Source organism: Serratia sp. 2C06 (assembly GCF_050037615.1).
In the GTDB taxonomy this organism is placed as follows: Bacteria; Pseudomonadota; Gammaproteobacteria; order Enterobacterales; family Enterobacteriaceae; genus Serratia; species Serratia ureilytica.
In genome coordinates this window covers 3,292,812-3,349,469 of record NZ_CP188299.1, presented here as the reverse complement: position 1 = coordinate 3,349,469, position 56,658 = coordinate 3,292,812, and the positions used below count along the sequence as shown (strand labels likewise).

Here is a 56,658-nt window from a genome sequence, read left to right as displayed (position 1 = left end):
AGTTTTCCCAGTGGCCGGTTTTTTCCCACAGCACGCGGTCCATCATGAACGGACCTTTCACTTCCTGGTACTGGTACTCTTTGAGCTTCATGCGCACGAAGGCTTCCAGCTCGCGGAAGATAGTCCAACCGTCGTTGTGCCAGAACACCATGCCCGGCGCTTCTTCCTGCATATGATACAGGTCGAGCTGTTTGCCGATCTTGCGGTGATCGCGCTTGGCCGCTTCTTCCAGGCGTTGCAGGTAGGCGTTCAGCTGCTTCTTGTCTGCCCAGGCGGTACCGTAGATACGCTGCAGCATTTTGTTTTTGCTGTCGCCGCGCCAGTAAGCGCCGGAGGTTTTCTGCAGTTTGAAATGGTGGCAGAAACGCATGTTCGGCACGTGCGGACCGCGGCACATGTCGACGTATTCTTCGTGGTGATACAGGCCCGGACGATCGTCATGGCTGATGTTCTCATCCAGGATCGCCACTTTATAGATTTCGCCGCGCTCAGCGAAGGTGTCGCGGGCTTCTTGCCAGCTGACCTTCTTCTTGATGACGTCGTAATCCTTATCGGCCAACTCGTGCATCCGCTTTTCCAGCAGATCCAGGTCTTCCTGCGTCAGGGTGCGGTCGATATCCACGTCATAATAGAAACCGTTGTCGATCACCGGACCGATCGCCATTTTGGTATCCGGCCACAGCTGCTTGATCGCATGACCCAGCAGGTGCGCGCAGGAGTGGCGCATGATTTCCAGACCGTCTTCGTCTTTGATGGTGATGATGGCCAGCTGCGCATCTGATTCGATCAGATCGCCGGCGTCGACCAGCTCGCCGTTGACGCGGCCGGCGATACAGGCTTTCGCCAGGCCAGGGCCAATATCGCGCGCGACATCCATCGGGGAAACGGGGTGGTCGAAATGACGCTGACTTCCGTCAGGAAGGGTAATAACAGGCATTAATAATTCCTTATCTACAGTGGTGACCCACACGACAGATCACATGCAGTACGAAAATTGGATTTTGGGTTTGGTCAGCCAGGTTTCAGATCTCGCCCACAATTGCCAGATTGAAACCTCACTGGGTATACAGAATGGAACGCATACCTTCTCAGCCGCATTCGGCTAAGCGAATAGTATCACTAAAATTGTTCCGGATAAATAAAGCGCCGCCGCCCTCACACTTTCGCTCTATCCGGCGCAAACACGCCTTTCAGATAGCTAAGGGTGGCCAGCAGGCACAGGCCGTAGCCCAGCAGTTCGCATCCCTCTTCCACCATGTTTTTCACCACCCGGTTGTAACCGTCCAGCATCAGCGTTTGCCACAGCGCGCTCATGCCGAACAGGCGTGAAAACACCAGGATGCACAGCAGGCCGGCGCACATCATGCCGTAGCCGGGGTGCGACACGATATAGACCAGGCCGCGCGCCGTAGCCGCAATATGCCTTGCGGCATGCCACAGACAGGCCAAGGCGACCGCCAGCGCGAACCACACCCAGGCGCCGTGCCACAACGCATCGAAAGCGAAGTCCATCTCGCGGATCAGCATGCAGAGAAAGAAGCCGCCAACCAGCAGCCAGGCGGAACGACGCTCGGCCTGTCGCCGAGCCGCGGCGAAGAAACCGCCGGAGATGGCAAGCAGCAACAGCTCCTGCGCCGCTTCGGTCAACGAGGTTTCATGCACGAAGTTATGCAGCCAGTGCACATCGATAAACACCAGGCCGACCAATGCCCCCATGAAGGCGGCGGAAAGCGCGAATGCGCCGATTTTCCCCAGTAAAATATGCAGTTCTTGTTTCATAATCACACTCATTATTATTTACAGCGCATCTATGGTATCCACCTGTTCTCAGGGATCGTGGCAATTGATGCCTAATGCCCTGCGCCGCGCGAAAGGTGGTCGTTAATTACGCCGAAACAATAAAAAACCCCGGCACCTGGGCCGGGGTGAGGCCAGTCTTTCCTGGCAGTCACTTCATCGTCGTCAGTATTCCAGGCTCTCATCCCTATATCATCGAGACGCGCAAAGGAGCCTGAAGATTACGCCTGCGCAGGTGATACCGCGATACGGCGGACATTGGTGTTAACGCCCCACAAGCCGGCCAACGCACTGACCACTGCGCCAATCAACAGCGCAAAGAACGACCACAATGCGGCCCGCGACAATTCGTCCGCAGCAGCGGCAGCCTGCTCGCGCGCCTTCTGTTTCAGCTCCACATACTCCTGTTTTGCCTGATTGATTTTTGCTTCGGCGTCATCCAAACGCTGATTAACCAGCTGGGCAGTTTTATTTTTGGCTTCGACCAAATTCTTCACCGTCTGGTCCACTTCCTGCGGCGTCATCTCGGTATTTTCCGCCAAGGCCTTTTTCAGGGCGTCTTGATCCACATCTTGCGAGATGGCCTCACCCTGTTTTTTAAGCTTGGCGACCAGTTGATTAATAATGGCGTCGCTATTGTCAGGCTGAAGTGCCAGAGCTTTTACTGCGTCCGCCAAATCAGTTTTGGCCGCATTCAACTGCTGTTGCATGAATTCAGGCTGTAATGACGGGATACCGCTTTTTTTAAGCGCCGTAACCACATCGCCTTGCAACTGTTCAGGTTCCAAGGTTGTGTCAATGCCCAACTTGTCAAACACTTTACCGCCGGCGTCCGCCAATCCGGATGCCCCTTTGCCAATCGCTGAACCGGCGCCGGAGAGCAAGCTGCCGGAGGTCGAAGCGATAGCGCCCAGCGCATTGCCGGTCGCCTTCACGGCAGACCCGACCAGCATCCCCCCCAGCACCGCCGCCACAATCAGTGAGGTCGCCCATACCAGGAAGCCATGAATAAGTCCGTCATTAGCAGCCAAACGCCCGGCAATAAAAGCGCCGGCGGCCAAACTAATAATGATTGAAACAGCGGACCAAATCACTACGGTGGTACCGGCGCCGTTTATCGGATCGTCTGATGTCGGATCCACGATGGAGAATCCAAGACTGGTGCCTAACGTCGACAGCAACAGTGAAACAGCCAATACGGTGATCACGCCGCCGATGACGCTGCCCCAGGAGATTTTTTTCGCCGCTACCCATTCTTTTGCCACTTCCATAGTAAAACTCCTTTTAAGTTTTCGATTATAAAGAAATGCCAGAAAGCCTTACCATTATAGACTCGCTTCATCGATCAGGCGGTTAAAGGGTGAAAACAGTTAAAAATAATTAATGATAATGACTTCAGACGTGGGTTTACTTTCAGCGGCGCTACGCTGACAGGCCGCCTTAGCGTCACTATTCTTACGCTATCCACCAATGAACAAGGTCTTAGCGCACAACATGAACCGGTTACTCGCAGCCCTCATCGTGGCGTGCGCAGCATTGGCGACGTTATATGGGCTGGTGCATTTTGGCGCACGTTCGGTGCCGCGCGCGATTGCGGTCAACGAGGCGCCGCTGGGGTGTGAGGATGAACCTGAGCTCGCCGGCGAGTGCAGCGATGACGATGAGTCTCCCGCCGACGAATTTCGCCGGCCGGCGATGCTGAACGCCCGGGCCGACGGTTAATTAACGTTACGAGCTATCCCCATTGCCGCCAGGCGTACGGCAGGCTAGGCTGTTCAGCTCATGGGCCGCCGTTTGGCGGCTTGAACGTTGCACAGGGAGTCTATTTTATGACGGGTATTTTGCAGTTATTCCAGGCCATCGGACTGGGTTTGGTGCTGCTGTTGCCGCTGGCCAACCCGCTGACCACGGTGGCGTTGCTGCTCGGATTGTCCGGCAATATGACGCGCGAAGAGCGTAATCAGCAGTCGCTGATGGCCTCGGTTTATGTGTTCTGCATCATGACGGTGGCGTTTTACGCCGGGCAGGTGGTGATGAACACCTTCGGCATTTCGATCCCCGGCCTGCGCATCGCCGGCGGCCTGATCGTCGCCTTCATCGGTTTTCGCATGCTGTTCCCGCAGCAGAGCCCCGAAGACGCGCCGGAGGTGGAGAGCAAGTCGCACGAGCTGCGCCACAAGACGTCGGCCAACATCGCCTTCGTGCCGCTGGCCATGCCGAGCACCGCCGGGCCGGGCACCATCGCGATGATCATCAGCTCGGCGTCGAGCGTCAAAGCGAATTCGCTGGGTTTTGAACCCTGGGTGTTGGCCGTGGCGCCGGTCGCCATCTTCCTGACGGTCGCGGTGATCCTGTGGGCCTGCCTGCTCAGTTCCGGCGCCATCATGCGGTTGGTCGGGAAAAGCGGCATCGAGGCGATCTCGCGCCTGATGGGTTTCCTGCTGGTGTGCATGGGCGTTCAGTTCATCATCAACGGCGTGCTGGAGATCATCTCCACCTATACACCGGCCGCCGCCTGACCATGAAAAACGGGCGCGACATCGCGCCCGTTGCCGTTATTTCCCCGCCGGCGCCTGCGCGCCCAAAATGCCCTTGCCTTCCGGCACTTCGGTAAAGCGACTGAGGATCTCGCTGTAGGTCTTGGCCGGATCCAAATCCGGGAACTGCGCCGGATAGATAAACTTCGCCAGATACTCCAGCCCGACGATGTTGTACGGGTGGTTGTAGAAGTTATGGTAGATGCCGTAGAACCGCCCTTCCTTCACCGCCGACACCTGCGAGAACCCCGGGCGCTGCTTCATGCGGTTGAAGGCCTCATCCACCTGCTGCTGCGTCACGCCATAGCCGAACGGCACCGCGGCGTTGGTCTTGCTGGCCCACTGCGAGCCGGAAACGATGTAGGCATCCGGTTTCATGCTGATCACTTTTTCCAGCGCCACGTCGCCGGTCGCGCCCGGCAGCAGCGCAGAACCGATGTTGCGCGCGCCGACCGCTTCGACCAACGCGCCCCAGCCGACGTGCGCATGGGTGAAGCAGCAGGATTCCAGGCCATTCAGACCGGCCTTGGCTTCGAAGAACACCAACGGTTTGGGTGCCACCGCCTGCGTTTTGGCCAGAATGGCCTGATAATGCTGCTGATAATAATCGGTATATTGCTTGGCTTCGCTTTCGCGGTTGAGGGTTTCCCCCAGCAGCGTCACGCTTTTCGGCGTGTTTTCCACCGGCTTGAGCATGGTATCGATAAACAACACCGGCACGTTCAGCGCCTTCAGCTTATCCAGCACGCCGGTTTGGCTCAGCGAAGGTTTGGAACGCAACTGGGCGATCATCAGATCGGGGCGCTTGGCGATCACGCTCTCCAGATTCACTTCGCCTTTATCGCTGAATCCCATGTCGATGATGTTTTTCGCCGCCGGCCATTTGCTCTGCAAGATTTCCCAGGTCGCCGCGTCGCTTTTCTTCAGCAGGTTATTCCAGGCCACCAGCCGGCCGAACGGGTTGGCGCGATCGAGCAGCGCCAGCGTGAGAATGTCGCGCCCGTCCTGCACCACGATGCGTTTCGGCTCCTGCGGGAGGGTGACCGTCTGGCCGGAGGTGTCGGTCAGGGTCAACGGATAGGTAGTGGCCATCGCCGGAGAGGCGAGTAAGGCGGCGCAAACCAGCGCCGGCAAAGTGATTCGACGGTGCACGAAAGACTCCTTAGTCATGAATACATTCAGGAAATACTAATGAGAATGGCTTGCATTATCAAAGATAACGCCCGGCATGCCGGCGATTAATTGCAAAGGGATGTGTAAAGGAAGGATAAGAGGCGCGCCGGAGCCGGCGCGCCCAGGGGATCACATCAGGCCGTAGATCAGCGCCGAGAGCGCGATCAGCCCCATCACCAGCACGAAGACGTTGCTCGCCGCGCGGTATTTACGCATCGCCGGCACCGCACGCACGGCGTACATCGGCAGGATGAACAGGATCGCCGCAATCAGCGGGCCGCTGATGGTTTCGATGATATGTAGCGCGCTGGGGTTCCACACCGTCGCCGCCCAGGTGAGCAGGAACAGCGACACCGCCGAGATGCGGTGCGTCATGCGCGAGCTGAGCGGTTTGCCGACCGCGCGCGTGACGCCGTCGATCAGGCTGGTCGCCCCTTCCGTCACCCCCAGCGAGGTGCCGAGATAGGATTTGGCCATCGCCAGCATCGCCATCACCGGGCCAAGGTAGGCGATCAGCGGGTTGGAGAACTTGTTGGCCAGCGTGGTCAGCACCGTGATGTTCTGCTCTTTCGCCTGCAGCATGTCTTCATGAGACAGGCTCAGCACGCAGCTGAACACGAAGAACAGCACGGTAACGCAGATCAGCACATAGCTGTAGCGCATGATGCGCGCGCAGCGGCGTTCCGCCTTGTCGCCGTACAGGCTCTTCTGGGTCGAGGCGAAGGAAGAGATGATCGGCGCATGGCTGAAGGAAAACACCATCACCGGCACGGCCAGCCACAGCGAATGCCACAACCCCGGCGTGTCGAAGCGGGTGGCGGCCAGGCCATGCACGAAGTTGGCGGTATTCCAGCTCGGCATCAGATAGAGCGAAATGCCCATCAGGAATACCAGCAGTGGGAACACCAGCATGCCCATCGCCGCCACGATGCTGTCTTTGCCGCGCAGCAGCACCAGATTGAGCACCACCACCACGGCCAGGCTCAGCCAGAGGCGCGGCAGCGGCGCCACGTGAAACTGATGGATCAGGAAGCTGTCCAGCGCGTTAGTGATCGAAATGCTGTACACCAGCACGATCGGGAAGAACGCCATCAGATACAGCACCATGATGATTTTTCCGGCCAATACGCCGAAATGTTCCACCACCACATCGTGAATATTGCCGTCGCGGCTGGAGCCGGAAAGCACGAAGCGACTGAGCGCGCGGTGCGGCAAATAGGTCAGCGGGAAAGCGAACAGCGCCATCAGCAGCAACACCAACGGGCCGTTCAGGCCGGCGTTGATCGGCAAGAACAACGTGCCGGCGCCCACCGCGGTGGCATAAAGACCGAACATCCAGACGGTGTCGGTTTTGTTCCATTTGGCAGGCTGAGCGGCCGTCAGCGTGCCTGAATCGGGAGAAATCGTACTCATGAGACAGTCTACCTTAATCTGCGACGCCAACGATTGCGCCTAACGGGATATCCTTCTCCGCGAATTTTTTAATAGTAATCAGTGAATTAAAGCGATATTTCATACTTACGCCTGATGAAAGGACGGCAAAGGATAATGAAAAATCCGCTGCGGGTCTATGTTTTATCGGCCGAACGGACGATTTGCGAACAGGAAATGCTGAAAAAACCGGCGCAAGCAGGAAAAGCTAAGGGCCCCTTGCGGAGCCCTTAAGCGGTTTACTTCTTCGCGTCCGGATGGTCCGGCACCTCGGCGCTGCCCATCTCCTTCTCGTCGCGGATCATCGAGCGGTCTTTACGCACGTCGGCCACGTCGGAGGCACTCACCGGTTTGGCGCTGTTGCCCCAGCTGGTGCGGATGAAGTTCACCACGTCCGCCACCTGCTGATCGTTGAGACGCCAGCCAAACGGCGGCATGGTGATGTTGGACACCGCGCCCTGCACCGCCGGCGTGGTGTTACCGGTCAACACGATGTGGATCAGCGAGGTCGCGTCCTCGGTCTGCACCACCGGATTGCCCTTCAGCGACGGGAAGGCGCGCTTGTAGCCCACGCCGTCGGTGCGGTGGCAGGCCGCGCAGTTATCAACATACAGGGCCGCGCCGGGCTTGCTGTCATTCCCGCGCCACAGATCCTTGGCCACGCTGTCTTCGACCGGCGCCGCCTGCTGTTTGCCGTCTTTCGGCGGCAGCGATTTCAGGTAGCGCGCGATGGCGGTCAGATCGTCGTCGCTCAGGTATTGCAGGCTGTGCTCCACGACGTCGCTCATGCCGCCGAACACGATGGCTTTGTCGTTACGGCCGGTTTTCAGGAACTCGGTCAGCTCGGCTTCGCTCCAGCTGCCCAGGCCGTCCTTGCGGTCGCCGCGCAGGCTGGAAGCCACCCACCCGTCGATCGGCGCGTTGCTCCCGGACAGGTAGTCGTCGCTTTCGCTGTTGCTCAACGCTTTCTCCTGCATGGTGATGCTGCGCGGGGTATGGCAGGCGCCGCAGTGGCCCAGGCCTTCCACCAGGTAGCGGCCGCGCTCAATCACCGGATCGGCCTTGGCGTCGGCGACAAAATCCGCCGGCGACGGCGCAAACATGCCGCGCCAGATGCTCAGCGGCCAGCGCATCGACAGCGGCCACGGGATGTCGGAGTCCTTGTTGGCTTGCTCCACCGGCTGCACGCCGTGCATGAAATAGGCATACATGGCGCGCATGTCGTCCTCTTTCACCAGCGCGAACGACGGGTACGGCATCGCCGGGTACAGGGTGCTGCCGTTTTTGGCTACGCCCTTACGCACCGCGTTGTCGAAATCCTCGAAGCTGTAATCGCCGATGCCGGTTTTCTTGTCCGGCGTAATGTTGGTCGAGTAGATGGTGCCGATTGGCGTCTCCATCGCCAGGCCGCCGGCGAAGGTCTTGCCGTTCTTGCCATCGGTATGGCAGGCCACGCAGTCACCGGCGCGCGCTAGGTACTCGCCGCGCTTGATCAGCTCGCTGCTGACGGTGGCGTCCTGCGCCCAAACGGAGAAACTCACTGCACTGAGAACCAGTGCCGGTACAAATGCTTTCATCGTTCGCCGTCCTTATGCCTGCACCAATGGGCCTGGGTTTTTCAGATACTGCTCGCGAATGGCGCGGGCAGACCAATAAGCCAGCGCCGCCACGGTGCCGGTCGGGTTGTAGCCCAGCCCTTGCGGGAAGGCAGATGCGCCGATCGAGAACACGTTGTGCACATCCCAGCTCTGCAGATAGCGGTTGACCGCGCTGGTCTTCGGATCTTCCCCCATCACCGCACCGCCGTTCATGTGGGTGGTCTGGTAGCTGGTGGTATCGAAGTGGCTGTTGGCGTTTTTCGGGCTGCCGGCGATCAGTTTCGGGTTCATCGCCTTGGCGATCGGCGCCATCTTGTCGTACATGAACTGCGCCATCTTGATGTCGTTTTCCTGCCAGTCGAACGTCATGCGCAGCAGCGGCTGGCCGAACACGTTCTTGTAGTTGGGATCGAGATCCAGATAGTTGTTGCGGTACGACTGGTGCGCGCCGTGGGCATCCATCGAGACGTGGTGGGTGTAGGCATCCGCCACCGCCGCTTTCCACTTGCTGCCCCAGGCCGGGGTACCCGGCGGGGTCGGCAGGCCGGAGATCGGCTTGGTGCCCGCCTGGTTGACCCAGAACGGCGAACCGCCGACGAAGCCTTCTTTGGCGTGATCGAAGTTGTCGGCGTTGAAGTCATCCACGCCCACGCCGTTGCCGCCGGCGCCGATGAACGGGTTGGTGAAGACGTCTTTATCAAAGAACGCCTTGATGGTGGTCATGTTCTGGTAGGCGAAGTTGCGCCCGACCACGCCTTCGCCGGTAACCGGATCGTAAGGCTTGCCGATGCCGGACAGCAGCATCAGGTGCACGTTGTGGAACTGGAACGCGCCCAGGATCACCAGGTCGGCCGGCTGTTCAATCTCACGGCCCTGCGCATCGACGTAGTTCACGCCGGTGGCGCGGGACTTGTCATCGGTCAGGTTGACCTTCAGCACGTTGGCGTTGGTGCGCAGCTCGAAGCGTTTCTCCATGCGCAGCGCCGGCAAGATGTTGACGTTCGGCGAGGCTTTGGAATACATGTAGCAGGCGTAGCCGCTGCAGAAACCGCAGAAGTTGCACGGACCCATCTGCGCGCCGTACGGGTTGGTGTAAGAGTCCGAGGTGTTGGCGGACGGCAGGTTGTAAGGGTGGTAACCCACCTCCAGCGCCGCTTTCTCGAACAGCTGGGCGGAGTAGGTGTTTTTCTGCGCCGGCAGCGGGAAGTCGTCGGAGCGATCCGGCGCAAAGCGGTTGCCGCCCTTCTGCGCCACTTTCTGCCCTTTGATGGTCCAGGCGGTGCCGGAGGTGCCGAACACTTTCTCCGCTTTGTCGAAGAACGGTTCCAGCTCGTCGTAGGTCACGCCGAAGTCCTGGATGGTCATGTCCTTCGGAATGAAGTTTTTGCCGTAGCGCTCTTCATAATGGCTGCGCATGCGCAGTTCGATCGGATCGACGCGGAAATGCACGCCCGACCAGTGCAGACCGGCGCCGCCGACGCCGGTGCCCGGCAGGAACGCCGCCAGCTGGCGGTAAGGCACCGCGGTCTGGCTGCTGTTGTGGCGAATGGTGACGGTGCTTTTCGACAGATCCTGGAACAGCTTGCGTCGAATGTTATAGGTCAGCTCGTCGATCACCTGCGGATAAGAACCGTCCGGGTAGGTGTCGCGCATCGGGCCGCGCTCCAGCGCCACCACGTTGAGGCCGGCCTCGGTCAGCTCTTTGGCCATGATCGCGCCCACCCAGCCGAAGCCGACGATCACCGCGTCTACTTTTTTCATTACCGTTGCCATGGTTAGCCCCTCTCCCCACGAATCGAGACCGGCGGGAAGGGATAACGCTCCCCTCGCTCAACCCAGTCCATAAAATCGGCGCGCGCGCCCGGAAAATTAATCAGCTTCCAGCCAACCATGTCTTTGTTGCCGCCATGGATCGGATCGCTGAAGAAACCTTCACGGGTGTTTTGCAGCAGATAGGAGAAGAACAGTTTCGACGGCAGTTGCTGGAACTCCGCCTCGCCGGACTCGAACTTTTGCAGCAGGGCGTCTTGCTGCGCGCCATCCAGTTCGGCGAAAGGCTTGCCGGCGGTTTTCTTGCTGTAGGCGTCGGCGTCATGGATGCCGAGGTTGTAGATTTGCTTGGGCACCAGCGGCAGCTGGTAGCCCATCTCCTTCGGCACATCGGGGTTGAACGGCCCCTGCATGTACCAGATGGAACCGGTGGCGTACGGCGTGTTCATCTGGCGATCGATAAACTCCGGCACGCCGGCTTCCAGCGCGCCAGGGCCGCGTTCGTCGGCCGGGATCAGGCGCGCGACGGCGGCCTTGATGAAGGCCCACTCTTCCGGGGTGAAAAAGGTCGGTTGGTAATCGTTCTGCGTTGAAGTGTTCGAGGCAGCGACCGCTGGTGCCGGTGCCGTCAGCGCGCCAACGCCGCTGCCACCAATTACCGCCGCAGGAATTAAGGTCATCGATTTCAACAAGAAATCGCGCCGCGAATTGTTGGTTTTATGATTCGACATGTCACATTCCATCCAAAGATAGTCACAACTATTTAACCGCAACCTTGCGATCGATACGGGTTTTTAAAATAATTTGTTACTTATTTGTCTATTTATTGAAGGTCAGAATGCGAGCAAAAGCAAAAATGTTACCGGTAACTTATTGAATGAACGTAAAGATTTATCTGCTAACGTAAATTTAACTTTTTGTGCGGTTTTTCTGATAAGCGATGAGGAAATAACGAAAAATGAGAGGCGGGTCGCGCTAAAAACTGACGCCGAAAACAAAATCGGCCGCGTTCGGCGGCCGATTCAAAGGATGGGATTACTGCGACATCGCCTGATAAGCGGTGGTCACTTTCCATAAATAGCGCGGCGCCTGCGGTGCCGGGTGCTTTTTCTGGATGTGCTGATAAAACTCATCCGGACTCATCTGATTGATGCGATTAACCGCCACGCGCTTGTCCGAGGAGAAAGTGCGCAACATGGCGCCCGCCCCGTTCACATACGAAACGATGGTGGCGTAACGCAAAGTCTGTGGGTTGTTGATCCCGGCTAGCTGCTGGCTTTGAAGAATATTGATATAGGCCGTTCCCAGATCAATATTGACCGCCGGATCCTTCAGCTCACGCGAGCTGGGTTGCCCGCTTCGTCCTTTCATGCGATAGGCGTCGCGGCCGGCGGTAGAAGCCTTCAGCTGCATCAATCCCACTGCGTTCGAGGTGCTGACCACGTTCGGGTTAAACCCGGACTCCACCTGAATAATCGCTTTAATCAGCGTTTCGTCGACGCCGTAGTTGCTGGCGGCCTGACGAATGTAATCGTTATAAGCAACCGGGGTGCCTGTGCGGTTTACCGGTGCCTGCGGAGGGGGTTTTAACCAACCGCCGCGCGTTGTGCCACTGCCTGAAATATTGCTCGCCGTTTGCGGGTCTTTGGCGCACCCCGACAAAAGCAAAATTGCCGTAAGGCAACCTATTTTTGTTTTCACAGAATCCCTCACTCCTTTCAATGAGTTGCGTAGCATATACAACTTGTAAGGACACCTGCAGTAATTTTTTGGACTAATCTCAAGCTATCCATATACCAAGAGGTGATTTATGAGTCAATCTGCAACAAGCTGCTTTGTGGTGACTTTTCGCTATCAGGAAGCGGGACTGACCGACCTGGCCAAGCTGACCGGGCAATTGACCCGTGAAGGTTTTGTCACGTCGGTGACAGACGAAAATGGCGTTCATCATGAGCTCGGCAGCAACAGTTTTGCGTTCATAACCGTTCTGGATCAAGAGGATGTGCAGCGACTGGCGCAGGGGTTCGGGCAGTTGGCGTTGGGAAAACAGCCGGAGGTGGCGATCTGCACCTGTAAGGACTACCTTCAGCGGTTACATACTGATACATAAAATGCTATAACTCCCCGGACGGTATTATTTTTCAGTTGGAGAAATAGCCCCGCCGGCGGTGGGCAAGTGACGCTTGACTTCGCTTCAATTGATATTGATAATCATTTTCATTTGAACCAGGAGACGTCATCATGCCATTGATAACTTGCGCTTTTCGTCGCAGTCGCCCTCCCCGCGCTGCCGCACTGTTACGCCCCTTCACGCTCGCCTGTTTGCTGCTCGGCGCCGCTCTGGTCAGCCAACCCGCGCTGGCGGAAAAAAAGCTGCGCGTGGTGACCACTTTCACCATCATTCAGGATATCGCCCAGAACGTGGCGGGTGACGCCGCCGTCGTGGAATCCATCACCAAACCGGGCGCCGAGATCCACGATTACCAGCCCACCCCGCGCGATATCGTCAAAGCGCAGCACGCCGACCTGATCCTGTGGAACGGCATGAACCTGGAACGCTGGTTCCAGCGATTCTTCGAGAACATCAAGCAGGTGCCGGCGGCGGTCGTGACCGAAGGCATCACCCCGCTGCCAATCCGTGAAGGGCCCTATAACGGCAACCCGAACCCGCATGCCTGGATGTCACCGAGCAACGCGCTGGTATATATCGAAAACATCCGTAAAGCGCTGGTGGCGCACGATCCGGCCAATGCGGAAACCTACAACCGCAACGCCAAGGCCTACGCAGAGAAAATCGGCGCGCTGGACGCCCCGCTGCGCGAACGCCTGGCGCGCATTCCGGCCGCGCAGCGTTGGCTGGTGACCAGTGAAGGCGCCTTCAGCTACCTGGCGCAGGACTATCAGCTGAAAGAAGTCTATCTGTGGCCGATCAACGCCGATGAGCAAGGCTCGCCGCAACAGGTCCGCCGGGTGATCGACGCGGTGCGCGCCCACCATATTCCGGTGGTGTTCAGCGAGAGCACCATTTCCGACAAGCCGGCCAGGCAGGTGGCGAAAGAGACCGGCGCCAAATACGGCGGCGTGTTGTACGTGGACTCGCTGTCCACCCGCGATGGCCCGGTGCCGACCTATATCGATCTGCTTAACACCACCGTGCAAACCATCGCCAAAGGATTCGATCAATGACCCATGAGCTGTTTGTCCGCCCTGAATTGAGCGTGGACGACGTCACCGTGACCTACAACAACGGGCACACCGCCATTCATAACGCCAGTTTTACCCTGAGCGGCGGTTCTATCTGCGCGCTGGTGGGCGTTAACGGCAGCGGTAAATCGACGCTGTTCAAAAGCATTATGGGGCTGGTCAAGCCCACCAGCGGCCGGGTGTCGCTGAGCGACAAACCGGTGGCGGACGCGCTGAAAAAGAACCTGATCGCCTACGTGCCGCAAACCGAAGACGTCGACTGGAACTTCCCGGTGCTGGTGGAAGACGTGGTGATGATGGGCCGCTACGGCAAGATGAATTTCCTGCGCATTCCGTCGCGCGAGGATCGCTTGCGGGTCGACAAGGCGCTGGAGCGCGTCGGCCTCAGCGAGCTGCGCGGCCGGCAGATCGGCGAACTCTCCGGCGGTCAGAAGAAGCGCGTGTTTCTGGCGCGCGCCCTGGCGCAGCAGGGCACGGTGCTGCTGCTGGATGAGCCTTTCACCGGCGTGGATGTGAAAACCGAGAATGCCATTATCGATCTGCTGCGCTCGCTGCGCGACGAGGGGCATTTAATCCTGGTTTCCACCCATAACCTCGGCAGCGTGCCAGAGTTCTGCGATCGGGTGATCCTCATCAACCGCACGGTGTTGGCCGCCGGCCCGACCGAAACCACCTTCACCCAGAGCAATCTGGAGCTGGCGTTCGGCGGCGTGCTGCGCCATATCAACCTCTCCGGCCCGGATCTGCACGACGACAACGATCCGCGCACCGTCACGGTGTTGACCGACGATGAACGCCCGGCGGTGTTCTATGGCCACACCAAGAGCGATCCGCCTGCCAACAGTCAGGCCAGGGAGAAACAATCCTGATGCTGGACCTTCTGCTGCAACCTTTCAGTTATAACTACATGGTGAAGGCCATCTGGGTCAGCGCCATCGTCGGCGCCGCCTGCGCGTTTCTGTCCGCCTACCTGATGCTGAAAGGGTGGTCGCTGATGGGCGATGCGCTGTCGCACTCGGTGGTGCCCGGCGTGGCCGGCGCCTATGCCCTCGGCCTGCCCTACGCCGCCGGCGCCTTCTTCACCGGCATGCTGGCGGCGCTGGCGATGACGCTGGTGCGCCACATCACCCGGCTGCGCGAAGACGCCATCATCGGCTTTATCTTCTCCACCTTCTTTGCCGTCGGCCTGCTGATCGTGTCGCTCAACCCCACCTCGGTCAACGTACAGTCGATCATCTTCGGCAATATCCTCGGCATCGCCGACGAAGACGTGCTGCAGGTGGAAATCATCATCGGCGTTTCGCTGCTGATCCTGTGCCTGGTGTGGAAAGATCTGCTGGCGGTGTTCTTTGACGAAAGCCACGCGGTGTCGATCGGCCTGTCGCCGCTGAAGCTGAAGATCCTGTTCTTCACCCTGCTCAGCGCCTGCACCGTCGCCGCACTGCAAACCGTCGGCGCCATTTTGGTGATCGCCATGGTGATCACGCCGGGCGCCACCGCCTATCTGCTGACCGACCGCTTCAGCCGGCTGGTGATCATCGCCATCATCATCGGCGCATTGACCAGCGGCATCGGCGCCTACCTGAGTTTCTTCCTCGACGGCGCCACCGGCGGGGTGATCGTCACCCTGCAAACGCTGGTGTTCCTGGCGGCGTTCTGCTTCGCGCCGAAACACGGCCTGCTGGCGGCAAAACGTCGCGTAGCACAGTCACCAACCGGAGGCCGCTGATGGACACGCTCTACCAACTGCTCAGCGAACCCTTCGCCTACCCGTTCATGCAGCGGGCGATCGTCGCCGCCATCGTCACCGGCGTGGTATGCGCCGTGCTCTCCTGCTATCTGGTGCTCAAGGGCTGGTCGCTGATGGGCGACGCCATCTCGCACGCCGTCTTGCCCGGCATCGTAGTGGCGTTCGTCATCGGCATTCCGCTGGCGATCGGCGCCTTCCTCTCCGGCATCTTCTGCGCGGTGGCCACCGGCTACCTGAAAGAGAACAGCCGGGTGAAAGAAGACACGGTGATGGGCATCGTTTTCTCCGGCATGTTCGCCTTCGGCCTGGTGCTGTTCTCGCGCATCGACACCGACCAGCACCTGAGCCACATTCTGTTCGGCAACATGCTGGGCATCACCGACGGCGAGCTGAAGCAAACCCTGCTGATCGCCGGCTTCACCCTGGCGGTGGTGTTGCTTAAACGCAAAGACTTCATGCTCTACTGTTTCGATCCGCACCATGCGCGGGTGATTGGCCTGCCGGTCAAGCTGCTGCACTACGGGCTGCTGTGTCTGCTGGCGATGACCATCGTCGCCTCGCTGCAGGCTGTGGGGGTGATCCTGGTGATCGCCATGCTGATCGCCCCCGGCATCATCGCCTTTATGCTGTGCCGCCGCTTCGATCGCATGCTGATGGTGGCGACGGTGGTGTCGGTGTTCTCTTGCGTGCTCGGCACGCTGATCAGTTTCCACATCGACGGTGCAACCGGGCCCTGCATCGTCATTGTGCAGGCCGTGCTGTTCGTTATCGCCTTACTGTACGGTAAACTGCGTCCGTTACAGCGTAACCAAACCGCCCTGGGCGACAGTTAAACGCCCTCCTCTGATGCGGCGGCGCTCTCCGCCGCATCCTGTTTCCTCTGCCCCCTTATCCGTTGTCATCAAGTTGCAACCGGTATTGCGCTTAAATTAATCAATAGGGTATATACTGTGAGCTGGCGGGATGCTGAAAAAATCGCCGCCTTTGACGCCGGCTGTGCGCCGCGTCGTGTTTTCACCACGGGAAAGACGCTAACCTAATGAATTATCAGGCAGCACAGAGGGGGAAATACCATGTGGCAAGCCGTTACCCGTCTGTTAAGTGAACATCTTGGCAGCGCAGAGATACGCGAAAGGATTGAACTGCCCGGGGGCGACATTCACCCGGCGTGGCGCGTGAGTTACGGTGACAACGAGGTGTTCGTGAAATGCGACGCCCGTGAACAACTGCCGATATTCACCGCCGAGGCCGATCAGCTGGCGCTGCTGGCGCGCAGCAAAAGCGTGCGGGTGCCGGAAGTGTACGGCGTCGGCAGCGATCGCGACTACAGCTTCCTGCTGCTGGAGTATCAGCAGTTGAAACCCCTCGACGCCCATGGCGCCTACTGCCTGGGGCAACAACTGGCGCATCTGCACCAGTGGAGCGAGCAACCGCAGTTCGGTCTCGACTTCGACAGCGATCTGACCACCACCCCGCAACCCAACGCCTGGCAACGCCGCTGGTCGGAATTCTTCGCCGAGCAGCGCATCGGCTGGCAGCTGCAGCTGGCGGCGGAAAAAGGCATGACCTTCGGCGACATCGACGACATCGTCGATCGGGTGTATCTGCGCTTGCAGCACCACCAGCCGCAGCCTTCCCTGCTGCACGGCAACCTGTGGCCGGGCAACTGCGCGATGACCGCCAACGGGCCGATACTGTTCGATCCGGCCAGCTACTGGGGCGACAGAGAGTGCGATTTGGCGATGCTGCCGCTGTATCCGGAGCTGCCGCCGCAGATCTACGACGGCTATCAGAGCGTGTGGCCGCTGGGGGCCGGATTTATCGAACGCCAGCCGCTGTATCAGCTGTACTACCTGCTCAACCGCAGCAATCTGTTCGGCGGCCAGCATTTGGTGGCTGCCCAACGCGCGGTGGAGGCGCTGTTGCAGCCCGAAGCGTCATAACGTTCCGGGGCGCCGAGCGGCGCCCCGTTCATGGTTCAGGCCGCGCCGGCCAACTGCCCCAACAGGCGGATCACGAACCAGGCGATCACCGCAATCACGATCGGCAGGATGTACAGCGGGAAGTACTGCAGGAAGATGGTGTGGTGCGGCAGCGTAATGCGCTCCTCAAGCTGTTGGCGCGTGTGCCCTTCGCTGCCCTTGGCCTGCTCCAGGATCATCTGGTCTTCCAACCCTTCGCGGATGAACTTGACCTGACGCGACATGCGCGCGCCGGAAGCCTGCAGAGCCAGCCCGACGAAGATCAGAATATAGATGATGATGAACATCAGATTGGCGCCGCTGAACAGGCTTTTATCCACGTCGGGCACCGGTGAGTTGTACCAGAAAAGGTTCAGGAACGGCGTGTTGAAACGCACCATGTCCACCATCACGTGGACGAAATCCAGCATCACCGCGTTGATGCCCTTGGTTTTTTCACTGTGCTGATAGATAAAACCCAGCACGGAAATCAGCGTCGACAGCAACGCCGGGATAAAAACCACCCATCCGAGAATGCGTTTCAAAATGGCGAGACGCCCGGCCTGTTGATACGTCATGTGTTCCCCTTGTTAGCGACGTAACCGAATCGGCTAAGTCTACCTGCTGTTGGCGAAACTCGCCCACCGTTTTCTTCACTCCCGCTGTGCTACAAGCTTAGCCGAATTAGTCGAAATCAAAAACTTAACCGCGCCGGCACACTATCATTGAAGAGATAACGTTATCCATTCGGGCAGAGGCCGCCATGATTCGACTGATTATCTTATTGCTGGGCGCGCAGGCGCTGCACGGTCAGCGCCGTCTGCTGGTGCTGTTCGGTTGGCTGTGGATAGCCGCAGGGGCGCTGATGCTGTTCGACATCCTGCAGGATGGCCGGTCGGTGCTGGCGCTGGATGCCCTGGCGGTCATCCTGGCGCTGGAGGGGTTGGTGGCGGTATCCGCCGCGCTGGTGATCGGCTCTTCGGCCAGCAGGCCGGTGCTGCTGAAAGGATTGGGTTTTGTCTTTATGGCCTTTTTAATGCTGGACGTGCCCGCAGACGATAACATCGTCGCCACCGTGGTGTTTGGCAGCGCGCTGCTGCTTGACGGCGCCGTGCGCATCGCCTCCTCCACGGTGATTCAACACAGTCGATGGAAAGGCGTGGCGCTGGCGGGCAGCGGCGAGATCCTGCTTTCGTTGATGATTTTTGTCGGCTGGCCGGCGCCGCATCGGATGACGGTGCCCTTTTGCCTCGGCGTGATGATGGTGCTTTCCGGTTGGGCCTTATTGCGTATCGCCCGGAGACTGACAAGCTTCTCTCTGAATCAGCACCCCGCGCGGCAGCCACCGCACCCGGAGGATGAGACTGCGCCGCTCACGGTGTATGTCTGGACACCGATTGGTGCGGCTAAAGATCCGCGCCGGCGTTATATCGTCGACCGATACATCGCGGCGGTCGACGGCGGCGGCAATATCTCCACCGGTCACGCCGCCCTGGCGCTCGCGCCGGATGTGTATATCAGTCACTACCCGCTCAACGACATCAGCCATTCCGTTCAGGATTTCCGCCAGTTGTTGCATGCCGGCGAACAGAACAACGTCGACGGGCGTTTCCTGCCCGACCTGGCGGGCGAGATCGCCGCCTGGTGCCCCCCGGACAAGAAAATTCAATTCTACCGCTATAACCCGGCGGCGCTGCGCGCATTCTGGCTGCGTTATCGGCAGGACGCCACCTACAATCTGACCCGGCGCAACTGCTCCACCACGGTCATCGGCGCGCTCGACAGCGCGTTGGAAGGCGTGCTGGGCGATAAACATCTGTGGCGCCGCTTTCTGTTGCTGGTGCTCGATCCCAACCTGTGGATGCTGGCGGTACTGCGCAGCCGCGGCGAAAGCATGACCTGGACGCCGGGTTTGGTGCTGGACTACGCACGCATGTTGCAACAGGTCACCGAGCGTCAACACCAGCGCTGGTGGCTGAAATTGCGCGAGGTGTGGAATATCCTGCGTTTTGGCAAAAGCCAAACGCGCAGGCAAAGGTTTTAGTCTCGTCACCGGCGATGATAAAGTGTCGGGCACATTCACCCGCGCCGGCAGGAGTTAACCGTTAATGGCTTATTCGCAACGCATTGAAACCGCAATTTTTGATATGGACGGCTTGTTGATCGACTCGGAACCGCTGTGGCTGCAGGCTGAGTTGGATATCTTCGGCGCGCTGGGTTTGGATCTGTCCGACCGTCACAAGCTGCCGGACACGCTGGGGCTGCGCATCGATCTGGTGGTGAAAATGTGGTATCAGGCGATGCCGTGGCAAGGGGTTTCGCTTGATGAGGTGTCGGCGCGGATTATCGAGCGCGCCATCGAGCTGGTGCACGAGACGCGTCCGCTGCTGCCGGGCGTTCAGCAGGCGCTGGAGCTGTGTCGCAGCCAGGGGCTGAACATCGGTCTCGCCTCCGCCTCGCCGCTGCACATGCAACGGCAGGTGCTGAAGATGTTCGAGCTTGAGGATTACTTCGATCAGCTGGTTTCCGCCGAATACCTGCCGTACAGCAAGCCGCACCCGGAGGTCTACCTGATCGCCGCCGAACGCCTGGGCAGCGATCCGCTGCGCTGCATCACGCTGGAAGACTCGTTTAACGGCATGATCGCCACCAAGGCCGCACGCATGCGTTCCATCGTGATCCCGGCAGCCGAATACCGTCACGATCCGCGCTGGGCGCTGGCGGACCACAAGCTGGACACCCTGGAACAGCTCACCCCCGCCCACTTTGCCTGACCTGCGGCGCCGGCCATCGGCGCCCTGGGTTTGCCGCTCTGCGTCATAAAAGGGATCCGCACCGCAAAATAAACGAAACACCGTTTCATTTTATTGAATTGGCATGACGTTCTCATTATGCTGCATGGCAGGGAAAGCGACGGCCCGCGGCGCGTTGTCACTGCCACGCAGCGCGGTTCAAGGCCGCCGCTTCCTCCCGCCACACGCCGAGCAACCGTCTTTTTTCTCACCGCCATACGCCCCCCATCGCCCGCTTTTTGTTCTCGCCCGTCAAAATCGATGCTTTGTTACCCATTGCCGTAACAAGCCGTTGTAAAACAGGGGAAAATAAACAATTGGTTACAGGGTAACTGCTTCCACTACTGGGAATTTTCCCATATACTGGATAAATTAACAGTTTACCAGTCGGAATCGCAACAGCATGACCGCGGAAGGACACCTTATATTCTCTGTCGCTTGCGCGATCTTCGCCAAGAAGGCGGAAGTGACGCCAGAGCTGGCTACCGGCGACTGGTGGCACATCATACCCGCCGCGCTGCTGACCTCACTGCTGCCGGACATAGATCACCCCAAGTCGGTGCTGGGCCAGCGTCTGCGCTGGATCGCCATTCCCATCGCCCGCGCCTTCGGCCACCGCGGTTTCACCCACAGCCTGCTGGCGATCGCCGGCGGCATGGCGCTGTTTCAGCTTGATGTGCCGCGCAGTTGGCCGATCCCGGCCGACGCGCTGCACGCCATGATCATCGGTTACTTCAGCCATCTGCTGGCCGACATGCTCACGCCCGCCGGCGTACCGCTGCTGTGGCCGTGCCGCTGGCGTTTTCGCCTGCCGCTGCTCAACTCGCAAAAAGGCAATCAGTTGGAGCGCGTGCTGTGCCTCTGCCTGGTGGCGTTTGCCATCTGCTGGCAAGGTGATTTCACCCTCCCGGTGCAATCCTACGTAGAGCAAATCAGAAATATTAGACTCTGATCACAAAAAATCGCTCAACCCATCACCCATGTGTATATAAAACGAACAAAATCACACAAAAAGCTATATTAAATTCCATTTGGATATAAGTAGGCCCCTCGGCAAACTGTTACGATATTTACATCGCGACACACCTAATGGTGCGTAGTCGTTTTTATATAAGAAAGATTATTGGAGATATTGGGGATGAATCTTCCGCTCGTGATTAACGTGCTGGTGTTTGTCGCGCTCCTTTTGCTGCTGGCGCAAACCCGCCACAAGCAATGGAGCCTGGCGAAAAAAGTGCTGGTCGGCCTGGTGGTCGGCGTGGTGTTCGGTCTGGGGCTGCAGCTGGTGTACGGCGCCGACAACCCGGTACTGAAAGAATCCATCAGTTGGTTCAACATCGTCGGCAACGGCTATGTGCAACTGCTGCAAATGATCGTCATGCCGCTGGTCTTCGCCTCTATCCTGAGCGCGGTCGCCAAATTGCATAACGCCTCTTCGCTGGGCAAAATCAGCGTTCTGACTATCGGCACATTGCTGTTCACCACGCTGATCTCGGCGCTGGTGGGCGTGCTGGTCACCAACCTGTTCGGCCTGACCGCCGAAGGCCTGGTGCAGGGGGCGCAGGAAAGCGCGCGCCTGACGGCGATCCAGACCAACTACGTAGGCAAACTGGCCGATCTGACCGTGCCGCAGATGGTGCTGTCGTTCATCCCGAAAAACCCGTTCGCCGATCTGACCGGCGCCAGCCCGACCTCAATCATCAGCGTGGTGATTTTCGCCACCTTCCTCGGCGTGGCGGCGCTGCAGCTGCTGAAAGACGACAAGCCGAAAGGCGAGCGCGTGCTGGTGGCTATCGATACCCTGCAGGCCTGGGTGATGAAGCTGGTGCGTCTGGTCATGAAGCTGACGCCGTATGGCGTGCTGGCGCTGATGACCAAAGTGGTCGCCGGTTCCAACATTCACGACATCGTCAAGCTCGGCAGCTTCGTGGTGGCCTCCTACATCGGCCTGGCCATCATGTTCGTGGTACATGCCATCCTGCTGGCCTTCACCGGCGTGAACCCGATGAAGTTCTTCCGCAAGGTGTGGCCGGTGATCACCTTCGCCTTCACCAGCCGCTCCAGCGCCGCCAGCATTCCATTGAACGTGGAAGCGCAGACCCGTCGTCTGGGCGTGCCGGAATCCATCGCCAGCTTCTCGGCGTCGTTCGGCGCCACCATTGGCCAGAATGGCTGTGCGGGCCTCTACCCGGCGATGCTGGCGGTGATGGTTGCGCCGACCGTCGGCATCAACCCGCTGGATCCGGTGTGGATCGCCACCCTGGTCGGCATCGTCACCATCAGCTCCGCCGGTGTGGCGGGCGTGGGCGGCGGCGCCACCTTCGCCGCGCTGATCGTGCTGCCGGCGATGGGCCTGCCGGTGACGCTGGTCGCGCTGCTGATCTCGGTCGAACCGTTGATCGACATGGGCCGCACCGCGCTGAATGTCAACGGCTCGATGGCGGCAGGCACCATCACCAGCCAGCTGATGAAGCAAACCGACAAAGCCGTGATGGACAGCGAAGACGAAGTCGAACTGGCTCACCGCTAACGCCGTCTCAGAACAAAAAAACCGGGGATTATCCCCGGTTTTTTTATGCCCCGCTTTCGGTCGTTACGGCCGCTCGCCGTTCGCCAGCCGCCGGTTGATATCGGCGATCACATCCGGTAATTGCGCCAGCGTGTCTATCACATAATGCGCGCCCGCCGCGTACAGCTTATCGGCGGCCGCCGTGCGGCGCTGCGCTATTTCCCCCGCCGCCATTTGACGGTACTCCGACCAGGTAGCGCCGAACTCGTTGCCGGACAGCGCCAGCCCGACGCTCCACATCCCGGCGTTCAGCCCTTCGGCAATGCCCGGCACCGCGTCATCCACCTTCACGCAGTGCGCCACCGCATCGATGCCCAGCACGATGACGTTCTGCAACGCCATCCACGGCCCCGGCCGCCCGCCGGCCGCGAGATCGTCAGTGGCGACCCAGTAATCCGGCGCGTAACCGCGCTGCGCGGCGGCCGGCGCCAGCACCTCCATCACCGCGCGCGGATAACCGGAGCAGGAGCCGATTTTAATGCCCTGTTCGCGCAGCCCGGCAATCACCTGCGGCACGCCCTCAATGGGATCGGCGAAGTCGATCACTTTGGCGATTTGCAGCGGCATAAACGCCTGATACAGCGCGTCGATGTCTTGATGGCTCATCGAGCGGCCCAGCTTCTGTCGCCAACGCGCGTCGACCGCCGGCAGTTTGCCCAGCGCCTCGATGTGCTGCCATTTGCCGAGGCCCATCGGAATGCGCGCTTCCGCCAGGCTAATATCGATATCGAAGGTGTGTTTGAACGCCTCGACGAAAATCTGCGTCGGCGCAAAGGAGCCAAAGTCCACCGTGGTGCCGGCCCAGTCGAGGATCACTGCGTTGATCTGTTTCATGGTCAATCCTTATTGATTCCAGTACATCGCCTGCCCGACGGCCGCCAGCAAACGTTCGATATCCTGCGGATAAATTTCCCCGATGTTGCCGATGCGGAAGCAGTCGCTCTGCGACACTTTGCCGGGATAAATCACGAAACCTTGCTGCTTCAGGCGCTGATAAAACTCGGCGAAGCGGTAAGTGTCGGCCTTCGGCGAATAGAACGCGGTGATGATCGGCGAATGCAACGCATCGTCCAGCAGGGTTTCAAAGCCCAGCTCGCGCATGCCCGCCACCAGCCGACGCTGATTAGTCTGATAGCGGTGGTGGCGCGCGGCAATGCCGCCCTCTTGTTCCAGCTCTTTCAGCGCCTGCGCGAAGGCCAGCACGGTGTGGGTCGGCGACGTAAAGCGCCATTTGCCGGCCTGATCCTCCATACAACGCCACTGGGCATACAGATCCAGCGACAGCGAGCGTGAGCGGCCGGCGCATTTCTCCAGCTCGCTGCGGCGGGCGATGACAAAAGCGAAGCCCGGCACGCCTTGAATGCATTTGTTGGCGGAGCTGATCAGAAAATCGATGCCCAGCGCGTCCACATCCAACGGAATGCCGCCGAAGCTGCTCATGGCGTCGACGATAAAGGTCTTGCCGTTGCGCGCCGCCAGACCGGCAACCTTCTGCAGCGGGTTGAGCATGCCGGTGGTGGTTTCACAGTGCACCATGGCGATATGGCTGATGCGCGCATCGCTTTTCAGCACCGCCTCCATCGCCGTCACATCCGGTTCATTCACCTCACCGCAGTCGAAAGCGTGGTGGTCGATATCCATCAGCCGCGCCATTTCGATCATCCGCGCCCCGTAGGCGCCGTTATTGACGATCAGCAGCTTGTCCTGCGGGCCGATGACCGTGCCCAGCACGCCCTCTACCGCGAAGCTGCCGCTGCCTTGCAGCAGCACCGAGGTATAACCGGCGGACGGCGTCGCCAGCGCCACCAACCGTTGGCGAATGCGCTGCACCACGCCGAGGTTGTAATCTTCATCCCAGGTGCAGCTGTCATACAGCATCGCCTCTTTCACCGTTTTCGACGTGGTCAACGGGCCGGGGGTCAACAGCAGGTAGTTACGATCGGACATGTTATTCACCTATTGGTCTATACCAGATTGTGCGCATTGTGGCGGCAAATTCCTGCCTCGGTCAAACGACAAAGCGCGGTGAAACAAAAAATTCATCTGGCTATGTATAATAAGCGCGTGCCGGAATGTCGGGCCGATGCCATAGCGAGACGAAATGAAAGAACATCAGGGCGATATGCCTCACTACCTGCAGATCAAGGATCAGCTTCAGGCGCGCATCACCCGCGGCGCGCTACAGGCCGGCGATAAGCTGCCTTCGGAGCGCGAGCTGTGCGCCATCTTCTCCACCACCCGCGTCACCATTCGCGAAAGCCTGGCGCAATTGGAAGCCACCGGCGCCATCTACCGCGCCGATCGCCGCGGCTGGTTCGTCACGCCGGAACGGCTGTGGCTGGATCCGACGCAGAACACCAACTTCCACCGTCTCTGTCAGGAGCAAGGGCGCACGCCGCGCACCGCACTGCTGTCCGGCGAAAAAACCACGGTGCCGCTCGACGTGATGCAGCCGCTGGCGCTCGAACCGTTCGATCAGGTGTATCTGCTGCGCCGCGTGCGGTATGCCGACGGCCGCGCCATCTGCTATTGCGAGAACCACTGCCTGCCGCAGCGGGTGCCGGCACTGCTCAGTCACGATCTCAACGGCAGCCTGACCGAGGTTTATCAACAGCATTACGATTTGATTTACAGCAACATGCACCTGTCGTTCTACCCGACCGCCCTGCCTTATCGCGCCGCCAACGCGCTCGGCGCCATGGTCGGCCTGCCCGCGTTGCTGCTGCGCCGGTTGAATTACGATCAGCACGGCCGCATTCTCGATTTCGATATCGAATACTGGCGCCACGACAGCCTGCGCATCGAAGTCGATACGCTTTAACCCCCTGCATGCCGGGGCTGCGCCTGCCGCTCCGCCTTTCTCTCCCACGCCTAATCCCCGTCTCCGGCAACTATATTTTGCCGCTTTCATTTGTTTGTCATATTTGCCGATTAGCTTGGCCGCATATCTGGTGTATACCAGTTTCGCATAAACCCGCACAGTGAGGCTGAAGCTATGAAATTCTCTCGTCTGGTCGTGATGACCGCCATCGCACTCGGCGCCGCGCCGGCCTGGGCCGCCGACGCGGTGGTGACCGTCTACTCCGCCGATGGTCTGCACGACGGCGATCACAGCTGGTATCAAACCCAGTTCGACGCCTTCACCAAGGCGACCGGCGTCAAGGTGCAGTACGTCGAAGGCGGCTCCGGCGCCATCGTGGAACGCCTGTCGAAGGAGCGCAGCAACCCGCAGGCCGACGTGCTGGTGACGCTGCCGCCGTTCATCCAGCGCGCCGCCGCGGAAAAACTGCTGCAGGATTTCACCCCGCAGGATGCGGCGCAGATCGCCGACGCCCAGCCGCAGTTCGTGCCGCTGGTGAATAACTACCTGAGCTTCATCTATAACGCCAAACTGCTGCCGCAGGCGCCCGCCAGCTATCAACAACTGCTGGACGCGCAATTCCGCAATAAGCTGCAGTACTCCACGCCGGGTCAGGCGGGTGACGGCACCGCGGTGATGCTGCAGGCGTTTCACAGCTTCGGCAGCAAAGATGCCGGTTTCGACTACCTCGGCAAGCTGCAAAACAACAACGTCGGCCCTTCGGCCTCCACCGGCAAGCTGACCGCGCTGGTCAATAAAGGCGAGTTGCTGGTGGCCAACGGCGATCTGCAGATGAATCTGGCGCAGATGCGCAGCAACCCGAACGTGAAGGTGTTCTGGCCAGCCGGGCCGGACGGCAAACGCAGCACGCTGGTGCTGCCTTACTACATCGGCCTGGTGCAAGGCGCGCCGCAAAGCGCCAACGGCAAAAAACTGATCGACTTCCTGCTGAGCAAAGAAGCGCAGAGCAGCGTCAGCGCCATTTCCTACGGTATGCCGGTGCGCAAGGACGTCACCCCGACCGACGATAACTTCAGGCAGTCGCAGGCGGCGCTGAAAGGCGTGGACATCTGGGCGCCGGACTGGGACCAGGTGGTGAGCAGCCTGTCCGCCGATATCTCCCGCTGGCGCCAGGTGACCGAATGACGCTGACGATGCCTTCTACCCTCTCTTCCCGCGCCGAGGCGCGGGATAGCAGCCTCGACATCGCCGGGCCGTCGGGCATTCAGCTCAACCGCGTCAGCGTGTCGTATCGCGGCACCGAGGTGCTGAAACCCCTCACGCTCACCATCGCCCCCGGCGAAGTGCTGGCGCTGATCGGCCCCTCCGGCTCGGGCAAAACCACCGTGCTGCGGGCGATCGCCGGATTCGTGCAGCCCTCCGCCGGACGCATCGCCATCGGTGACATCGATGTCACCGACGTGCCGCCCTATGAGCGCGGCCTGGGCATGGTGGTACAGAACTACGCGCTGTTTCCGCATATGCGCGTCGAGGACAATGTGGCGTTCGGCCTGCGCGCGCAAGGCAAGCCGCGCGGCCTGACCGCCGAGCGCGTCGAAGAAGCGTTGGCCATCGTCGGCATGTCCGCCTACGCCAAGCGCTATCCCAGCCAGCTTTCCGGCGGCCAACAGCAGAGGGTGGCGATCGCTCGCGCCATTGCGGTGCGCCCCAAAGTCTTGCTGCTGGATGAGCCGCTGTCGGCGCTGGACGCGCAAATCCGTCACAGCATGGTGGAAGAGATCGCCCGCCTGCACCGCGAGCTGCCGGATCTGACCATCCTGTACGTCACCCACGATCAGGGGGAAGCGCTGACGCTGGCGGACAAGATCGGCATCATGCGCGACGGCCACCTGATCGCCCACGGTGAAACCCGCGCGTTGTACCACCATCCGACGAACCGCTTCGCCGCCGAGTTTCTCGGCCGCGCCAATCTGCTGCCGGCCACCGCCCTTGAGACTACCGCGCAGCAAGGCATGACCACCGTCAGCTGCGCCGGCAAAGTGATCGGTTGTTTCACCTACGGCGCACAACGCGGCTTCGACAAGCTGCTGTGCATCCGGCCGCAGCATATTGCGCTTGATGCCGACGCCCAGCGCAGCAACTGCCTCATCGGCACGCTGCGCGATATTCATTGGCAGGGGGAGCTGACGCACCTGCAGTTCGAGGTACAAGGCCATTCGCTGCGCGTGGTCACCACCCATCGCAGCCGGATGCCGCAGATCGGCGAGCGCGTGCCGCTCTATTTCGCCCCCGACGATGCGGTACTGATCGAGGACTGACATGACCGACTCTACGCTTACTCGCCCGGCCCAGCGGCTGCGTTTGCCGCGCCGCCTGTGGATCCTGTTGCCGCTGCTGGCGCTGGCGACGCTGTTTTTCTACCCGCTGGCGTTGATCGTCAAACAGGCGTTTACCGACGAACAAGGGCTGTTCAGCGCCGCTGCGCTGCAGCAGGCGTTCGAATCACGCCGCTTTGTCGGCGCCCTTCTCAACACGCTGCAGATCGCGCTGCTGGCGACGCTGGGCTGCCTGGTGCTCGGCACCCTGCTGTCGCTGCTGCTGGTGTTCACGCCGTTCCCCGGCAGCCGTCTGATCGCCCGGGTGATCGATACCTTTATCGCCATGCCGACCTTCCTCATCACGCTGGCCTTCACGTTCATCTACGGTTCCGCCGGCCTGCTGAACGGCACGCTGATGGCGACCTTTGGTTTCACCCTGCCGCCGGTGGATTTTCTTTACTCCATTTGGGGGGTGATCCTGGCGGAAATCACCGTGTTTACCCCGCTGGTGATGCGCCCGCTGATGGCGGCGCTGTCGCAGATCGACCGCAGCCAGCTCGAGGCCGCCAGCATCCTCGGCGCCCGGCCGGGGCGCGTGGTGCGCCAGGTGATTTTGCCCGCCGCGCTGCCGGCCTTGCTGGCCGGCGGCAGCCTGTGTTTGCTGTTGACCACCAATGAGTTCGGCATCGTGCTGTTTATCGGCGCCAAGGGCGTCACCACGCTGCCGATGATGGTCTACTCCAAAGCGATTCTGGAGTCGGATTACGCCGTCGCCTGCACGATCGCCGTCGTGAATATCGCGCTATCGCTCGGGCTGTTCTCCCTTTACCGCTACGCCGCGGCGCGCGCCGGGCTGAGGAACTGACAATGTTGATTTGGTCCCGCACCGGACGCACCCTGACCTGCACGTTGACGATCACGCTGTTCGCCCTGTTCTTCTGCCTGCCGCTGGCGGTGATCCTGATGTCCAGCCTCAGTGAGCAGTGGAACGGCGTGCTGCCGAGCGGTTTCACCCTCAACCACTTCCGCCAGGCGTTCAGCGGCGCCTCCTGGGACGCACTGATCGCCAGTCTGGCTATCGGTTTCAGCGCCAGCCTGTTCGCGTTGTTGTGCGGCACCTGGGCGGCGTTGGCGCTGCGCCACGTGCCTGAACGCGGCCGACGGCTGCTGGGCACGCTGTTTTTCATTCCCAGCGCGGTGCCTTCGGTCTCTATCGGTTTGGGGATGCTGGTGGCGTTCAGCCAGGGGCCGCTGCAGATGAACGGCACCTTCCTGATCGTGCCCGCCGCCCACTTCGTGCTGATTTCCGCCTTTACCTTCGGCAACGTCATGGCCGGGCTGACCCGGCTGCCTGACGACTACGAGAACGTCGCCGCCAGCCTGGGCGCTTCGCCGCTGTTTCGCCTGCGCCACGTCACCCTGCCGATGATCGCCCCCTACATGATCTCCGCCTTCGCGCTCAGCCTGTCGCTGTCGATGGGGGAGCTGGGCGCGACCATGATGATCTACCCGCCGAGCTGGGCGACGCTGCCAGTCACGATCTTCAGCCTGACCGATCGCGGCAGCATCGCCAATGGCGCAACGCTGACCATGATCCTGGTGGCGGCCACGCTGTTGCTGATGTTGGTGCTGGAGCGGATTTCTCAGCGGCTGACGCCCGGCGCAAAATAACAGCAAGGCGCCGTCATGGCGGCGCCTTGCTCATCGAAACGCAGGTCAGAACGGGTAGTCGTGATAGCCCTGCTGTTCGGAAATGCGTCGGGCGGCGACGTGCAGCAACGCCACATACTCCTCCCGCGCCGCTTCGGAAAAGCGCAGCGTCGGGAAAGAGATGCTCAGCCCGGCGATCGCCACCCCGAACCTGTCAAAAACCGGTACCGCGATGCAGCGGATCCCCGCTTCTTGCTCTTCGGCATCTTCGCCGTATCCCTGCGCACGCACCCGATCCAGCACCGGCAACAGTTCGGCGGCGCTGGTCAGGGTATGCTCGGTGCTGCGGGTAAATTCAATCTGCGACAGGATCTGCGCCACCTCATCCCGCTCGCGCCAGGCCAGCAGCACCTTGCCGATGGCGGTGCTGTGCAGCGGGTTGCGGCGGCCGATGCGCGAATACATGCGCAGGTTGTACATCGCGTCGATCTTATGGATGTAGACGATGCCATCCTCGTCCAGGGCGCCGAGGTGGATGGTTTCACGGGTATGATTCGACAGCTCGCGCATCTGCACGTCGGCGCTACGGATCAGATCGACGTTCTGCAACGATTTGGCGCCCAGTTCGAACAGCTTGAGCGTCAGCGCATACTTTTCCGTCTCGCCCTCCTGTGAAACGTAACCCAGCGCTTTCATGGTCTGCAGAAACCGGTAGACGGTGCTTTTAGACATCATCACCCGCTGGGACAGTTCGGTAATGCCTATCTCGCGCTCATCGCCGAGCGCCTGCAAAATGCCGAACACTTTCATCACGGATGAGACGGCATCCGGTTGCTTGTCTGAATCTGCGTTAGCCATGGCGAATACCCTACTTAACGGTTTTGTTTCAGGAAATTTAAACAAGGGTTTCAGTATAATCGGAACAGATCGCGACGCGCAACGCAGCTGAAGGCTAAGCGATTGAAGCCAAATGAATAACCGCCTGCCGCTCACCGCCGTTTACAATTAAGCGGACAAGGGGCATGCAATCGCAGGCGAATATGATTAGCATGATAATACTCTCCTGAATAAATACCGCTGAGACCTGCATGCGTCCTTGTTCCGACGGCCTCCCCGTCCCGCAACGCTATGGGGCGATCCTCGCCATCGCCCTCGGCATTACCGTATCCGTGCTCGACGGCGCGATAGCCAACGTGGCGCTGCCCACCATCGCGCGCGATCTCAACGCCAGTCCGGCCAGTTCCATCTGGGTGGTTAACGCCTATCAACTGGCGATCACCGTCTCTTTGCTGTCGCTGGCGTCGCTCGGCGATCTGGTCGGCTATCGCCGCATCTATCAGGCTGGATTGCTGGTGTTCAGCATCACCTCACTGTTCTGCGCCCTGTCCGACTCGCTGCTCACCCTGACCATCGCCCGCGTGCTGCAGGGCTTTGGCGCCGCCGCCATCATGAGCGTCAACACCGCGCTGATCCGCATCATCTACCCGCAGCGTTTTCTCGGCCGCGGCATGGGCATCAACTCGCTGATCGTCGCCTGCTCCTCGGCGGCCGGGCCGACGGTGGCGGCCGCTATCCTGTCGGTCGCGTCCTGGCAATGGCTGTTCGCCATCAACCTGCCGATCGGCATCGTCGCGCTGCTGCTGGGGATGAAATTCCTGCCGGCCAACGGCCAAAAAAGCGATAACCGCCGTTTCGATCCCACCAGCGCCGTGCTGAACGCGCTGACCTTCGGCCTGCTGATCACCGCCATCAGCGGCTTCGCCCAGGGCCAGAGCCTGACGCTGATCTTCAGCGAGATCGCCGCGCTGCTGGCGATTGGCGCGCTGTTCGTGCGCCGCCAGCTGCGCCAGGAATTTCCGTTGCTGCCGGTCGATCTGCTGCGCATTCCGATCTTCGCCCTGTCGATGGGCACCTCAATCTGCTCGTTTGCCGCGCAAATGCTGGCGATGGTGTCGCTGCCGTTCTTCTTGCAAAGCGCATTGGGCCGCGACGAGGTGGCGACCGGGCTGCTGCTGACGCCGTGGCCGCTGGCGATCGTGGTGATGGCCCCGATCGCCGGCCGGTTGGTGGAACGCGTGCATGCCGGCCTGCTGGGCTGCATCGGGCTGGCGGTGTTCGCGCTCGGGCTGTTCTCGCTGGCGCTGCTGCCCGCGGCGCCGTCGAATATGGACATCATCTGGCGCATGGTGCTGTGCGGCGCCGGTTTCGGCCTGTTCCAGTCGCCCAACAACCACACCATCATCTCCGCCGCACCGCGCAACCGCAGCGGCGGCGCCAGCGGCATGCTGGGCACTGCCCGTCTGCTGGGACAAACCTCGGGAGCCGCCCTGGTGGCGCTGATGTTCAACCTGTTCCCGGCCTCCGGCACCCACGCTTCACTGATCCTGGCTGGGGTGTTCGCCACCCTGGCGGCGGCCGTCAGCAGCCTGCGCATCACTCAACCGACGACGCAAACGGCGCAGCCCAGCCGCGAGGTGAAATAGCGCACATAAAAGAGCCGAGCCCTCATCGATTGTAAAACCGACGGGGCCAGCACTGGCGGCCGGGCCGCGTCGGGTGCGGTGCCGGGAGCATGGCAGGCCAGGCGTCAGTCGCCGCACCTCAACGGGCTGCGGCCTTGTCGTAAACAGGCTAAATAGGCGTCGTCATCCGGATACCAGCCAACAAGGCGTTGGCCGTCGTTATCCATCCCCTCGAAGGCCTTGAGCAGGCCGGGGGCGAACATGCGCTTTATCAGATCTTCGGACTGCGCGCTGTCGATGCGGCAGTCGCAGCGCGTTTCTCCGTCAACCTGAACGAAGTTCTGCAACGAAGCGAGACATCGCGCGTCGAGATCGCCATGAACATGGATAAACTCCCCCGTTTCTACCAGGGTGAGCGCGGTCAGGTCTCCCCCCACCACGAACGCGCCGTCGTTTCCTGAGCTGCAATAGGCATGGCGTATGCGGACATCGTCACGCACGACCAGTCCGCCCCAGCAAATCAGCGTATCCGCCTGCAGCCGCCCCAGCACGACAATGCCGCCGTCCTCTCGCTGCGGTGACACCGCCAGGCATCCCTCGACGATCACATCGCCGTCCACGATCAGGTAATCGTAATCGTGGCCGTCGTGCTCGTCGGGGAAAAACGCCGGCAGGCGCAGATCGCCTGAATGCCAGCGAATAACCGGCGGTTCATCATCGTCATCATGCCGGTTCAACAATTCCGCAACCGCATCGGCGACACCGCCAGCCAATGCGGCCAGGCGCGCCGACACCTCATCACCGTTGAGTAAGGGAAGGTGGTTGATTTTCATAGGGCCTCAGGGACAAATGTCATTGTGCCAAAGCATATAACATGCGCTTCCAAAGCCAAACAGGCGGTCGTGACCGGGCCCGATGCGGCTTGCCCTCTCACCGGGTGATCTGGCACCGCGCCAGCCCAGGCTGAGAGGCCGAAAGACGCGGTTTGCAGGTGGGCTTCAGCGACTTCGGGCGCTGCTGCACGGCATTAACGCCCGCAAACTTCGCTGAAGCGCTCATCCCATTCATTGCCGAATTTCATTGCTGAATCCGTCGCCGCCACTGAAATAGCGGTTCAGGCATGCCATAAAAAAACCCCGGCAAGCCGGGGTTTTTCATTTCATTCAGCCGATTACTTCAGGTACTGACCGGTGCGCAGCGCTTCGATGCGCTTGTCGAGCGGCGGGTGCGACATGAACAGCTCGCTGAACGACTTGGATTTGCCGTTGATGCAGAACGCCATCATGCTGCCCGCTTCCTGCGGTTCATAGCTGGTTTTCAGACGCTGCAAGGCGGCGATCATCTTCTCGCGGCCCACCAGTTTGGCGGAACCGGCGTCGGCATAGAATTCGCGGTGACGCGAGAACCACATGGTGATGATGCTCGCCAGGATGCCGAACACCAGTTCCAGCACCATCGACACGGCGAAGTAAATCATCGGGTTGCCGTTGCCTTCCCCTTCACCGTCGCGGTTGCCCAGGAAGCCGGCGGCAACCTGTGCGATCAGGCGCGAAATGAAGATGACGAAGGTGTTCACGATCCCCTGGATCAGGGTCATGGTCACCATATCGCCGTTGGCGACGTGGCTGATTTCGTGCGCGATAACCGCTTCCGCTTCGTCGCGGCTCATGCTCTGCAGCAGGCCGGTGCTGACGGCGACCAGCGAAGCGTCGCGCCGTGCGCCGGTGGCGAAGGCGTTGATGTCCGGCGCGTGGTAGATAGCGACCTGCGGCATGGCGATGCCCGCCTGCTGCGATTGACGGCGCACCGTTTCCAGCAGCCAGTTTTCGGTTTCGTTACGCGGCTGTTCAATCACTTCCCCGCCCACGGAGCGCAGCGCCATCCATTTGGACATCAGCAACGACACGAAAGCGCCGCCGAAGCCGAACAGACCGGCCATGATCATCAGGCCCTGAACGCTACTGGATTGGATTCCTGTCAGGCTGAGCACCAGCCCGAAAACCAACATCACCGCCAGGTTGGTGAGCAGGAACAGAGCTATACGCATCATAAAATGTTTACTTCCTCATAAATGTTAACAAAACACTGTCCAGATACCCTGGATCGTATGGGCATTCGTCACAGTTTCAAGAGTTGCGCGCCATTAACCTACTAAAAATACGAAACTTTACAAAAACGACGCGCGACCGGGATTTGGCAAATTGTAAACGATTGTTGCGCAAGGCGGAGGGATTTTGCAGAAAAATTTCTTTGCCCGCACGCCATGACAACGAGAACCGTTATCCTCACGCTTTATAGGCCAATATCCGCTCAGCGCGTTTCATCATACCCCGCCTGATTCAGCGGCGATGAAAGTTTGAATCTCGCGATTAATTGTTACATTATAACATCACAATTAATCGTAAAGGGATGTCAATCATGTTATCGCGTATCGTCTGGATGCTGGCGACGTGGCTGCTTTTCTGCCAGGTCGCGCACGCTGAAATTCACCTCACCGACGTTGAAGGACGCCAGGTTACCCTGGCCGCCCCCGCACAGCGCGCCTATATCGGCTTTTACTACGAAGATTTTCTGGCGGTGAACGGCCCGGAGAGTTATCAACAGGTCGTCGCCTTCTCCAAAAGCGACTGGGCGTTGCGCGCCAGCCAATGGACGCGCTATCAGGCGGCGCTGCCACGGCTCGCTCAACTGGTCGATGTCGGTTCGCTCTATAACCAGAGCTTCGATTTTGAACGCCTGCTGACCACGCGGCCAGACCTGCTGATCCTGGCGAAGTGGCAGCTCGACGGCTTCGCCAACTACCTGCCGGTGCTGCAACAGCTCAACATTCCTTACATCGTCGTCGACTTCAATCAGGGCGTTGAAGTCAAGCTCGCCAGCATCCGGTTAATGGGCCAGGCGATGGGCCACGCCGAGCGAGCGGAACGGCTGGCCGACGAATATCGCCAAAGTCTCGAGGATACCCGGCGGCGCATCCGCCAGGCGCAGCTGCCGCCGCCGGTCACCTACATTGAGCTGGGGGACAAGGGCCCCGGCGAGTACGGCAGCAGCTATGGCGCATCGATCTGGGGGCCGCTGCTGCAGCTGGCCGCCGCCGACAATATCGCCGCCGGCGTCGTCGGCAGCCCTTCCCCCTTGCGCGCCGACTATGTCCTGACCCGACGGCCCGAGGTGATTTTTCTCGCCGGTGGCGACTGGGAAAACATGCCGAACGCCGTGCCGATGGGCTACGGCACGCAGGCAGCCCCCCTACAGACGCGCCTGACGCAATACGCCCGGCGGGCGGGATGGCCGCAACTGCCGGCGGTAAAAAATCAGCGTCTTTATGCGCTTTACCATGGCGGCGCGCGCACGATTTACGATTTTATCTTTGTCCAGTATCTGGCGAAAGCGCTCTATCCCGCCGCGTTTGCCGATGTTGATCCCGCGCGCAATCTGGCGCAGTTCTACCATCAATATTTGCCGATAGAGGCGGACGGCGTCTTCTTGCAACGCTGGCAAGGAGAATAACCGTGGCCCACACAGGACGTGCGTTTTTGCGACGGCGCAGGCTGCGCCGCGGGCTATTGACGCTGGCGCTGCTCGGCGCGCTGCTGGCGGCGACCGCCATCGATCTCACCGTCGGCGCCGCGCAACTTGGCCTCACGGATATCGTGCGGATGCTTTGGCCCGGCTCTGCCCCCGGCAACGCACTGCATCAGGCGGTTTTTTGGTCGATTCGCTTGCCGATGACGCTCACCGCCTTGGTGGTCGGCGCCAGCCTGGCGCTGGCGGGCCTGCTGATGCAGACCGTGCTGGCCAATCCCCTCGCCAGCCCCTATACGCTGGGGATCTCTGCCGCGGCGGGGTTCGGCGCGGCGCTGGCGATCCTCACCGGCTTCAGCCTGGGCGGCGCGTTGGCGCTGGGCACGCCGTTGCTGGCTTCGCTGATGGCGCTGTTGGCTTGCGTGCCTGTCTATCTGCTGGGACAACGCCGCGGCATGACGCCGCAAATATTAGTGTTGAGCGGCATCGTGGTGCTGTTTTTCTTTCAGTCGCTGCAATCGCTGCTGCTGTTTCTGGCCTCGCCGGAAGCCATGCAGCAAATTGTCTTTTGGCTGTTCGGCAGCCTGCTCAAAGCCAATATGCACGGCGTGGCGATCACCGGCGTCGTGTTGCTGTGCGCGCTGTTCGTCAGTCTGCGGCTCGCCTGGCGGCTGACGGCGCTGTCCGCCGGCGAAGAGCAGGCCCAGGGGCTGGGCATCAATGTCAGCGCCTTGCGCAAGCTGGCCTTTCTGCTGGCGACCTTGCTGACGGCCGCCTCGGTCTCGTTTGTCGGCACCATCGGGTTCGTCGGGCTGATCGCCCCGCATTTCGCCCGCTTTCTAGTGGGTGAGGATCAGCGCTACCTGATCTGCATTTCCGCCCTCTGCGGCAGCCTGCTGCTGCTGTGCGCCTCGATCGTCGCCAAGCTGGTGATGCCGAACGGCGTGGTGCCCATCGGCATCGTTATCGCCCTGATCGGCGTGCCGGTGCTGTTTTACTTCGTCACTCGACAGGTTAAACGCCCATGACTCAACTGACCCTCACCCGCGTCGGCGTCTCGCTGCATCGCCGCTCGCTATTGGCAGACGTTTCATTGAGCTGGCCGGAGGCGCAGCTCGGCGGCATCATCGGCCCCAACGGCGCCGGCAAATCGACGCTGCTGAAAGCGATTAACCGCATGGTGCCGTGCAGCGGCGAGATCGCTTACCGCGAGCGCCCTCTCGATCCGAAAACCAGCCGTATCGCCTATGTGCCGCAGCTTAATCGCTGCGATTCGGCATTGACCGCTTTTGACATGGTGCTGCTGGGCAAGGTACGCCAGTTGAGCTGGCGCGTCAGCGCCGCCCAGGCCGATGCGGTCGAGCAGGCGCTTACGGAATGCGGCATTTCCGCGCTCGCCGATCGCCCCTTCAACCGTCTCAGCGGCGGCCAGCGACAGTTGGTGATGCTGGCTCAGGCCTTCGTCTCTCAGCCGCAGATCATTTTGCTCGACGAACCCACCAGCGCGCTGGATATCCACCACCAGCTGCGCGTGCTCAATCAGATCGCCGACTACGGCCGGCGCCACCGCTGCATCACGCTGCTGGTGATCCACGATCTGGGATTGGCGCTGCGCTATTGCCACTCACTCACGCTGCTCGCGCACGGACGCGTCGTTTGCCACGGCGATACCCATCAGATGATGGGACATCCGATGGTGTCTCGCGTATTTGGCGTCGGCATCGAAAACGGCGTCAGCCCGCAGGGCTACCCCTATCTGCTGCCGACACAGCTGTTACACGCACACGGAGAATCCCCATGTACACTCTGACCAAGGCGGACATGCTGGCGCAACTCGCCGGCTTGCAACAGGAAATTCACCAGCTTCACCGCTCCGCCCGGCAAGACAGGCGCCATTTTTCCCTGCTGGAACGTCGTTTCAGCCGCCTGCAGGCCTTTAACGACGAACCGCAGCTGCAGGCCTATCGTCAAAAGCTGGAAAACGACCGTTTGATAACGGCGCAGATCACCCAACTGCGGGCGACGGCCAACGCCGCGTTGTGCGACTACGAGAAGCATCGCGTCTCGGCGCTGTGCCGGGAACCGGCGCAAACCAACGCCTACCTGAACAGTTTCGACCGCGCGCTGCAGCTGGAGATCGCAGCCGCCGACATTAAACCCGGCGAACGGGTGCTGCTGGTGGGCAGCGGCGCATTGCCCACCACGGCGCTGGCGCTGGTCGCCAGGCTCTCCGCCACCGTCATTTGCTACGATTGCGACCCGGCGGCCCAGCGTTTTGCCCGCCGGCTCACGCGCCACCTGGGGCTGGTGCAGCAGATGCCCTGCATCGACAAGCTGAACGGCCTGACGCGCAACGATATCGATCACATCATCATCGCCTCCCTGGTGGCGGACAAGCAGGGTTTGCTGAAGGCGCTGCGGCCTTTGCTGCCCCAGTGCGGCAAATTGCTGGTGCGCTATGGCAACGGCCTCAAGTCGATCTTCAACTGCCCTTACCACCACCAGGCCGCCGGCTCGCCCTGGCGCGTCAGCGGTAAACCGCTCACCACCCCGCTGTACGATCTCTTGATTTTGGAGCCTCACCGCCATGAATAATGCCTTTCCCACCCTGATCCTCGGCGCCGGCCCGGCGGCGCTCCAACTGGCGGCGGACATCAAGGCCGCGGGCAATGCGCGCATCGGCCTGTACAACCGCCCCAGCGAAAAAGGGCGCCGCCTGAAGCAACATCTGGCGCACACGCCCAGCCTGTGGCTGACGGGCGCCGGTAAGGCGCAGCGTACCCAAGACGATGCGCAGGTGACGATTGACCGCTATTGCGATGATCTGGCGCTCGTCGGCGGCGACTGGCGCAGACTGATCCTTGCCGTCCCCGCCGATCAATACCATGACGTGCTGCGACAGGTACCATGGGCGGCGTTGCCCCAACTGCGCTCACTGATCCTGCTCTCTCCCTCCATCGGCTCCGGCTTGATGGCGCAAAGCCTGCTGCAGGAGGCCGGGCAATCCCACGTCGAGGTCATCAGCCTGTCGAGCTACTACGCCGATACCAAATACCAGAACGCCGAACAGCCTTACCGCGCCTACACCAAGGCGTTCAAGCAGCGGATTTATCTGGCCGGCGCAGGCGCAAGGTCAGACTGTGCCGAACTCGACTGGCTTTGCTCGCTGCTGGCGCGTCACGGCATTGACGCCCAACGCTGCAACAGCCTGCTCGCCGCCGAGCGCTTCAGCATCACCAATTATGTTCATCCTCCGCTGGCGCTGGCCGAAACCACGCTGCAGGCGATATTCCAGCCGCAGGCGCCGATCCAGTACCTGTATAAAACCCACCCCGAGGGCCCCATCTGTCCCGAGGCGATCGCCGACATGCTGGCGCTCTCGCAGGATTACCAGCAGTTGCTCAACCGGCTCGGCATCGAGGCCATTAACCTGCTGCGCTTTTTGAATGACGACAACTACCCGGTTCCGCCCCGTATGGTGAGCCGCCGCTGGATTGACCAATTCCCGCAGCTCGCGCCGACGGAGCAATGCTATGCGCTGTTTACGCGTTATACCGCGCTGCTGGTCGACCCCTATTCCGAGCCGGACGCGCAGGGCCGCTACTATGATTTTTCCGCCGTCAGGGTCGCCCGCGTCTTCCAGGATGCCCAGGGGCGCTGGCGCCTGCCGCGCGTGCCGCAAGAGGACGTGCGCAAACTGCGCGTCCTGGTCTTGCTGGCGCAGCGGCTTGACGTCGAGATGCCCGCCGCCCAGCGTCTGTTGGCCCGCTTTCAGCAGGCGCTGCAGCGCTTCGTCACCCGGATCGGCGCCGAGCATTGCCATCGCTCGTTGCTGGACGATACCTGCGACGAGCAGGCGGACATCATTTACCGACAATGGCGGAGGCAAGCATGAATCAGGGTGCGCTACTGGCCATTTTTGCCTCATTGATTTTCAGCGTCATGAACGCGCTGGTTAAAACCATCTCCGATGCTATTCCCACCGGTGAAATCGTGTTCTTTCGCAGCAGCATCGGCTGTGTGCTGGTTCTGCTGCTGATGTACCGCCACCGCATCGCCTTCAGCCGCGTAGACCGGCCGCTGCTGGTGTTGCGCGGCACCATGGGCGGGCTGTATCTCATTTGTTATTTTTACAGCATCGCCCATCTGACGCTGGCCGACGCCAGCATGCTGGCCTACCTGTCGCCGTTTTTCTCCATTTTGCTCTCCTTGCTGGTGCTGCGTGAACGGGTCAGCGCCTGCACCGCGTTTTGGCTGGCGATGGTCATCATCGGCGCCGTGCTGCTGGTGCGGCCGTGGCACTTCTCGGCCTATACCCTGGCGTCGCTGGTCGGCGTGATGAGCGCGGTGTTCGCCTCGATCGCCTATCTGTCGGTCAACAAACTCAGTAAGCGCCACCACAACTACGAGATCGTGTTCTACTTCCTGTTCATCGCAACGCTGATCTCGCTGCCGCTGATGTGGAACGCGTTCGTTTGGCCCAACGCCTATCAGTTCGCCATTCTGCTCGCCATCGCCCTGGTGTCGCTGTTGGGGCAGGTCGTCTTAACCCAGGCCTTCTCTTCCGATAACCTGATCGTGGTCTCGGTGGTGCGCTATATCGGCATCGTGTTCAACATCGCCTGGGGTTGGCTGTTCTGGCATGAGATCCCGCTGCTGCTGTCGCTGTTCGGCTGTCTGCTGGTGGTGGTTTCCTGCATTCAGCTCGGGCTGCGTCACCGTAAGAAACCGGCTTAAGCCGGGCTTGCCGCAACCAAAAAAAAACGCACCCGAGGGTGCGTTTTTCACAGGCAAAGCCGTGGCCTTATTTGGCCGGCGTCGGCTGCTGAGCAGGCTGATCCTTTTCCAGATGAGCCAGGTCCAGCGCGATATGCACGGTTTCATCCAAGTACGGATCCGGCTCCTGGTAATCCTTCGGCAGATCGTCGAGCGATTTCAGCGGCTTCTTGCCCGCACGTTCCAGACGCTCGTTGATGCGTTTCAGACGGGTCGCGTCGTCATCGTGATTCTCTTTCTCGCGTACCGCCAGATTGAGGGACACGATGTTGCGTTTATCCTTCAGCGCCTTGTAATGCGCGATATCCTGCGCGATGTACTGGAACTCCGGATTTTGCGCGATGCGCTGCTGGTGATCTTTCAGCAGCTCCGGCTCGAACGGCGCCATATCGCCGGTCTTGCTGTAGGTCGCCGCATTGATGCTGTCCCACGGCATGGCGTTGTCTTCAAACGCTTCGCCGGTTTCCGCCGGATCGACGCCGGTCGGCATCAGAATGTCCGGCGTCACGCCCTTGCGCTGGGTGCTGCCGCCATTGACGCGGTAGAACTTCTGAATGGTGTACTGCACTGAACCGAGCGCCGGCCACTCAGGGCGCAGCATCTGATCGTAGATACGGTTCAGCGAACGGTACTGCTGCACGGTACCTTTACCGAAGGTCGGCTCGCCGACAATCAGCGCGCGGCCGTAATCCTGCATCGCCGCCGCGAAAATTTCGGAGGCGGAGGCGCTGAAGCGATCGACCAGCACCACCAGCGGGCCTTTATAGTAGGTCACGCCGTCGGTGTCGGCGTCTTCGCGCACTTTGCCGTTGTTGTCGCGCACCTGCACCACCGGGCCGCTCGGAATGAACAGGCCGGACAGCGACACCGCTTCGGTCAGCGCGCCGCCGCCGTTGGTGCGCAGATCGATGATCACGCTCTTGACGTTCTGCTTGGCCATCTTCTGCAGCTGCACTTTCACGTCATCGGTCAGACCGACATAGAAGCCGGGGATGTCGAACACCGCCACCTTCTCTTTGCCGACGGTCTTGATGGTCATTTTCACCGCGCGGTCTTCCAGACGGATGCGCTCGCGGGTCAAGGTGACCACGCGGGTTTTGGTGCCCTTGCCGGCCGGCAGGATCTCAAGGCGCACCTTGCTGCCCTTCGGCCCTTTGATCAACGACACCACGTCGTCCAGGCGCCAGCCGATCACGTCCACCATCGGTTTGCCGGCCTGGCCGACGCCGACGATGCGATCGCCCACGGTGATCGCCTTGCTCTTCGCCGCCGGACCGCCCGGCACCATCGAGTTGATCAGGGTGTAGTCGTCATCCATCTGCAGCACCGCGCCGATGCCTTCCAGCGACAGGCTCATCTCGGTGTTGAACTGCTCGGTGTTGCGCGGAGACAGATAGTTGGTGTGCGGGTCGATTTCATGCGCAAAGGCATTCATCGCCAGCTGGAAGACGTCTTCGCTGTTGCTTTGCGTCAGGCGCTTGATGGCGAACTGATAGCGCTTGGTCAGCGTGTCGCGGATTTCTTTGTCGGTCTTGCCGGTCAGCTTGAGGTTCAGCTCGTCATACGTGACTTTCGCATCCCACAGGCTATCCAGCTCGGCCTTGTCTTTCGGCCACGGCGCTTTGCTGCGGTCGAGATCGATAGTGCCGTTGCCGGTGAAGTTCATCGGCTTGTCCAGCAACGACAACGCATAGGTGTAACGCTCAAAGCGGCGTTTCTGCGCCAGATTGAACAGCGCGTAGAAGGTGTCCAGCTTGCCGGTTTTCAGCTCTTCGCCAACCTGATTGCGTTTGCCGGCGAACTGCGCCACGTCGGAGGCCAGCAACACGTTATGGTTGTAGTCCAGCATGTTCAGGTAGCGATCGAAGATCTTGCCTGAAAATTCCGCATCGAGGGCGAACTGGCGGTAATGAGAGCGAGTGAAGCGCGAGGTGACGCGCTCACTCACCGTAGCGTGCTGGGGTTCCTGTTGCAGTTGGGGCAGTTGGCCGATGCGGATGTTGGCTGTTTCCGCGCCGTAACTGACACCCGCCCACAGCAGCCCTGCAATCGCTGTTAATCTGACGAATTTGTTCATGCCTGGGTTGGCCTCCGTATCAGAACTGCAAGTGTTCTGCGCGCACAATCATCGCCAGACCGGAAGAGAGCTGCACACGTACGCCATCTTTAGCGATTTCGAGTACGGTAGCATCCATCGCGCTCTTGCCTGCTCTGACTTTGATTTCCTGGCCAATTTGCAGTTTAGAGATATCCGTGACTGGCGCATAACGCGGCTGGCTTTCCTCTTTGGCTGCACGAGGTTGGCGAGCGGGCTGTGGGCGAGTTTGTGGGCGCGGCTTGCGGTTTTCCGGCGCGGCTCCGCCTTCGCGACGCGCAGCGGGCTTTTTACCGGCTGGACGCGGACGGCGCGGAGCGGCATCGGCGGATTCGCCGGCGGCTTCACGTTTTTTGGCGTTTTGTTCGGCACGCTGTGCCTGAACGCGCGCTTTGGCTTCTTCAAGCTGCTGGCGAGCATGATCGACATGCTGCTGCTCCAGTTCACCGCACGGATTGCCGTCCAGATCGACGCGCTGCGCGCCAACCTTGACCCCGTACAGGTAACGCCAGCTTGAGGTGTATAGGCGCAGGGCAGAACGCAATTGCGTTTTGCTGAGATTCTCTTCCCCCTGCACGCGCTCTACCAAATCCTGAAAAATACCGATTTTCAGCGGACGAGCTTCGCCTTCGGCGCTAAAGCAGAGCGGAAAACGCTCGGCAAGAAAAGCAATGACTTCTTTACTAGAGTTCAACTTAGGTTGATTTTCCATGAAATTTCCTGATTACAACGGTATTGCCAACAAGCCACAGGCATGAACAGGCGTCATTATAATGACGCCATCGGTAATTGCCACGTTAACCGTCGATCAACTTGCCGCCACAGTCACATATTTCGCACTGTCACACTGTTCCAGTTGCTCACAAAGCCCCGCCACCACTGCTTTCAGGCCCACTTCGTCCTGTTCGTCGAAGCGTTGATAAACCGTGCTATCGATATCCAAAACGCCGATCGCTTGGCCGCCAACCGCCAGCGGCAGCACGATTTCCGCGTTGCTGGCCGCATCGCAGGCGATATGGCCCGGAAACGCATGCACGTCACCTACGCGCTGCACGCGATTTTCCGCCACCGCCGTGCCGCACACGCCCTTGCCCACCGGAATGCGCACGCAGGCGATCTTGCCCTGGAACGGCCCCAGCACCAGTTGGTCGCCATCCATCAGATAGAAACCGACCCAGTTCACGTCATCCAGACGTTCGTTGAGCAACGCGCTGGCGTTGGACAACGCCGCGATAAAGTTGGTTTCCCCGCCGAGCAACGCGCTCAGGTCACGTTTTAATTCCGCGTAGAATTGTTCTTTTGTCATGTGTTAACCATTGAAACAGTGAAGATGGCCAGAAGCCCAAAGCTTAGGCCCTATAAAATAAGCATTAAATGCGTATAGCCACAAGGTTAATCATCTGTTGCTTCACAAAACCCCGTCGCTCGGGGTATGTTTGCCGCTCAGAATCCCGGTTTACCTCGTTTTACCGTCCGGCGCCCGATCGCCGGTGACGCGGCCGGTTTATTTTTCAGCTACGCTGACAGTTCCGGCGGGCTCAAGGGCAGCTACTTGTCAAAAATGAAAATACACGCGATCACCGCCCCCCTTTCCAAAGCGCGCCACCAACGCTGCTGCGAGTGCGACCTGCTGTTCGTGCTGCCGCCGCTCAGCGGCAATCAGGCCGCCTATTGCCCGCGCTGCAACGCCAAGGTGGTGAGCGGCCGCGACTGGTCGATGACGCGCCTGACCGCCATGGCGATCGCCATGCTGCTGCTGATGCCGTTCGCCTTCACCGAGCCGCTGATCAGCATCCGCCTGCTCGGCACGCGCATCGACGCCAGTTTGCTGGAGGGCATCTGGCAGATGAGCCGCCAGGGCGATCCGCTCACCGCCAGCATGGTGGCGTTTTGCACCATCGGCGCCCCGCTGACGCTGGTGCTGTCGCTGCTGTACCTGCGTTTCGGCCATGCGCTCGGCATGAACCTGCGCCCGGTGCTGCTGATGCTGGAGCGGCTCAAAGAGTGGGTGATGCTGGACATTTATCTGATCGGCATGGCGGTGGCGGCGATCAAAGTGCAGGATTACGCCGACATCCAGCCCGGCAGCGCGCTGATCGCTTACCTTTCGCTCACGGTGCTAAGCATCCTGACGCTGATACACGTCAATCTGGAGCAGCTGTGGGAGCGCTACTATCCGCAGGAACAGCCGGAAGGCCCGCCGACGGCGCTGCACATTTGTCTGTCCTGCCACTATACCGGCTATCCCGACGCGCGCGGCCGCTGCCCGCGTTGCCATGTGCCGATGTGCCATCGCCAGCCCTACAGCCTGCAGAAAACCTGGGCGGCGCTGATCGCGGCGATGATCCTGCTGATACCGGCCAACCTGCTGCCGATTTCCATCATTTACGCCAACGGCACGCGGCTGGAAGACACCATTTTCTCCGGCGTGGTCTCATTGGCCACCTCCGGCAACGTGCCGATCGCCGCCATCGTGTTCATCGCCAGCGTGCTGGTGCCCTTCACCAAGGTGATCGTGCTGATCGTGCTGTTACTGAGCATCCACTTCAAAACCTCGCACAGCCTGAAGACGCGCATTCGTCTGCTGCGCCTGGTCACCTGGATCGGCCGTTGGTCGATGCTCGATCTGTTCGTTATCGCCTTGATGATGTCGCTGGTAAATCGCGATCAACTGTTATCTTTTACTATGGGACCGGCCGCGTTTTACTTTGGCTCGGCGGTCATTTTGACTATTCTTGCCGTTGAATGGCTCGATAGCCGATTGATTTGGGATGCACATGCAACAGGAAACGCCGACTACACCGACTGAAGCGCGGGTCAAGAACAAACGCCGCATTTCACCGTTCTGGTTACTGCCGTTCATCGCCCTGCTGATCGCCGGGTGGCTGGTCTATAACAATTTCCAGGAGCGCGGCACCACCGTCACCATCGATTTCCAATCGGCGGCGGGCATCGTCGCCGGCCGCACGCCGGTGCGCTACCAGGGCGTTGAGGTCGGCACGGTGCAAAAAATCAGCCTGAGCAAAGATCTGCGCAGCATCGTGGTGGAAGCCAGCATCAAAAGCGATCTGGAAGACTCGCTGCGCGAAGGCACCCAGTTCTGGCTGGTGACGCCCAAAGCCTCGCTGGCCGGGGTTTCCGGGCTCGATGCGCTGGTCGGCGGCAACTATATCGGCATGATGCCTGGCAGCGGCAAGGAGCAAACCCACTTCACCGCGCTCGATACCCAGCCGAAGTACCGCCTGAACACCGGCGAGCTGATGATTCACCTGCACGCCGACGATCTGGGTTCGCTCAACAGCGGCTCGCTGGTCTATTACCGTAAAATCCCGGTCGGCAAGGTGTATGACTACACCATCAGCGAAGGCAACAAGGGCGTAACCATCGACGTGCTGATCGACCGCCGCTTCGCCAACCTGGTGAAGAGCAACAGCCGCTTCTGGAATGTCTCCGGCTTCAAGGGCGATTTCAGCCTGTCCGGCGCCACGGTGCAGATGGAGAGCCTGGCGGCGCTGGTCAACGGCGCCATCGCCTTCGATTCGCCGGCCGATGGCCAGCAGGCCAAGGGCGATCAGAACTATACCCTTTACCCGGACCTGGCCCACAGCCAGCGCGGCGTCAATATTCTGCTGGATCTGCCGAGCGGCAACAGTTTGAGTGCAAACCGCACGCCGCTGATGTACCAGGGGCTGCAGGTCGGCACCCTGACCAAGCTGACGTTGCAACAGGACAGCAAAGTCATCGGTGAACTGACCATCGATCCTTCGGTGGTCGATCTGATGCGCAGCGGCACCCGCATCGTGATGCGCAGCCCGCGCATCAGCCTCAACGACGCCAAGCTCAGCCAACTGCTGACCGGCACCACGCTGGAACTGGTGCCGGGTGAAGGCGAACCGCAGCAGCGCTTCAACGTGCTGGACAGCAGCGAAACGCTGTTGCAACAGCCGGGCGTGTTGACCGTCACGCTGACGGCGCCGCAAAGCTACGGCATCGACGTCGGGCAACCGCTGGTGGTGCACGGCGTGAAAGTCGGCCAAATCCTGAGCCGCACCTTGACCGCCGGCGGCGTGGTGTTCACCGCCGCCGTTGATGCGCAATATCGCGGCCTGCTGCACAAAGACAGCAAATTCGTGGTCAACAGCCGCCTCGATGTCAAGCTGGGAATAGACGGCATGGAAGTGCTCGGCGCCAGCGCGCAGGAGTGGGTAGACGGCGGCGTGCGCATTATCCCCGGCAGCAAAGGGGAGCCTGGCGGCCAATACCCGCTGTACGCCAACAGCGAAAAAGCCGAGGAAGGCATCGTCGGCAACGCCCCTTCCACCACCCTAACCCTCAGCGCCACCAGCCTGCCGGACGTGCAGGCCGGCTCAGTGGTGCTGTATCGTAAATTCCAGGTGGGCGAGATCGTCAACGTTCGGCCGAAGGCCAACGAGTTTGAGGTGGACGTCTACATCAGCCCGGAATACCGTAAGTTGCTGACCCGTGAAAGCATCTTCTGGGCCGAAGGCGGCGCCAAGGTGCAGCTCAACGGCAGCGGCCTGACGGTGCAGGCTTCACCGCTCAACCGCGCGCTGAAAGGCGCCATCAGCTTCGACAATCTGCAGGGCGTGACGCTGAACAAAGGCGCCAACCGCGTACTGTACGCCAGCGAAACCGCCGCCCGCGCGGTGGGCAGCCAAATCACGCTGAAAACCTATGACGCCAGCAAGCTGTCGGCGGGCATGCCGCTGCGTTACCTCGGCATCGACGTCGGCCAGGTGGAGTCGCTGCAGCTGGCGCCGGAGCGCAACGAAGTGTTGGCCAAAGCGGTGCTGTATCCGGAATACGTGCAGACCTTCGCGCGCCTCGGCAGCCGCTTCTCGATCGTGTCGCCGGAGATCTCCGCCGCCGGCGTCAGCAACCTCGATACCCTGCTCCAGCCTTATATCAACGTGGAGCCGGGCCGCGGGCGCGAGCTGCGCACCTTCGAACTGCAGCAGGCCAGCATCACAGATTCGCGCTATCTCGATGGGCTGAGCGTCGTGCTCGACGCGGCCGAAACCGGCTCGCTGCAGATCGGCACGCCGGTGCTGTTCCGCGGCGTGGAGGTCGGCACCATCACCGGCTTCTACCTCGGCGCCATGTCCGATCGGGTGCACGTCGCGCTGCGCATCAGCAAGAAGTACCAGCATCTGGTGCGCAACAACAGCGTGTTCTGGCTGGCGTCGGGTTACAACCTGCAGTTCGGCCTGACCGGCGGCGTGATCAAGAGTGGCACCTTCCAGCAGTTCATCCGCGGCGGCATCGCCTTCGCCACGCCGCCAACCATTCCGCTGGCGCCGAAAGCGACGCCGAACAAGCACTTCCTGCTGAATCCGGAAGAGCCGAAGGACTGGAAAACCTGGGGCACCGCCATTCCTCGCGATTAACTTTCGCGTTTTCCTCAGGGCCCGGCAATGCCGGGCCCTGTTTTTTTCCGCTTTATGATAAACTCTCGCCCTTGTCTTTATTGCACCCTGAGAGTTCGCCCCGTGGCCAAATCCACCGCCGTTTTTCTGCCCCCCGCTTTCCTCGACGCCACCCGCGCCATCATGCCCGCCGAGCTGGCGATGGACGATTTTATCGCCGCTTGCCAGCGCCCGCTGCGCCGTAGCCTGCGCGTCAACACGCTGAAGATCGGCGTCGCCGACTTCCTGGCGCTGGTGCGGGAGTACGACTGGCGATTGGAACCCATTCCCTGGTGCGCGGAAGGTTTCTGGATCGAGCGCGACGATGAAGAGCTGCGATTGGGCAGCGCCGCCGAACACCTGAGCGGTCTGTTCTATATTCAGGAGGCCAGCTCGATGCTGCCGGTCAGCGCGCTGTTCGCCGGCGGTGCAACGCCCCATCGGGTGCTGGACGTGGCGGCGGCGCCGGGCTCCAAAACCACCCAGATCGCCGCGTTGATGGATAATCAGGGCGGCATCGTCGCCAACGAATACTCCGCCAGCCGGGTGAAAGTGCTGCACGCCAATATCAGCCGCTGCGGCGTGAAGAATACGGCGCTGACCCACTTCGATGGCCGGGTGTTCGGCGCCGCGCTGCCGGAGAGTTTTGACGCCATTCTGCTCGACGCCCCCTGCTCCGGCGAAGGCGTAGTGCGCAAAGATCCGGACGCCATGAGCAACTGGTCGCCGGAAAGCGTCGCCGAGATCGCCGCCACCCAGCGCGAGCTGATCGACAGCGCGTTTCATGCGCTGGCGCCGGGCGGCGTGATGGTTTATTCCACCTGCACCCTCAATGCGCAGGAAAATCAGCAGGTGGTGCGCTGGCTGCTGGACACCTATGGCGACGCGGTCAGCGTCGAGCCGCTGGGTGAGCTGTTCCCCGGCGCCGACAAGGCGTTGACCGCCGAGGGCTTCCTGCACGTCTTCCCGCAGATTTACGACAGCGAAGGGTTTTTCGTCGCCCGCCTGCGTAAAAAACACGCCGTGGCGCCGTTAGCAAAGCCGACCTATAAAGTCGGTAAATTCCCATTCAGCCCGCTGTCCGGCAAAGAGGCGGCGCTGGTCGCCCAAGCCGCCGCGGTATCCGGCTTAACCTGGGGCGATGACAGCCGGCTGTGGGAGCGCGACAAGGAAATCTGGCTCTTCCCGGCCGAGCTGGAGCCGCTGTTCGGCAAAGTGCGCTTCTCGCGTATCGGCCTCAAGCTGGCGGAGCGCTTCCCGAAAGGTTTCCGTTGGCAGCACGAAGCGGCGATCGCTCTCGCGGGCGCCGACGGCAAACAGCATTTCGAGCTGGACGCCGCGCTGGCCCAGGAGTGGTATCACGGCCGCGATCTCTACCCTGAGCAGCCGCCGGCGGGCGACGAGTGCATCGTCACCTATCAGGGGCAACCGCTGGGCATCGCCAAACGCATCGGCAGCCGCATCAAGAACAACCTGCCGCGCGAGCTGGTGCGCGACGGCGCGCTGGATTTTCACCTGTAATCGCCCTGGCGCCGGGGAGCCGCTTTCCCCGGCGATAAATAAAGATAACAATATTCCCATCACCATTCGTTATTATTCTAATCATTTCACCATCACGTTATTTCACCCGCGCACGCTTGCCCTGTGCCAATTAAAAAGTTTTGACCTTTGATAAAGACAATTTCACGTTCTTATCCTATTAATTTAAATGTAAGTAAATAAATGCGTGCAACTCAGCTCTGGGTGGCGTTTTTGCGGACTTTCTCTGACATGGCAAGGAATCATGATGAAAAAAACTCTGCTGGTTTTGCTCTCGTTAACACCTCTGCTGTGCATCAGTGGCGCAGCCAACGCAGCGGGCACCATTCAGGGCACGGTGGGCGTGACAATGACCATCGGCGCCGGATGCGTGGTCACCGGCGGCAACAGTTCCGGCACCACCAACGACTTTGGTTCCATCAGTTTCGGCACCTACTCGTCTCTGGCTAACGTCATCACCGCCAGCGCCACCGGCAGCGGCGGCACCGGCACCTTGGGGCTGAACTGCACCACCGGCACCAACTACACCGTGGCGCTGGACAACGGCCTCAACGCCTCCGGCAGCCAGCGGCGCATGGCCAGCGGCGTGCCCGCCTACATCAGCTATAACCTCTACCAGGACAGCGCCCACGCCGTGCCGTGGAACAGCACTACCGGCGTGCTGACCGGCACCGGCACCGGCTCGGCGGTCCCGCTGATCGTCTACGGTCTGGTGCCCGCTGCGGGCACCACCCCGGCCGCCGGCGTGTACAACGATACCGTCACCATGACCGTGACCTGGTGATGCCTGCCGACACGGGGCGCCACCATGGCGCTCCGTTATTCATTAATGTAATAATATTCCTATCCACCCTCTCGTTATCTCAAACACGATTCCCCCTGATGTGTTTACGCTGCACTCAACCTGCGATCTCGCTTAAAAATAAATAAAGTTTTTAATCTTTCGGCAAGACATTCCCCCGTTCTTATTCTATTAATTAATCTGTAAATAGATTAATGCATTTGACTCATTTTTCGGGCTTTTTGGCAGGCTTCTCTACTACGGCAAGGAACCATGATGAAAAAGACTCTGGCGGCATTAACCTCGGCAGCGGTTCTGCTGTGCACCTCTGGCGCCGCCTTTGCGGCGGGCACCATTCAGGGCACGCTGGGCGTCACTTTAACCATCGGCGCCGGCTGCGTCGTTACCGGCGGCAACAGCTCCGGCACCACCAACAACTTCGGCTCCATCAGCTTCGGCACCTACTCGTCGCTGGCTAACGTCATCACCGCCAGCGCCACCGGCAGCGGCGGCACCGGCACCCTGGGGCTGAACTGCACCACCGGCACCAACTACACCGTGGCGCTGGACAACGGCCTCAACGCCTCCGGCAGCCAGCGGCGCATGGCCAGCAGCGTGCCCGCTTACATCAGCTATAACCTCTATCAGGACAGCGCCCACGCCGTGCCGTGGAACAGCACCACCGGCGTGCTGACCGGCACCGGCACCGGCTCGGCGGTCCCGTTGATCGTCTATGGTCTGGTGCCCGCCGCGGGCACCACCCCGGCGGCAGGCGCGTACAGCGATACCGTCACCATGACCGTCACCTGGTAAGCATGACGCGCCTGGCCGTCACCTGCATGCTGCTGTCGTTGGCAGGCGCTTGCCGCGCCGACGTCAGCACTGCGACGGTCGGCGTCAGCGCCACCTTGGTCAAATCCTGTGTCGCAGGCACCACCAGCGGCGGCAACACCACGTTCGGCACCTTTAACTTCGGCACGGTTTACTTCCTCAATACGGCAATAAAAGTGACCGGCCAGGCGAACGCCGGTGCACTGCAGATCAACTGCAACAACGGCACCAGTTACACGGTGCTGCTCAGCGGCGGACAGAGCGGCAATACCGCTTCGCGCTATCTGCAAAGCGCGGCGGGCGCCCGCGTGAACTACAACCTGTATACCAGCGCCAGCTACGCCACCGTCTGGGATAACGTCACCGGCGTGACGCAGACCGCCACCGGTCAAAGCGTCTGGCTACCGGTGTACGGCATGATTCCGGTGCAGGCGACGCCGGCGACGGGCACTTATACGGACACGGTACAGGTGACGATAAATTGGTGATTAACGGAACGCTGCGCACCCTGCTGCTGACGGCGCTGTTTGGCGCTCCGGCGGCACATGCCGATACCGTCAGCCAGGGCTTCACGGTCAATGCTTCGATCATCAAAGGCTGCGTGCTCGGCAGCGGCGTCACCAACGTTACCTCGTTCGGCAGCATGAGCTTCGGCCAGGTGGCGTCTTTAAGCAGCCCGATAAAAATTGTCTCGAGCGCCGGCGCCGGCTCAATCCTTATCCGCTGCAACCCCGGGCTCAGCGTCACCCTGGGATTGAACGTCGGCAATAACGTGACCGGCTCCATCGCCGGCGGACGCAAGCTGTTGAACTCGGTCACCTCGGAAACGCTGATTTACCAGCTCTACCAGGATGCCAACTACGCCGTTTTGTGGGGAGACGGCGGCAACGGCGGCGCCGCCCAAACCGTCTCCTCCACCGGCAGTACGCAGGAAATAAAAATCTACGCCAGTTTAATGGCGAGCAGCACCTTGCCCACCAGCGGCACCTACAACGATACGGTCTTAGTGACGGTGAGTTATTGAGCTTTTAAAAGGATCACATTATGCGTACTACTCTGCTTCGCCTGCCTCTGCTGGCAGGATTGTTGTTAGCCGGCCAGCCGCAGGCCTTCGCCGCCGCCTCCATTCTGATTTGGCCCATCGATCCGGTTATTGAAGACAACCAGCAGGCGACGGCCCTGTGGCTGGAAAACCGCGACAGCAAGCCGGTTTACATGCAAATTCGCGTGCTGGGCTGGCAACAAACCGGCGGTAAGGACGATTACCGCAACCAGAGCGAGGTGCTCGCCAGCCCGCCGGTCGCCACCATTCTCCCCGGCAAACGCCAACTGATTCGCCTGATCAAGCAGACGCCGGCCGCCGCCGGACAAGAGCGGGCTTACCGCATCCTGGTCGATGAAGTGCCGATCAAAGATAAAGATGGCGCAGCGCCCGACAAAGGCGCGCAGATGGGGCTGAAATTCCAGATGCGTTATTCGGTGCCGCTGTTCGTCAGCGGCAAAGGCGTCTGGACCAAGCAAGACTTCGAGCACCCGCGCGACTACGCCACCGCCAACCAGCCGAAGCTCAGCTACCGGCTGCTGCAACAAAACAGCCAGCGCTGGCTCGACGTGCGCAATGACGGCATCGTGCATGCTCGTCTGTCGCAGGTCAGCATTCAGGGCAAGCCGCTCAACAACGGGCTGCTGGGCTATGTGCTGCCGGGTTCGCAAATGCGTTTCGCCCTGCCGCCGTCGGGCAGTTTTGCCGCCGGCAAGCTGCAGGCGATGGTCAACGACAATAAACAGCCCGTAACCCTCCCGTCTTACTGAGCCCGAGGCGCAGGTGATGCGGATGTCGCCATCGCCCTCACGCGGCATGCAGCTCAAGCCGCTGGCCCTGGCCGTACTCTGTATGGCGGTAGAACTGTGCCCGCCGCCTGCCGCCGCCGACGATTTGCCACCGCCGCCCCGCGCCGTCAGCATGCCGGATACCACGCTGTATCTGGAGCCGGTGGTGAACGGCCGCCCGACCGGCAAAGTCGTGCCGGTCGCCTACCGCGGCGGCCATTACTATTTAACGCCTCAGCAGCTGATCGATGCCGGCCTGCCGGTGACGGACAAACAGGTGAAAGAGATCGCCGTCGATCAACTGGATAAGGTCGACGTCACCTACAGCGGCGAAACGCAGCAGTTGCTGATCTCGGTGCCCAACGATTGGCTCCCCAGGCAAACCCTCGGTGACGCCAACCCGGAGCAGCGGCTGCCGGCGCAAAGCAGCCTGGGCTTCTTGCTGAATTACGACGCCTACGTCAGCCAAAGCGGCGGGCGCGGCAATCCGGGCTATTTTTCCGCCTGGAGCGAACAGCGCCTGTTCGACGGCTTCGGCGTTATCGCCAACACCGGCATTTTCCGCAGCAGCTTCAACGGCGAGACCGCCGCGCAGCAGAACAATCGCTATATCCGCTACGACAGCAGTTGGCGCTACAGCGACGACGACACCATGCTCAGCTACACCGCCGGCGATCTCACGACCGGCTCGCTGCCCTGGACCAGTTCGGTGCGCGTCGGCGGTCTGCAGGTAGCGCGTAATTTCGCCACGCGGCCGGATCTCATTACCTACCCGCTGCCGCAGTTCTCCGGCCAGGCCGCCGTGCCGAGCAGCGTCGATCTGTACATCAACAGCTATAAAAACACCTCCGCCAACGTGAATCCCGGCCCGTTCACCCTGAATACCGTGCCCTACATCAACGGCGCCGGTCAGGCGACGGTGGTGACGACCGATGCGCTCGGCCGCCAGATCAGCACGACGGTGCCGTTCTATGTCGCCAGTTCGCTGCTGCAGGCCGGGTTGAGCGATTTCAGCCTGTCGGCAGGCGCGCTGCGCCAAAACTACGGTTACCGATCCGCGGACTACGGCCAGTGGGTGGCCAGCGGCAGCGGGCGTTACGGCGTCACCAACTGGCTCACGCTCGAAGGGCGGGCGGAAGGTGCGGCGGAGTTGGCGGTCACCGGCGCCGGCGCTGGCGTGCGCATCGGGCAGCTAGGGGTGCTCAACGCCTCCTACAGCTACAGCCAGGCGGGCCGCGACGCTTTCAACGCCCCTCCGGTCACGCCGCGGTATTACGATCCGGTCACCGGCCAACCGGTGCAGCAACCGGATGCCGGTCCGGTGTATCAGTACGCCGGCCGCCACGGCGATCAAACCAGCCTGAGCTACACCTACAGCAATCAGTATTTCAGCCTCAACGCTCAACGGGTGCTGCGCAGCGCGGACTTTGGCGATCTTTCCACCTACAAGAGCAGCTATCGGCTGAGCCGCCGCACCGATCAGCTGACCGGCAGCATCGGCCTGAGCCGCTTCGGCAGCCTGGGCGCCGGTTATTTCGACGTGCGCGACGCCATCGGCCAGCGCACTCGCCTGGTCAACCTGTCGTACAGCCTGACGCTGTGGCGCAACATCAGCCTGTACGCCTCGGCGAACCGCGAGATTGGCGGTGACGGTTACAGCTCTCAGCTGCAGATCAGCATTCCGTTCGATACCTGGGGCACCGCCAACGTCAGCACCGCCCGCGACGCCGGCAACCGCTGGAGCGAACGCGTGGCTTACAGCCGCGCCGCGCCGACCGACGGCGGTTTCGGTTGGAATCTGGCCTATGCCGGCGGCCAGGGCAGCAACAGCGATTATCGTCAGGCGGATGTGACCTGGCGCACCTCGCTGTTGGAAACCCGCGCCGGGCTGTATGGCAACCGTAACGACTACACCCGCTGGGGCGAAGTCAGCGGTTCTCTGGTGGCGATGAACGGCGGCGTTTATGCCACCAACACCATCAACGATGCCTTCGCGCTGGTATCGACCGACGGCTACGCCGGCATTCCGGTCAGCTACGAGAACCAGCGCATCGGCGTCACCAACGACAAAGGTTATCTGCTGGTGCCCACCGTCACCTCGTATTACCACGCCAAGTTCCAAATCGACCCGCTCAATTTACCGGCGGACGTTAACCTGCCGGCGGTCGAAAAAACCGTCGCCATCCGCGATCACAGCGGCTACCTGGTCGAATTCCCCGTCCAGCGCATGTCCGCCGCCGACGTGGAGCTGGTCGATGCGCAAGGCAAACCGCTGGCCAACGGCAGCCAGGTGGCGGTGCTCGGCGGCAATCAACAAAGCTACGTCGGGTGGGATGGCATGACCTATATCGATCCGGTGCAGCAACACAACCGGTTAAGCGTAATCCCGGCCGACGGCGGCCCGCCGTGCCAGGTCAGTTTCAGCCTGGCCAACCCGCAGGGGTTGCAACGCGTCGGCCCTCTCGTCTGCCAGTAACACACGGAGAAGAAGAATGATGTCTCGGCAAGTGAAAATCTTTTTGGCGGCGCTGCTGTTGATGTGTGGACAACGCGCGCTGGCGGACTGCGCCACCACCAACGGCACGGTTACCCTGCCCAGCAGCAACTCCTTCGCCGTCTACAACGGCCAGATAAGCGCCCAAGGCACCGCGGGGCTGAACTGCACCGGGCTCGGGCTCAATTTGCTGACGCAAAACACCGTCACGGTCAAGATCGCTTCCACCACCAACAACATGGCCCTGCTGAACGGCAACGGCTCAGGCGATAAAATTTCTTATTTGATCTACCCGGATTCGAACTACCAGTATCCGTATAGCGTCGGCCAGACCATCGATTACAGCTCGCTGAATCTGCTGTCGCTGATCCTGATCTCTTCCAACGTCAACTTTCCGGTGTATATCAAAACCGTCGTCGGCGCGAACGTCAGCGCCGGCACCTATACCGATACCATCAACCTGGTGTGGAACTACCATATCTGCGGCCTGGGCCTGATAGGGCTTTGCATCTGGTGGGACGGCACCAATCAACCCAGCACCGTGACCGTCACCGCGGTCATCACCAAGAGTTGCCTGATCAACACCGCCAACAACGTCAACTTCGGCAGCATGGCCTTAGTGGGGCAATTCAATCCGATCAACCAAAGCATCACGCTGACCTGCACCAAATCCCAGTCTTACAGCTCCTATTTCACCAACGGCAACAATCCGATCACCGGCTGGCGGCGAATGATCAGCGGCACCAGCAACTTCCTGCAGTATCAGATCTATTTGCCCAATACCAGCACCGTGTGGAGCAGCACCAACGCGCAAAGCGGCACCGGCACTGGCCTGGCGCAAAGCATCCCCTTTACCGCCGCCGTCAATCCGGCGCAGACCGAAGTGCCGGTCGGCACCTATCAGGATAACGTCAGCTATGTCGTGACTTACTAGCGCAGCCGCTAGCCGCCCGGCACGAATGTTGCCAGAATGTATTTTTTATGTGGCATTTTTTGCTAATTTGGTTATGCTCATACCGATGACCTTACTGGTCTAACCTCCTACCACATCATTGAGCAAGGAGTTCCCATGAGCAAAACCGTCGTAAAAATTGGCAGCTTCGAGGTCGATGACGCGCATCTTCACGCCACCGCCGACCGTGCAGGCACCCTGAGCATCCCCTGCAAGTCCGATCCGGATCTGTGCATGCAGCTCGACGGCTGGGATGAACACACCAGCATTCCGGCCATCCTCAACGGTAAGCAGTCGCTGCTGTACAAGCAACACTACGATCGGCAGACGGACGCCTGGGTGATGCGGGTGGCATGAAAATGTATCCAGTCGGCTGACGACGCGCTGCTTTCATCAGAAACAGCGCGTTTTTTTATGCGATGGCGATGCCGCGGCCGGCAAAGAAGTGGGCGAAGCGGTTGAGTGACAGCTGTACTCGCTCGCGCGTCGCCGGGCTGTCTCCCGAAGGATTATGGAAGGTCACGCTTTGCGCATCGGCGGCGGTGATCAACACCAGATGCCCGCCCCGCTGCGGCG

54 protein-coding genes (2 of these 54 running past the window's edge) are annotated in these 56,658 nt (G+C 60.6%); 35 read left to right on the top strand and 19 right to left on the bottom strand.

Annotation, left to right across the window (positions count from 1 at the left end; genetic code table 11):
* The 3 genes from thrS to ACP3TA_RS16630 form a co-directional block, all read right to left on the bottom strand.
* Positions 1 to 937, bottom strand: partial view of a threonine--tRNA ligase gene (thrS, locus tag ACP3TA_RS16640; RefSeq protein WP_025159696.1) — the 5' portion only. Its footprint begins 992 nt before the window's first position; 937 of the gene's 1,929 nt are visible here — the first part of the coding sequence; it begins with the start codon at positions 935 to 937; the stop codon falls past the left edge of the window.
* A gap of 218 nt (positions 938 to 1,155) precedes the next feature.
* Positions 1,156 to 1,779, bottom strand: coding sequence for a hypothetical protein (locus tag ACP3TA_RS16635; RefSeq protein WP_046686952.1), 624 nt, complete (start codon positions 1,777 to 1,779; stop codon positions 1,156 to 1,158).
* Positions 1,780 to 2,018: 239 nt separating this feature from the next.
* Positions 2,019 to 3,068: a CAP-Gly protein gene (locus ACP3TA_RS16630; RefSeq protein WP_197754404.1), complete on the bottom strand. Its 1,050-nt coding sequence runs from the start codon at positions 3,066 to 3,068 to the stop codon at positions 2,019 to 2,021.
* 223 nt (positions 3,069 to 3,291) lie between these two features.
* On the opposite strand from ACP3TA_RS16630, the gene ACP3TA_RS16625 reads away from it, so the two are divergent.
* Both ACP3TA_RS16625 and ACP3TA_RS16620 read left to right on the top strand, forming a co-directional pair.
* Positions 3,292 to 3,519 (top strand): hypothetical protein, encoded by a 228-nt coding sequence (locus ACP3TA_RS16625; RefSeq protein ID WP_047576023.1) that lies wholly within the window; start codon positions 3,292 to 3,294, stop codon positions 3,517 to 3,519.
* 107 nt (positions 3,520 to 3,626) lie between these two features.
* Positions 3,627 to 4,316, top strand: coding sequence for a MarC family NAAT transporter (locus ACP3TA_RS16620; protein ID WP_033652461.1), 690 nt, complete (start codon positions 3,627 to 3,629; stop codon positions 4,314 to 4,316).
* 36 nt (positions 4,317 to 4,352) lie between these two features.
* On the opposite strand, the gene ACP3TA_RS16615 is transcribed toward ACP3TA_RS16620, so the two are convergent.
* The 6 genes from ACP3TA_RS16615 to ACP3TA_RS16590 all read right to left on the bottom strand — a co-directional run bounded on the left by ACP3TA_RS16615 (position 4,353) and on the right by ACP3TA_RS16590 (position 12,007).
* Positions 4,353 to 5,486: an ABC transporter substrate-binding protein gene (locus ACP3TA_RS16615; protein WP_033642872.1), complete on the bottom strand. Its 1,134-nt coding sequence runs from the start codon at positions 5,484 to 5,486 to the stop codon at positions 4,353 to 4,355.
* A gap of 150 nt (positions 5,487 to 5,636) precedes the next feature.
* Positions 5,637 to 6,920 (bottom strand): HAAAP family serine/threonine permease, encoded by a 1,284-nt coding sequence (locus tag ACP3TA_RS16610; protein ID WP_426784381.1) that lies wholly within the window; start codon positions 6,918 to 6,920, stop codon positions 5,637 to 5,639.
* A gap of 257 nt (positions 6,921 to 7,177) precedes the next feature.
* Entirely contained in the window at positions 7,178 to 8,515 is a 1,338-nt protein-coding gene (locus ACP3TA_RS16605) for a c-type cytochrome (RefSeq protein ID WP_047576030.1), read from the bottom strand.
* A 12-nt stretch (positions 8,516 to 8,527) separates the two neighbouring features.
* Positions 8,528 to 10,309 carry a GMC family oxidoreductase gene (locus ACP3TA_RS16600; RefSeq protein ID WP_004931432.1) on the bottom strand — a complete coding sequence of 594 codons (1,782 nt, stop codon included), beginning with the start codon at positions 10,307 to 10,309 and terminating at the stop codon, positions 8,528 to 8,530.
* A 2-nt stretch (positions 10,310 to 10,311) separates the two neighbouring features.
* Entirely contained in the window at positions 10,312 to 11,037 is a 726-nt protein-coding gene (locus ACP3TA_RS16595; RefSeq protein WP_033642869.1) for a gluconate 2-dehydrogenase subunit 3 family protein, read from the bottom strand.
* A 304-nt stretch (positions 11,038 to 11,341) separates the two neighbouring features.
* Positions 11,342 to 12,007, bottom strand: a complete 666-nt coding sequence (locus ACP3TA_RS16590) for a transglycosylase SLT domain-containing protein (protein ID WP_004931439.1) — start codon at positions 12,005 to 12,007, stop codon at positions 11,342 to 11,344.
* Between the two features lie 109 nt (positions 12,008 to 12,116).
* Between ACP3TA_RS16590 and ghoS the strand changes: the two genes are divergently transcribed.
* The 6 genes from ghoS (at position 12,117) to ACP3TA_RS16560 (ending at position 17,203) form a co-directional block, all read left to right on the top strand.
* Positions 12,117 to 12,416: a type V toxin-antitoxin system endoribonuclease antitoxin GhoS gene (gene ghoS / locus ACP3TA_RS16585; protein WP_033642868.1), complete on the top strand. Its 300-nt coding sequence runs from the start codon at positions 12,117 to 12,119 to the stop codon at positions 12,414 to 12,416.
* 131 nt (positions 12,417 to 12,547) lie between these two features.
* Entirely contained in the window at positions 12,548 to 13,492 is a 945-nt protein-coding gene (locus tag ACP3TA_RS16580) for a metal ABC transporter substrate-binding protein (protein ID WP_033642867.1), read from the top strand.
* Complete coding sequence (locus tag ACP3TA_RS16575) at positions 13,489 to 14,379, top strand: manganese/iron ABC transporter ATP-binding protein (protein WP_033642866.1); 891 nt, start codon at positions 13,489 to 13,491, stop codon at positions 14,377 to 14,379. The genes ACP3TA_RS16580 and ACP3TA_RS16575 overlap by 4 nt, the downstream gene beginning before the upstream one ends.
* Positions 14,379 to 15,239, top strand: coding sequence for an iron/manganese ABC transporter permease subunit YfeC (gene yfeC, locus ACP3TA_RS16570; protein WP_016927980.1), 861 nt, complete (start codon positions 14,379 to 14,381; stop codon positions 15,237 to 15,239). Before ACP3TA_RS16575 ends, yfeC begins: the two co-directional genes overlap by 1 nt.
* Complete coding sequence (locus ACP3TA_RS16565; RefSeq protein WP_033642865.1) at positions 15,239 to 16,093, top strand: metal ABC transporter permease; 855 nt, start codon at positions 15,239 to 15,241, stop codon at positions 16,091 to 16,093. Before yfeC ends, ACP3TA_RS16565 begins: the two co-directional genes overlap by 1 nt.
* A 240-nt stretch (positions 16,094 to 16,333) precedes the next feature.
* Entirely contained in the window at positions 16,334 to 17,203 is an 870-nt protein-coding gene (locus ACP3TA_RS16560) for a fructosamine kinase family protein (protein ID WP_426784380.1), read from the top strand.
* Positions 17,204 to 17,238: 35 nt separating this feature from the next.
* Here ACP3TA_RS16560 and ACP3TA_RS16555 read toward each other — a convergent pair whose 3' ends face one another.
* Entirely contained in the window at positions 17,239 to 17,799 is a 561-nt protein-coding gene (locus tag ACP3TA_RS16555; RefSeq protein ID WP_025302601.1) for a YniB family protein, read from the bottom strand.
* A gap of 185 nt (positions 17,800 to 17,984) precedes the next feature.
* Here ACP3TA_RS16555 and ACP3TA_RS16550 point away from each other — a divergent pair, with 185 nt between their 5' ends.
* The 4 genes from ACP3TA_RS16550 (at position 17,985) to ACP3TA_RS16535 (ending at position 22,543) form a co-directional block, all read left to right on the top strand.
* Positions 17,985 to 19,265, top strand: coding sequence for an HdeD family acid-resistance protein (locus tag ACP3TA_RS16550; RefSeq protein WP_046686946.1), 1,281 nt, complete (start codon positions 17,985 to 17,987; stop codon positions 19,263 to 19,265).
* A 64-nt stretch (positions 19,266 to 19,329) separates the two neighbouring features.
* A complete protein-coding gene (gene hxpB, locus ACP3TA_RS16545) occupies positions 19,330 to 19,995 on the top strand; it encodes a hexitol phosphatase HxpB (RefSeq protein WP_094142158.1) in 666 nt (221 codons plus the stop codon).
* A 421-nt stretch (positions 19,996 to 20,416) separates the two neighbouring features.
* Complete coding sequence (locus tag ACP3TA_RS16540; protein ID WP_033642861.1) at positions 20,417 to 20,965, top strand: metal-dependent hydrolase; 549 nt, start codon at positions 20,417 to 20,419, stop codon at positions 20,963 to 20,965.
* A gap of 186 nt (positions 20,966 to 21,151) precedes the next feature.
* Positions 21,152 to 22,543 carry an L-cystine transporter gene (locus tag ACP3TA_RS16535; protein ID WP_206195919.1) on the top strand — a complete coding sequence of 464 codons (1,392 nt, stop codon included), beginning with the start codon at positions 21,152 to 21,154 and terminating at the stop codon, positions 22,541 to 22,543.
* A gap of 63 nt (positions 22,544 to 22,606) precedes the next feature.
* On the opposite strand, the gene phnX is transcribed toward ACP3TA_RS16535, so the two are convergent.
* Both phnX and phnW read right to left on the bottom strand, forming a co-directional pair.
* Positions 22,607 to 23,416, bottom strand: a complete 810-nt coding sequence (gene phnX / locus ACP3TA_RS16530; RefSeq protein WP_033640524.1) for a phosphonoacetaldehyde hydrolase — start codon at positions 23,414 to 23,416, stop codon at positions 22,607 to 22,609.
* 9 nt (positions 23,417 to 23,425) lie between these two features.
* Positions 23,426 to 24,529 (bottom strand): 2-aminoethylphosphonate--pyruvate transaminase, encoded by a 1,104-nt coding sequence (gene phnW, locus ACP3TA_RS16525; RefSeq protein ID WP_033640525.1) that lies wholly within the window; start codon positions 24,527 to 24,529, stop codon positions 23,426 to 23,428.
* Between the two features lie 154 nt (positions 24,530 to 24,683).
* Here phnW and phnR point away from each other — a divergent pair, with 154 nt between their 5' ends.
* From phnR to ACP3TA_RS16500, 5 genes are all read left to right on the top strand, one after another.
* Positions 24,684 to 25,403, top strand: coding sequence for a phosphonate utilization transcriptional regulator PhnR (phnR, locus tag ACP3TA_RS16520; protein ID WP_033642859.1), 720 nt, complete (start codon positions 24,684 to 24,686; stop codon positions 25,401 to 25,403).
* A gap of 174 nt (positions 25,404 to 25,577) precedes the next feature.
* The gene (locus tag ACP3TA_RS16515) at positions 25,578 to 26,588 is read left to right on the top strand and encodes a 2-aminoethylphosphonate ABC transporter substrate-binding protein (RefSeq protein ID WP_033640527.1); all 1,011 of its coding nucleotides are present in this window, start codon (positions 25,578 to 25,580) and stop codon (positions 26,586 to 26,588) included.
* Between the two features lie 8 nt (positions 26,589 to 26,596).
* Positions 26,597 to 27,721, top strand: a complete 1,125-nt coding sequence (phnT, locus tag ACP3TA_RS16510) for a 2-aminoethylphosphonate ABC transport system ATP-binding subunit PhnT (protein WP_046688468.1) — start codon at positions 26,597 to 26,599, stop codon at positions 27,719 to 27,721.
* A 1-nt stretch (position 27,722) separates the two neighbouring features.
* Complete coding sequence (phnU, locus tag ACP3TA_RS16505; protein ID WP_033642857.1) at positions 27,723 to 28,586, top strand: 2-aminoethylphosphonate ABC transporter permease subunit; 864 nt, start codon at positions 27,723 to 27,725, stop codon at positions 28,584 to 28,586.
* Positions 28,587 to 28,588: 2 nt separating this feature from the next.
* Positions 28,589 to 29,392, top strand: a complete 804-nt coding sequence (locus ACP3TA_RS16500; protein WP_033642856.1) for an ABC transporter permease — start codon at positions 28,589 to 28,591, stop codon at positions 29,390 to 29,392.
* Between the two features lie 45 nt (positions 29,393 to 29,437).
* Here ACP3TA_RS16500 and kdgR read toward each other — a convergent pair whose 3' ends face one another.
* On the bottom strand, positions 29,438 to 30,229 hold the full coding sequence (gene kdgR, locus ACP3TA_RS16495) for a DNA-binding transcriptional regulator KdgR (RefSeq protein ID WP_033642855.1): 792 nt from the start codon (positions 30,227 to 30,229) through the stop codon (positions 29,438 to 29,440).
* A gap of 230 nt (positions 30,230 to 30,459) precedes the next feature.
* Here kdgR and ACP3TA_RS16490 point away from each other — a divergent pair, with 230 nt between their 5' ends.
* A complete protein-coding gene (locus tag ACP3TA_RS16490; protein WP_033642854.1) occupies positions 30,460 to 31,854 on the top strand; it encodes an MFS transporter in 1,395 nt (464 codons plus the stop codon).
* A gap of 104 nt (positions 31,855 to 31,958) precedes the next feature.
* Here the strand turns inward: ACP3TA_RS16490 and ACP3TA_RS16485 are convergent, their stop codons facing one another.
* Entirely contained in the window at positions 31,959 to 32,666 is a 708-nt protein-coding gene (locus tag ACP3TA_RS16485) for a hypothetical protein (protein WP_033642853.1), read from the bottom strand.
* A 338-nt stretch (positions 32,667 to 33,004) separates the two neighbouring features.
* Positions 33,005 to 33,883, bottom strand: a complete 879-nt coding sequence (htpX, locus tag ACP3TA_RS16480) for a protease HtpX (protein ID WP_033652481.1) — start codon at positions 33,881 to 33,883, stop codon at positions 33,005 to 33,007.
* Positions 33,884 to 34,251: 368 nt separating this feature from the next.
* Here htpX and ACP3TA_RS16475 point away from each other — a divergent pair, with 368 nt between their 5' ends.
* From ACP3TA_RS16475 to ACP3TA_RS16450, 6 genes are read left to right on the top strand one after another with little or no spacing between them, the layout of a single operon-like run.
* Positions 34,252 to 35,343, top strand: a complete 1,092-nt coding sequence (locus ACP3TA_RS16475; RefSeq protein WP_163965168.1) for an ABC transporter substrate-binding protein — start codon at positions 34,252 to 34,254, stop codon at positions 35,341 to 35,343.
* Between the two features lie 2 nt (positions 35,344 to 35,345).
* A complete protein-coding gene (locus ACP3TA_RS16470) occupies positions 35,346 to 36,386 on the top strand; it encodes a FecCD family ABC transporter permease (RefSeq protein ID WP_033652483.1) in 1,041 nt (346 codons plus the stop codon).
* On the top strand, positions 36,383 to 37,168 hold the full coding sequence (locus ACP3TA_RS16465) for an ABC transporter ATP-binding protein (protein WP_004931489.1): 786 nt from the start codon (positions 36,383 to 36,385) through the stop codon (positions 37,166 to 37,168). The genes ACP3TA_RS16470 and ACP3TA_RS16465 overlap by 4 nt, the downstream gene beginning before the upstream one ends.
* Positions 37,156 to 37,953 (top strand): nicotianamine synthase family protein, encoded by a 798-nt coding sequence (locus ACP3TA_RS16460; RefSeq protein ID WP_033642848.1) that lies wholly within the window; start codon positions 37,156 to 37,158, stop codon positions 37,951 to 37,953. The genes ACP3TA_RS16465 and ACP3TA_RS16460 overlap by 13 nt, the downstream gene beginning before the upstream one ends.
* Positions 37,946 to 39,253: an opine metallophore biosynthesis dehydrogenase gene (locus ACP3TA_RS16455; RefSeq protein ID WP_197815629.1), complete on the top strand. Its 1,308-nt coding sequence runs from the start codon at positions 37,946 to 37,948 to the stop codon at positions 39,251 to 39,253. Before ACP3TA_RS16460 ends, ACP3TA_RS16455 begins: the two co-directional genes overlap by 8 nt.
* Positions 39,250 to 40,095, top strand: coding sequence for a DMT family transporter (locus ACP3TA_RS16450; protein ID WP_033642846.1), 846 nt, complete (start codon positions 39,250 to 39,252; stop codon positions 40,093 to 40,095). Before ACP3TA_RS16455 ends, ACP3TA_RS16450 begins: the two co-directional genes overlap by 4 nt.
* Before the next feature lie 67 nt (positions 40,096 to 40,162).
* On the opposite strand, the gene prc is transcribed toward ACP3TA_RS16450, so the two are convergent.
* The 3 genes from prc to ACP3TA_RS16435 all read right to left on the bottom strand — a co-directional run bounded on the left by prc (position 40,163) and on the right by ACP3TA_RS16435 (position 43,535).
* Complete coding sequence (gene prc / locus ACP3TA_RS16445) at positions 40,163 to 42,211, bottom strand: carboxy terminal-processing peptidase (protein WP_033642845.1); 2,049 nt, start codon at positions 42,209 to 42,211, stop codon at positions 40,163 to 40,165.
* Between the two features lie 19 nt (positions 42,212 to 42,230).
* Positions 42,231 to 42,941 (bottom strand): RNA chaperone ProQ, encoded by a 711-nt coding sequence (gene proQ / locus ACP3TA_RS16440; protein WP_004931497.1) that lies wholly within the window; start codon positions 42,939 to 42,941, stop codon positions 42,231 to 42,233.
* Positions 42,942 to 43,037: 96 nt separating this feature from the next.
* A complete protein-coding gene (locus ACP3TA_RS16435) occupies positions 43,038 to 43,535 on the bottom strand; it encodes a GAF domain-containing protein (RefSeq protein ID WP_042784326.1) in 498 nt (165 codons plus the stop codon).
* A gap of 255 nt (positions 43,536 to 43,790) precedes the next feature.
* Between ACP3TA_RS16435 and yebS the strand changes: the two genes are divergently transcribed.
* From yebS to ACP3TA_RS16380, 11 genes are all read left to right on the top strand, one after another.
* On the top strand, positions 43,791 to 45,038 hold the full coding sequence (yebS, locus tag ACP3TA_RS16430) for a membrane integrity lipid transport subunit YebS (protein WP_033644263.1): 1,248 nt from the start codon (positions 43,791 to 43,793) through the stop codon (positions 45,036 to 45,038).
* Entirely contained in the window at positions 45,007 to 47,637 is a 2,631-nt protein-coding gene (locus tag ACP3TA_RS16425; RefSeq protein ID WP_089195483.1) for a PqiB family protein, read from the top strand. The genes yebS and ACP3TA_RS16425 overlap by 32 nt, the downstream gene beginning before the upstream one ends.
* Positions 47,638 to 47,739: 102 nt before the next feature.
* Positions 47,740 to 49,176, top strand: coding sequence for a 16S rRNA (cytosine(1407)-C(5))-methyltransferase RsmF (gene rsmF / locus ACP3TA_RS16420; protein ID WP_206195920.1), 1,437 nt, complete (start codon positions 47,740 to 47,742; stop codon positions 49,174 to 49,176).
* Positions 49,177 to 49,441: 265 nt separating this feature from the next.
* Positions 49,442 to 49,978 carry a Csu type fimbrial protein gene (locus ACP3TA_RS16415; protein ID WP_033652487.1) on the top strand — a complete coding sequence of 179 codons (537 nt, stop codon included), beginning with the start codon at positions 49,442 to 49,444 and terminating at the stop codon, positions 49,976 to 49,978.
* Between the two features lie 273 nt (positions 49,979 to 50,251).
* Complete coding sequence (locus tag ACP3TA_RS16410) at positions 50,252 to 50,788, top strand: Csu type fimbrial protein (protein ID WP_033642840.1); 537 nt, start codon at positions 50,252 to 50,254, stop codon at positions 50,786 to 50,788.
* A 2-nt stretch (positions 50,789 to 50,790) separates the two neighbouring features.
* A complete protein-coding gene (locus ACP3TA_RS16405) occupies positions 50,791 to 51,294 on the top strand; it encodes a Csu type fimbrial protein (protein WP_033642839.1) in 504 nt (167 codons plus the stop codon).
* Positions 51,288 to 51,830: a Csu type fimbrial protein gene (locus ACP3TA_RS16400; protein WP_033642838.1), complete on the top strand. Its 543-nt coding sequence runs from the start codon at positions 51,288 to 51,290 to the stop codon at positions 51,828 to 51,830. Before ACP3TA_RS16405 ends, ACP3TA_RS16400 begins: the two co-directional genes overlap by 7 nt.
* Positions 51,831 to 51,850: 20 nt before the next feature.
* Complete coding sequence (locus ACP3TA_RS16395) at positions 51,851 to 52,618, top strand: fimbrial biogenesis chaperone (RefSeq protein WP_046686936.1); 768 nt, start codon at positions 51,851 to 51,853, stop codon at positions 52,616 to 52,618.
* A 22-nt stretch (positions 52,619 to 52,640) separates the two neighbouring features.
* The gene (locus tag ACP3TA_RS16390) at positions 52,641 to 55,112 is read left to right on the top strand and encodes a fimbria/pilus outer membrane usher protein (protein ID WP_423153192.1); all 2,472 of its coding nucleotides are present in this window, start codon (positions 52,641 to 52,643) and stop codon (positions 55,110 to 55,112) included.
* Positions 55,113 to 55,128: 16 nt separating this feature from the next.
* Entirely contained in the window at positions 55,129 to 56,064 is a 936-nt protein-coding gene (locus ACP3TA_RS16385) for a Csu type fimbrial protein (protein ID WP_169539546.1), read from the top strand.
* Positions 56,065 to 56,199: 135 nt separating this feature from the next.
* Entirely contained in the window at positions 56,200 to 56,439 is a 240-nt protein-coding gene (locus ACP3TA_RS16380) for a YebV family protein (protein WP_033652110.1), read from the top strand.
* Positions 56,440 to 56,494: 55 nt separating this feature from the next.
* Here ACP3TA_RS16380 and ACP3TA_RS16375 read toward each other — a convergent pair whose 3' ends face one another.
* Positions 56,495 to 56,658, bottom strand: the end of a protein-coding gene (locus ACP3TA_RS16375) for a C39 family peptidase (RefSeq protein ID WP_046686935.1). Its footprint extends 436 nt past the window's final position; 164 of the gene's 600 nt are visible here — the last part of the coding sequence; its start codon lies off the right edge, out of view; its stop codon occupies positions 56,495 to 56,497.

Excerpts from the sequence above, each read along its gene's own strand:
- ACP3TA_RS16635 (WP_046686952.1), bottom strand. The coding sequence starts at position 1,779 with ATGAAACAAGAACTGCATATTTTACTGGGGAAAATCGGCGCATTCGCG.
- ACP3TA_RS16630 (WP_197754404.1), bottom strand. The coding sequence starts at position 3,068 with ATGGAAGTGGCAAAAGAATGGGTAGCGGCGAAAAAAATCTCCTGGGGC.
- ACP3TA_RS16625 (WP_047576023.1), top strand. The coding sequence starts at position 3,292 with ATGAACCGGTTACTCGCAGCCCTCATCGTGGCGTGCGCAGCATTGGCG.
- ACP3TA_RS16620 (WP_033652461.1), top strand. The coding sequence starts at position 3,627 with ATGACGGGTATTTTGCAGTTATTCCAGGCCATCGGACTGGGTTTGGTG.
- ACP3TA_RS16610 (WP_426784381.1), bottom strand. The coding sequence starts at position 6,920 with ATGAGTACGATTTCTCCCGATTCAGGCACGCTGACGGCCGCTCAGCCT.
- ACP3TA_RS16605 (WP_047576030.1), bottom strand. The coding sequence starts at position 8,515 with ATGAAAGCATTTGTACCGGCACTGGTTCTCAGTGCAGTGAGTTTCTCC.
- ACP3TA_RS16600 (WP_004931432.1), bottom strand. The coding sequence starts at position 10,309 with ATGGCAACGGTAATGAAAAAAGTAGACGCGGTGATCGTCGGCTTCGGC.
- ACP3TA_RS16595 (WP_033642869.1), bottom strand. The coding sequence starts at position 11,037 with ATGTCGAATCATAAAACCAACAATTCGCGGCGCGATTTCTTGTTGAAA.
- ghoS (WP_033642868.1), top strand. The coding sequence starts at position 12,117 with ATGAGTCAATCTGCAACAAGCTGCTTTGTGGTGACTTTTCGCTATCAG.
- ACP3TA_RS16580 (WP_033642867.1), top strand. The coding sequence starts at position 12,548 with ATGCCATTGATAACTTGCGCTTTTCGTCGCAGTCGCCCTCCCCGCGCT.
- ACP3TA_RS16575 (WP_033642866.1), top strand. The coding sequence starts at position 13,489 with ATGACCCATGAGCTGTTTGTCCGCCCTGAATTGAGCGTGGACGACGTC.
- yfeC (WP_016927980.1), top strand. The coding sequence starts at position 14,379 with ATGCTGGACCTTCTGCTGCAACCTTTCAGTTATAACTACATGGTGAAG.
- ACP3TA_RS16565 (WP_033642865.1), top strand. The coding sequence starts at position 15,239 with ATGGACACGCTCTACCAACTGCTCAGCGAACCCTTCGCCTACCCGTTC.
- ACP3TA_RS16560 (WP_426784380.1), top strand. The coding sequence starts at position 16,334 with ATGTGGCAAGCCGTTACCCGTCTGTTAAGTGAACATCTTGGCAGCGCA.
- ACP3TA_RS16555 (WP_025302601.1), bottom strand. The coding sequence starts at position 17,799 with ATGACGTATCAACAGGCCGGGCGTCTCGCCATTTTGAAACGCATTCTC.
- ACP3TA_RS16550 (WP_046686946.1), top strand. The coding sequence starts at position 17,985 with ATGATTCGACTGATTATCTTATTGCTGGGCGCGCAGGCGCTGCACGGT.
- hxpB (WP_094142158.1), top strand. The coding sequence starts at position 19,330 with ATGGCTTATTCGCAACGCATTGAAACCGCAATTTTTGATATGGACGGC.
- ACP3TA_RS16540 (WP_033642861.1), top strand. The coding sequence starts at position 20,417 with ATGACCGCGGAAGGACACCTTATATTCTCTGTCGCTTGCGCGATCTTC.
- ACP3TA_RS16535 (WP_206195919.1), top strand. The coding sequence starts at position 21,152 with ATGAATCTTCCGCTCGTGATTAACGTGCTGGTGTTTGTCGCGCTCCTT.
- phnX (WP_033640524.1), bottom strand. The coding sequence starts at position 23,416 with ATGAAACAGATCAACGCAGTGATCCTCGACTGGGCCGGCACCACGGTG.
- phnW (WP_033640525.1), bottom strand. The coding sequence starts at position 24,529 with ATGTCCGATCGTAACTACCTGCTGTTGACCCCCGGCCCGTTGACCACG.
- phnR (WP_033642859.1), top strand. The coding sequence starts at position 24,684 with ATGAAAGAACATCAGGGCGATATGCCTCACTACCTGCAGATCAAGGAT.
- ACP3TA_RS16515 (WP_033640527.1), top strand. The coding sequence starts at position 25,578 with ATGAAATTCTCTCGTCTGGTCGTGATGACCGCCATCGCACTCGGCGCC.
- phnT (WP_046688468.1), top strand. The coding sequence starts at position 26,597 with ATGCCTTCTACCCTCTCTTCCCGCGCCGAGGCGCGGGATAGCAGCCTC.
- phnU (WP_033642857.1), top strand. The coding sequence starts at position 27,723 with ATGACCGACTCTACGCTTACTCGCCCGGCCCAGCGGCTGCGTTTGCCG.
- ACP3TA_RS16500 (WP_033642856.1), top strand. The coding sequence starts at position 28,589 with ATGTTGATTTGGTCCCGCACCGGACGCACCCTGACCTGCACGTTGACG.
- kdgR (WP_033642855.1), bottom strand. The coding sequence starts at position 30,229 with ATGGCTAACGCAGATTCAGACAAGCAACCGGATGCCGTCTCATCCGTG.
- ACP3TA_RS16490 (WP_033642854.1), top strand. The coding sequence starts at position 30,460 with ATGCGTCCTTGTTCCGACGGCCTCCCCGTCCCGCAACGCTATGGGGCG.
- ACP3TA_RS16485 (WP_033642853.1), bottom strand. The coding sequence starts at position 32,666 with ATGAAAATCAACCACCTTCCCTTACTCAACGGTGATGAGGTGTCGGCG.
- htpX (WP_033652481.1), bottom strand. The coding sequence starts at position 33,883 with ATGATGCGTATAGCTCTGTTCCTGCTCACCAACCTGGCGGTGATGTTG.
- ACP3TA_RS16475 (WP_163965168.1), top strand. The coding sequence starts at position 34,252 with ATGTTATCGCGTATCGTCTGGATGCTGGCGACGTGGCTGCTTTTCTGC.
- ACP3TA_RS16465 (WP_004931489.1), top strand. The coding sequence starts at position 36,383 with ATGACTCAACTGACCCTCACCCGCGTCGGCGTCTCGCTGCATCGCCGC.
- ACP3TA_RS16460 (WP_033642848.1), top strand. The coding sequence starts at position 37,156 with ATGTACACTCTGACCAAGGCGGACATGCTGGCGCAACTCGCCGGCTTG.
- ACP3TA_RS16455 (WP_197815629.1), top strand. The coding sequence starts at position 37,946 with ATGAATAATGCCTTTCCCACCCTGATCCTCGGCGCCGGCCCGGCGGCG.
- ACP3TA_RS16450 (WP_033642846.1), top strand. The coding sequence starts at position 39,250 with ATGAATCAGGGTGCGCTACTGGCCATTTTTGCCTCATTGATTTTCAGC.
- prc (WP_033642845.1), bottom strand. The coding sequence starts at position 42,211 with ATGAACAAATTCGTCAGATTAACAGCGATTGCAGGGCTGCTGTGGGCG.
- proQ (WP_004931497.1), bottom strand. The coding sequence starts at position 42,941 with ATGGAAAATCAACCTAAGTTGAACTCTAGTAAAGAAGTCATTGCTTTT.
- ACP3TA_RS16435 (WP_042784326.1), bottom strand. The coding sequence starts at position 43,535 with ATGACAAAAGAACAATTCTACGCGGAATTAAAACGTGACCTGAGCGCG.
- yebS (WP_033644263.1), top strand. The coding sequence starts at position 43,791 with ATGAAAATACACGCGATCACCGCCCCCCTTTCCAAAGCGCGCCACCAA.
- ACP3TA_RS16425 (WP_089195483.1), top strand. The coding sequence starts at position 45,007 with ATGCAACAGGAAACGCCGACTACACCGACTGAAGCGCGGGTCAAGAAC.
- ACP3TA_RS16415 (WP_033652487.1), top strand. The coding sequence starts at position 49,442 with ATGAAAAAAACTCTGCTGGTTTTGCTCTCGTTAACACCTCTGCTGTGC.
- ACP3TA_RS16410 (WP_033642840.1), top strand. The coding sequence starts at position 50,252 with ATGAAAAAGACTCTGGCGGCATTAACCTCGGCAGCGGTTCTGCTGTGC.
- ACP3TA_RS16405 (WP_033642839.1), top strand. The coding sequence starts at position 50,791 with ATGACGCGCCTGGCCGTCACCTGCATGCTGCTGTCGTTGGCAGGCGCT.
- ACP3TA_RS16395 (WP_046686936.1), top strand. The coding sequence starts at position 51,851 with ATGCGTACTACTCTGCTTCGCCTGCCTCTGCTGGCAGGATTGTTGTTA.
- ACP3TA_RS16390 (WP_423153192.1), top strand. The coding sequence starts at position 52,641 with ATGTCGCCATCGCCCTCACGCGGCATGCAGCTCAAGCCGCTGGCCCTG.
- ACP3TA_RS16385 (WP_169539546.1), top strand. The coding sequence starts at position 55,129 with ATGATGTCTCGGCAAGTGAAAATCTTTTTGGCGGCGCTGCTGTTGATG.
- ACP3TA_RS16380 (WP_033652110.1), top strand. The coding sequence starts at position 56,200 with ATGAGCAAAACCGTCGTAAAAATTGGCAGCTTCGAGGTCGATGACGCG.